The following is a 57,671-nucleotide window of genomic DNA, read 5'->3' as shown; positions in this document are numbered from 1 at the left end:
CATCAACACCAACTACGGCGACAGCGCCACCCTGAGGGGCATCACCATCGTCGGGGACTCCAGCAAGAAGATCGTCCCCTGCCAGAAGTACATCGGCAACAACACCGGCAAGGAGCCGACCACCAACGGCTCCAACCCCGACGGCACGTACTGCAAGTACGCGACCGGCGACATCACGTACAAGTAACCCCTTCACAGGTGAAGGCGAGCAATGAGCCGAGCCACAGAGAGCAACTCGCCCTCTGACGCGCAAATAGATTCGTTCCAAGGTCACCAAGGCCCTGACGCCTTCGATTTGTCCGCCCCACGGCGGGCGGCGAAGCCGCCCTGGGTCGCTGACCTGCAAAAACCATTGCTGAGTCGCTGAATTGCGGAGCAGCGCAGAGGGCCACCATCCCTGTGTGGATGGTGGCCCTTGTCGATCGAGGGGGTTCTCAGGGGGTTTCAGCGGGAGTTCACGAAACTCCCGCTCGGGGCACCACCAGGAATCGTGCGCGAATCTGGAAGGGCCTCAGTTCGGCGGGGAACTGATCGCTCAGGTTCTCGGCCTGGGTGACGGCCAGTCCACTGCTCTCACAGTACTCCTCGACCCACGCGAGGACAGAGGCCAACGCACGGTCCGGTTCGCTGCTCACCTCGGTGCGGATCTCCCCCAGGAGCACGCCTCCGAGTTCGAGCTGGACGCCGACCGCCCACGCATCGCCATACCGGGCGCCGGAGACCAGCAGCTCCGTGGACTTCTGCGCACTGTCGGCAGGAAGGTCCAGCTTCGTGAACGTGCTGAAGCCCAGCGGATCCACGGCACGCAGGTCCGCTCCCGTTCTCTCCGGGGCGCCGCCATCGAGCCAGGCGTCCACCGCGGTACGCCCCCGCTGGCCGTTGTCCGGCATGAAGTCCAATGGTGACGTCGGGTATTGGAACTGTCGGAATGCCTCTGGGGCGAGGGTCTTCTGAGGCGGATCGAGGCCGCTGGCGGGCGGGTCGTGGTAGGCAGGGTTGGTGATCAGCCGACTTCCTCTCGATGAGCAACCTGACTCCCTGCGTGCGGTGCTGTCGCGTAACGATGTGCTGACGGAGGTGTTGGCGCGGACTGCGACGTTGGATCTGCCTGGGTGGTATGTGACGGCAGGGTGCTTGTTCCAGACCGTGTGGAACGTGGTCACGGATAGGCCGCCGACCAGCGGTATCAAGGATTACGACGTCTTCTACTTCGACGAGGGCGATCTGTCCTGGGAGGCGGAGAACGCCGTGATCAAGGCCGGGCAGAAGGTCTTCGCCGACCTGCCTGCAGAGGTCGAGATCCGGAACGAGGCACGGGTTCATCTCTGGTACGAGGACAAGTTCGGAGTGGCGTGTCCGCCGTATGACTCCGCCGAGGCGGCAATCGACAGCTTCGCTGCGACGACGTGCTGTCTGGGGGTTCGTGTGGAGGCCGACGGCCGGTGGCGTGTGTATGCGCCGCACGGGCTTTCGGATGTGTTCAACCTCGTCGTTCGTCCGAATCCGGTGCTCGCTCCGCGGTCGGTCTATGAGAGCAAGGCGGTGCGGTGGCGTGAGCAGTGGCCCGAGCTGACGGTCCTGGAGTGGCCGTCCGGGAGCGTCACGTCGGCCTCGCCCGCTGGCTGATCTCGGCGGCGTAGGTGGCCCAGTCGCCTGCGGAGAGTCGCTGCCAGGCGACGGCGACGTCGGTGTGGATGCCCAGGGTGCGGGCGAGGATCGCGGCGGGGATCTCGGTGGCGAGTTGGAAGAGCGCCGTGCTGCGGGCCTGATTGGGACGGAGCCCGAGCCGGTTGAGCCGCTGTGTCAGCTGTGTGGTGCTGATCGGCCGTCCGGGCTGTCCGCCGGGGAAGAGCCATCGAGATGGTGTCAGGGCGCCGATGGTCGCGTGGCCCTTGCGGTTCGCCGCGACGGTGCGGGCGAGGTGGGCGACGGGCTCGGGCAACTGGACGGGGGCGTCGCCGAGGTGGAGACGTACTTCCTGGACGCCGACCTCGACGTCCTCGGTGGTCAACCGGTGGATCGCCGACGGCCCTTGGGCGAAAAGGAGGAGAAGCAGTCGGGCGAGGCGGTCTTCGGGCTTGAGGGTGTTGTCGCCGTACGTGGAACGCGGCTGCGAAGTAAGTCGGCCCAGGTCGTGTTCTGTCGTTCGGGTGCAGGCAGGATGCCGTGCGCGCGGAGGATCTCCCAGACGGTGGAGGCGGCGACCTTGACGCCGAGAGCCGCGAGTTCACCGTGGATCCGGCGATATCCCCATGAGGGATTCTCCCGGGCGAGGCGCAGGACGAGGGTGCGGATCGAGCGGACGGTAGGCGGGCGGCCGCGGCGCTTGGGCACGTAGGCCGCAGCATGGCGTCGCTTGAGAAGGTCACGGTGCCATCGCAGGATGGTGTCTGGACGTACCAGCAGCAAGAGGTGCCGCAGCTTGTCCATCGGGAGGTGGTGGAGCAGGCCGGCGAGGACGGCACGGTCGGCGGCGGTGAACGTGGGTTTGCCAACCTGACGCTGCAGGACCAGCAGCTGGTGGCGCAGCGCCAGGATCTCGATGTCCTTGTCGCGGTCGCTCATCGACAGAAGGTGCAGGAGTGCCAGGGTGTTGGTCGCCGCGAGATAGGTCAAGCGCAGCAGCACGAAAGAATCATGATGGTGTACACGCCTGTGCACGTGAAGAGACTGGGTGTGCTGGGGCACGGCCAGAGATCGGCGGTCAAGGCCGCGACCTGGGCGGATGTTTTCTCGGCACCCGCAGTGCCCCTGACGGCGCTGACATGACCACCGTCACCGCCAAGCGGTGATGAGCTCCTCGGGCCCCACCGCCCGCACCCCGTCCACCGAGACCCCGCTCCGCGCCACCGCGAGGAGCGGGGTCTGCTCGTTCGCCCCGGGCAGTTGCGAGCGGTGAACCAGCAGGCGGGCCAGGTCGTGGGCGTCGAACGGGCGGTTCTCCAGCCATTTCACGGAGCCGACCGCCGTGATGCGCTTGGCGATCGGGCCCCGGTCGGCCGCGACGATGTCGATCTCGGGGTCGTTGCTGCGGGTCCAGTAGCCGCCCACCGCGCCCGTCTCCTCGGGCAGACCGTCCGCGCGCATCCTGAACAGGGCGTCCCGCACCACCGGCTCGACGGCCCGCCCGCGCCAGGCCGTCCACGACCGGCGCAGCCGCTCAAGAGTCAGGTCGCCCCTGCCGCGCTCGATCTCGGACAGATACGGCCCCAGGAAGGCCAGCCAGAAGCGCAGATGCGGATCGGCTACGTAGTAGCGGGTCTCCTTCGAAGGGCGTGTGGACAGCGGCGTGACGGCCTCCACCACCCGCTTCGCACCCAGGAGCTGCAGGGAGCGCCGCAGGGTGGTGGCGGGCAGGCCGCCCGCAGCCCGGCCGATCAGCGTGTGTGTCCGCTCCCCGGAGCCGATCGCCCCGAGCACCAGGCGTGCCTGGGCGTCGGCCGGGAACTCCGCGGCCAGGGACCGCTCCGCGCTGACGATGAGGGCCGAGGTCGGATCGGTCACCACGTCGGCCAGGTAGTCGAAGACCCCCGCGCCGCGTGGCCACTCCTCCAGGACCAGAGGCAGCCCGCCACAGACGAGAAAGGCATCGAACGCGTCGGCCGGCGGGAGTCCAAGCATGTCCGCCACATCGGCCGGGCTGAGCGGCGGCACCACCATTTCCGTACCGCGCTGGTGGAAGGGCCGGTCGTAGTCGTTGAGCCGCTCCATCATCGCCAGGTCGGAACCGACACAGAGCAGCAGCACCGGCCGCCTGGCCAGTTCCCGGTCGAAGAACTTCTGCAAGGTGCCCTCGAAGCCCGGATCGTTCTTGATCAGATAGGGCATCTCGTCGAATACAACGACACTCGGCCGGTCGTCCGGCAGCGCGGCGACAAGAAGGTGAAAGGCCGCGTCCCAGGTACCGGGCGACTGCCCGCCCACCGCCTCGGCGCCGGGCAGGTCAGACTCGGCCGCCGCCTCGACGAACAGCCGCAGATCCGCCTCCGCTCCGGCCTGGGCCGAGGCCGTGAAGAACAGACTGGGCAGCCCGGCGCGCTCGATGAACTCCTCGACGAGCCGGGACTTCCCCACCCGCCGCCGCCCGCGGATCAGCATCGCCTTGCCCGGCCGCCCACCGCGGCCACCCGCCTCGACCCGCTTGAGCATCCGGTCCAGAGCCGCGAGCTCCCGATCCCGCCCGATGAAATCGCCCACGTCCAGCCACCCACCCAATACAGCCAATTTTGGTGCGTCCAAAAATGAACATACCAAAGTTGGCCCTATCAAGTTCGGTCACCGGCGGTTCCACCATCGAGGCAGGGCCTTGAAGGTGGCCTTGAACAGGCCGCTGGAAGACACGGCTGTACCGGAACAGCCCGACGTGGCCGACCTTGACCACGCTGACGCCGTGCTCGTTGAAGGGCATGCCCAGGACGGCAGCGAGAGCGGGCAGGAAGATCGCCTCGGCGTCGCCCTCGACCATCGCCAGCCCCCGGGCGAAGAACATGTTGGCCTTGGTGACGTCCAGGAACCGGGTCAGGAACGCGTAATCCTCGCCGGTCAGGCGCGTGATACCGCGCCGCAGCGGGAAAGTGCGTCCCGGACGACGAGGGTCAGGCACTCGACGGACGTAGACGCGGCAAGGTTGGGGCGTGGGTGGTGAGGATGACCTGGACCGGGGCCCTGCCACCTTCCTGCGGCCCCTGAGCCTTGTCGCGGAGCAAGTCCATGATCCGGGTCTGGAGCTGGGGATGGAGGTGCGCCTCGGGCTCCTCGACCAGCAGCAGGGGTGCCAGTTCGCTCTTGCCCAGCAGGAGGAGCTCCGCGGCCATGAACAAGGCATTGTTGTAGCCGAGCCCGCGGCGCGTCCAGTCGTCGGACTCGGCGAAGAGATTCAGTTCGAGCCGTTCCAGCGCGCGGGCCAGCGTCGCGTCTGTAGCGACGCTGATCTTGGCGCGCAGGACATCGTCGCCGATGGCGAACCGCTGCAGGTAAGCCGAGTTGATGTCCTGGCTCACACCCGAGACGGCACTGTTGTCGCGGATGTCGTGCTCGGCGCGGCGCAGGATCCCCACCAGATTGGACGGAGGGGCGTCGCCCTCGGGGTCGTAATCATCGATGCCCTGGTCCTTCATCGCCGGGTAGCCGGCGAGGATCTGGGACAGTCGTGATCCGCGGCCCGAGCGCAGTTCCGCCTCCGCATCGCGAAGGGGGCGCAGGTAGGTGGCGCGCAGGAGTTCGCGTGCGGCGCCGTCCAGGGCGGGGCCGTTGCCGTCCGGTCCGGTCCGGGTGGTGACCGAGACCCGGTGCGGACCTCAGGCCCGGCTGTTCCGGGCGCGGTGGGCGAGGTAGTCCGACACCAGCACCCCCGTCGAGGCCGAGTAGGGTAACACCCGCTCCAGCCGGTTCTTCGTCGTTTCCGCCCGTATCCGCAGCGTGCGGTGGGCCGGATCGACGTCGTCGGTCCGTAGCGAGCACAGTTCCTCGCGGCGAAGTGCCGCGTCGTAGGCCAAGGCGAGCATCAGACGGCTACGTACCGGCTCGCGTTTGGCCACCTCCAGGACGCTCAGCCACTGCTGTTCGCCGGGAATCCACGACAGCTTCGTCAGCCGGGGCACCAGACCGCGCTGCTGACCGCCACTGCGTCGGCCGGGGGTGTACCGCCCCCGGCCGACCGGGTTGGATTCCCGCAACCCCTCTTCCATCAGGAAGTCGTGAACAGCCGGACCGGCGGCCCGCAGACGGTGCGAACCGCGCTGACGAACTTCCTTCCCACGATCCCCGTCAGGCGGTGCGGGACGTTCGGGGTACGCGAGCGGTGAATGCCGAGCATTAAGTGGGACAAAAGGAACCCGGAGGAAGATCACTGAGCCCTGCGATGCCCTCCCCATGTCCCCGGCCGGACGGCTTGTCGGTCCGGCGGCACGCGCGCGGCCCTGCCGTCGGGCGCGGGCAACACCGGCGGCGTCGGGGGCGTAGAGGGGCTGTCGGCCTCCCGACCACAGTCGGTCCTGGCCCGATGCCCCGAACTGGAGGCTGCTCACCAGCACATCCGCGACTTCGGCGAGATCCCCACCTGCCACCTCGGAGCCCTGCTCCCCGACTGGATCGACACCGTCGTCCGGGACGACCTGCCCGGACTGACCGGCTACGCCCGCAGCATGAACAGCGACTTCGACGCTGTCACCGCCGGCCTCACCCTGTCCTGGAGCTCCGGCGGCACGGAAGGTGCCGCCAATCGCAACAAAAGGCAGCTATACGGGCGCGCCGAATTCGAACTGCTCCGGAAGCTGACCCTGCTTCAGTAACCAACCGTGACGGCTCCCCGTGATCGCCGCCAGAGCCCAAAACTGACCTACAAAGCCGTAGGCTGGCATAGACCACAATTCGCTCCCATGGCTAGTGTCGTGATCTTCAGTACAGGGGCTGCTGATGCCGTCAGGTAGTGCTTCCCCGTCCCATGAGTCCTCGGGGACGCCCGGTCCGACGCTGGACGCCCTGCTGTCGGTGGTGGGAGATGGGGTCGTGGAGCTATATGCAGCTCCACGCGGCCTGGAGGTTCCTGTGCAGGGCGTGGTCGTGTGGGATGTGCTGGAGCCGACGATGTTGCCGGGACAGATCCTGCTGGCCGTCGGGGTGGAACCGCAGTCGAGCACTGCTGTCGACGTGATCCGAGCAGCCGGCCAGTCGGGGGCCGTGGCAGTGATCTTCGGTGCGAACCGACCCGGCCAGTCCTGTCCGGAAGTGCGTTCGACCGCCACGGAAGCGGGTGTGGCGGTCCTCTTTCGCACCCCGTGGGTCACCTGGGCACAGCTGGTGGGCGTGCTGCGAGCGGGGCTGACCGCTGTCGGCTGCCTGGCCGATCCTCAGATCGCGCAGGTGACCCTGGGGGATCTGGAGGGGTTGGCCGATGCTGTGGCCACGATGGTCGGTGGGGCGGTGACGATCGAGGACCTCCAGTCCCGGGTGCTCTCCTACTCATCCACAGATGAGGACGTGGACGACATCCGCCGACGGACCATCCTCGGTCGCCGCGTGCCAGATGCGGCGGTTGCCGTGATGCGAGAGACCGGCTTCTTCCGTCTGTTGTGGGGGTCGGGGGATGTGGTGCGCCGCCCGGCTGAAGAAGATCTGCCCGAACGGTTGGTCGTCGCGGTTACTGCAGGTGGAGAGGCGTTGGGGTCGATCTGGGTGGCGGCCGCAGGGCGACCGTTGCCGAAGACGGCCGAAGAGGACTTGCGTGCGGCCGCACGTGCAGCAGCACCGCATCTTCTCCATCACCGTTCCCGCCGGGCCGGGCAGGTACAGGTGGTACAGGAGATGGCGCGTGCATTGCTGGAGGGTTCGGGATCCGCCGAGGCGCTGGCGGCACGCACCGCCCTGCCCATCGATGGTCGCTATGCGGTCCTGGCGGTGCACGCCGTGCCGGGACAAGGCATCGGGTGGCACGAAGACCGTGTACCGGATCTGGTGGCCGTGCAGTGTGCCGCGCACGGGCATGAGGCTGTCGTGATGGCTGTCGCCGGTGGTGTGCATGTGCTGCTGGGTGACCTGGCTCCGGAGCCTCGGCGCGCCGCAGCACAGGTGGCGCGGCTCGGTGAGGCCCTTGCCGGGCAGCTGTCGGCCGCCATCAGTGCGCAGGTGCGCGTCGGTCTCGGGGAGGTGACGACGAACCTGCACCAGGCTGCCGAGTCCCGGCGGACAGCCGACCTTGCGCTGCGCGCACTGCTGTCCCGCGAAGGCCCACGCGCGGTCGCACGGGTGGGCGAGGTTGCCGAGGCGGTGGCGATGCTGCACATCGTGGATACGCTGCGCGAGGTGCGGCTGCCAATGGAGCTGCCGGTGACGAGGCTGGCGGCGTACGACGCCGAGCACGGCGGCACCCTGGTCGACACACTGCGCGCCTACCTCGACCAATTCTCCGACGTACCTGCGGCTTCCCGGGCGCTGGGCGTCCATCCCAACACTCTCCGCTACCGCATCCGTCGGGTGCGTGAGGTGTGCGGTATCGAGCTGGACGACCCCGATGCGCGGCTCCTGGCCCAACTGCAGCTGCGTCTCATGCGAAACGACGACGCCGACAACGGCTGAGGTTGTCGCCGCGCACCACCGCGACGGGTCGCCTTCGTCCCCCGGCACAACGCAGAGACGGTCACTCACCGGGCCTTGTCGGCTGGTCCCACTTACCACCGAGAAGTCTGGGCACCGGGACGAAGACGCAATTTTAACCAGCGCGGCAACCTGGGGGTCGCAGCGCCCGGCGTGCCCGGGCACGCACTTCGACTCCAAGGAAGGTGCACGGTGACCGGCACTCAGGTAGCACAGCGGCGAGAACGCATCCTTACAGCCGCGGTACGACAGCGGCTCATCGATCGCGACGACGCGTTGCTGGCAGGGTTCGTCGACCTCGACGGTGTCGCCGGCAGCGTCGCCGCGCTCCAGGAAGCCTTTCCGGACTCGGTGGCCGTGCTCCACGCGTTCGCGGCCAAGGCCAATCCGTTGGTGCCGTTGCTCGCGGAGCTCCGGGGGCTCGGCATGGGCTGCGAAGTGGCCAGCGCCGGGGAACTCGCCCAGGCACTGGCCGCTGGCTTCACGCCGGAACACATCGTGTTCGACTCGCCGGCGAAGACACGCGCCGAGCTCTTCCAGGCACTGGAGCTGGGTGTCACGGTCAACGCCGACAGCTTCCAGGAGCTGGCCCGCATCGCCGACATCCTTGCCACCCGTTCGTCGACCTCGCAGATCGGCGTACGCATCAACCCGCAGGTCGGCGCCGGCTCGATCTCGGCGAGCAGCACAGCGACCGCGACATCCAAGTTCGGTATCGCGCTGGAAGACGACGGCAACGTGGAGCGCCTCGTGCAGGCGTACCAGGAACATCCCTGGCTGACCTGGGTGCACACACACGTCGGATCACAGGGCTGTCCGCTCGACCTGATCGCCCAGGGCATAGCGAAGACCGTCGCGTTCGCCGAGAAGGTCAACGCCGAACTCGGTCGGCGGCAGATCACCGGTATCGACATCGGCGGCGGACTTCCGGTCGACTTCGACACTGACCACACAGCCCCCGGCTTCGATACCTACGTTGCCAAGCTGCGCGCCCACGCACCGGCCCTGTTCACCGGCGAGTACCGGATGGCCACCGAGTTCGGTCACTCCCTGCTCTCCAAGAACGGATTCACCGCCGCCTACGTCGAGTACACCAAGACATCTGGGCAACGCCCGATCGCGATCACCCATGCCGGCGCCCAGGTCGCCGCACGCACCGTGTTCCAGCCCGACTCCTGGCCCTTGCGCATCGCCGCACACCACCCCAACGGCACCGCCAAGATCGGACCGCTGGTGGCCCAGGACATCGCGGGCCCCCTCTGCTTCGCCGGAGACCTGATCGCCCGAGCCCGCCCCCTGCCCGCACTCGTACCGGGCGACATCGTGGCGCTCCTCGACACTGGCGCCTACTGCTTCTCCGCCCCCTACCACTTCAACACTCTGCCCGAACCCGCGGTCTACGGCGTCCGCACCGACGCGGACGGAGATTTCCGGTTCGAACTTCTCCGCTCCGCTCAGACCATCAACGACCTTTTCACCCGAGCAAGTCGATAACTCATTCGACTCAGCGGCGTGCCGGCTCGCTATGGCCACTCATCCGCGCTGCGGGCCTCCGGCCTGCGCTCAGCGGGACGTCCGCGCGACCTGCCGACAGCGGTCGAAGGCCAGTCGGTGCCGGGGACACGGCCCGCAGAGCCTGGCCTTCCATACCGGCAAGAACGTCACCGTCAAGATCAGCAACCCTCGCACACTGCGACCAGCCAATGAATCGATCATCAAGCCAAAGGAGCTCAAGTGACGACCGGACAGCAGGGCCAACTCCCCCGCAGATCATTTCTCGCCAGTGCCATCGCTGTAGCGGCCGGCACCATGCTGGCCGGAGGCGCAGTGGTCACCGCCGCCCCTCGCGCCAGCGCCGCGACCGGCGCGCACGTCACCTGGCACATCAGCAGTGAGCCGTCTGAGGCGAAGACCGGCTACACCGGCCTCATCAATGGCATCAGGGCGGCGATCAGAGGCGGCAGGATTCCCGTCGACGGCGCTGCCCCGGTCGACGTCACCGCCATCGACGCGACCAGCGAGCACATCCGCGTCGACCTGCACGCCGAGGACAGGCCCGAGTTCATCCGAGTGTTCATGCGCCGGTCGGACTCCTACGTCGTGGGCTGGTTCCAGGGCGTCGAGAACGGAGTCGGCGACGTGAGATGGGGTGACTTCTTCACACTGGAGCCCGGACTGCGGAACGGCCAAGGAGACATACCTCTGGGCAGGCCGGCCGGGACCACCGGCAGAGACGATCTGGGCAGCCAGACGAACACCCGGTTCCAAGACCTCGCCGGATACGACGCCCTGGCACGACAGGGCGCCAGCCGCGACGGCATGCAAATGTCCCCCGCCAGCTTCAACACAGCCGTCCTGCGGCTCCAGGACGGCGCCACCGTCGCTCCCAGGGAAGGAGCGCAGGCCATCCTTCAGATCATCGTGGGACTCGCTGAAGCCTCTCGGTTCCGACAGCAAGCACTCGACACCATAAGGCAGTTCGCCACGGGCACGGCCTACGGCCTCACCGTGGCGGACATCGCGTTCCACAACAACTGGGGCAGGCTCAGCACGGCGTTCCTGACGACGTTCATAGCGGGCGCCACCGCCTTCGCGGCTCCCGTGGAGATCGCCGGATTTGTCATCGGAAGCCTGGCTGTCGCATCGCGTTACCTCTTGATGGCCCACCATTCGAACATCAATACCAGGGGGAAGCACCTTCCAGAAGACAGTCTGATGTATGTCTCGCAGGATGGCATCGGCGACTATCTCACCGTGCAGGCCGCGATCGACGCCGTGCCCGCCGACGGCACCGCGCACACCGTCCTCATAGACAAGGGCGTCTACCACGAGGTCATCAGTGTCCCGAAGAACAAACCCTGGCTGACGCTCCAGGGCATCACTGACCTCGACCTGAATGTCGTCATTTACAACACCCGGTGCAACGGGATGACCGACCCCGCGACCGGCGCGAAATACGGCACCCAAGGCAGCGCCGTGGCCACCTTCAGGGCACCCAACCTGACCGTCAAGAACCTCACCATCAGCAACACGTTCGACCGCAACGCCCACCCGGAGATCAGCCCGTACGAGACCCAGGCCGTCGCGGTTGCCGCCATGGGTGACCGGCAGGTGTTCGACAATGTTTCGATACTGAGCCATCAAGACACCCTCCTCGTCAAGGGCGAGACGCCCAACACCCAGGCCCGGCAGTACTTCCACGACTGCTTCATCCGGGGCGACGTGGACTTCATCTTCGGCAACGCCACCGCGGTGATCCACCGGTCCAACATTCAGGTGCTCGAGTGGCCCGGAGGCACGGTGCTGGCGCCAAACACCGACAGGAGCAAGAAATACGGGATCCTCATCACCGACAGCTTCGTCAACTCCACAGCGGCGGCAAGGACGGCGTACCTCGGCCGGCCGTGGCACAACGGGCCGGACGCCTCACCTCAGGCGGTGGTCCGTGACACCCAGGTGGCCTCGGTCGTGACCGAGACGCATCCCTGGACCGACATGACGCCCGACTATTCCTGGTCGCAGGCCCGGTTCAAGGAGTACCGCAACTCCGGTCCTGGAGCCGGTGTCGCCTCCAACGCACCGATGATGACCGACGCTGAGGCTGCCGACTACACCGCCCAGAAGTACCTGGCCGGCACCGACGGCTGGAACCCGGTCCGATGACCGCGACCGCCACCGCACTTGCGACGGTCGTCGCCGTCGCAACACGGTGAACCACGGCAGGCCCGGGACAGCGCGATCGAGGCGGAACGAGATGCCGGGCCGCGTTACACGGCCCGGCATCTCGTCGAGCACAAACCTCCACCGCCGTCACCTTCCTCCCCTCTCTGGCGATGCGGAGCTCGATGGTTGGGGGTGTCTAGGTTGAGTTGACACACCCTGGTAGTGATGGGAAGGGCGCTGCCGCGTCCTGTCGGGTTGGTCGCGGCTGCGCCCCGTCTCAAGGGGACAGTCGGTCCACCGACGGCACTGTGATCTCGGTTGCTCTAGGGATCATTTCCCACGAACGGCAGACTTCGAGGCGGTATGTTCCTGGCTCGACGGACCAGGCTTGCGTGCGGTGTCCCAGTGCCGGAAGACAGCGGCGGGAAGGGGCACCTCGACGATGGTCTGCTCTCCGGGCCGGGCCTCGGCGGTGGTGAAGCCCGCCAGCCATCGGCGGGCTCACCCCACACGTCTGGGCCGGTGAGCTGTATGGCACCGTAGCCGAGCCTGTGCACCGACAGGTCACCACCGATGGTGACGGTGCCGCTCGCAACGCCCGGACGGTCAGACGGACTGCTCATGTGGTCCTCTGTCATTGTTCGGGTCGAAAGGTGTCCAGATATCGGATGCGGATCCCTTGCGTGCACATCAGTGCCCGCCGGGGACAGGTGGTGGCCACCTGCCTGGCACAGGAGCGGCTCCCGGCCGGGCGGCCACTGTGTTCGGATGAGTTCAGGGCTTCAACAGGACCTTGATGGCGCGGCGTTCATCCATCGCCTGGTAGGCGTCGGCGGCCTGCTCCAGGGGGAGGGTGAGGTCGAAGACCTTGCCCGGGTCGATCTGACGGTTCCAGATCAGGTCGATCAGATGGGGCAGGTACTGGCGGACCGGGGCCGGGCCGCCGTGCAGGTGGGCGTGGGAGAAGAACAGCTCCTGGCCGTCCAGCGTCACGTCGTGGGACACGCCGACGTAGCCGACATGGCCGCCGGGGCGGGTGGAGCGGATCGCCTGGAGCATCGACTCCTGGGTGCCGACCGCCTCAATCACCGAGTGCGCGCCGAAGCCGCCGGTCAGCTCCTTGATCTTCTCTACGCCCGCATCGCCGCGCTCGGTGACGATGTCTGTGGCACCGAACTCCAGGGCCAGCTTCTGCCGGGAGGCGTGTCGGCTCATGGCAATGACCCGCTCCGCGCCGAGCTGCCGGGCGGCCAGCACGCCGAGCAGGCCGACCGCGCCGTCACCGACCACGGCGACCGTCTTGCCCGGTCCGGCCTGAGCGGCGACGGCGGCGAACCAGCCGGTGCCCAGGACGTCGGAGGCGGTCAGCAGGCTCGGGATCAGGTCCTCGTCCGGGGTGCCCGGGGTGGCGACGAGGGTGCCGTCGGCGAGCGGGACGCGCAGCCGCTCCGCCTGGGCGCCCATCGCGTTCATCCACTCGCGCTGGACACAGGAGGTCTGGTAGCCGGCGCGGCAGCTCTCGCACGTGTTGTCCGAGGTGGAGAAGCCGCCGACCACGAACTGGCCGGGCTGGACGGTGGTGACGGCGCTGCCGACCTCTTCCACCACGCCCACGTACTCGTGGCCGATCGGGGAGCGTGCCTCGAAGGACTCGGCCCCACGGTAGGGCCACAGGTCCGAGCCGCACACACAGGCCGCCGCCACTCGGATGACCGCGTCAGTGGGCTTGAGGATCTTCGGATCCTCGCGCTCCTCCACCCGGAAGTCGCCGGGGGCGTGCATAACGACGCCGCGCATGGGGGTTGCTCCTTACATACGGGGGACCGGCCGTGTCCGTCGGCCGGGCGGTTGGGTGCCACGCCATCCAGGAAACCCACGTTCCGCGCGGGTAGCCAGTGACTGATGAAGCATGTACTGGCAGTACATCGCTACGGTCTGGCGGGCAGCGTACGGTCGGGGTGTGGACAACCGTGACGAAGTCCGCGAGTTCCTGACCTCGCGGCGAGCCAAGATCACCCCGGAGCAGGTGGGGCTGCCAGCCGGCTCCCGGCGCCGTGTGCCCGGGCTGCGCCGCAGCGAGGTCGCAACACTGGCCGACGTCAGCGTCGACTACTACGGCAAGCTGGAGCGCGGCAACCTCGCCGGTGTCTCACCCGCCGTGCTCGAAGCGGTCGCCCGTGCGCTCCAGCTCGACGACGTCGAACGGACCCACCTGCTCCATCTCGCCCAGGCACAAGAAGGCTCCGACCGACTCGCTCGGCCACGGCCGCGCGCCAGCAAACAGTGGGTGCCGCCCAAGACCTTGCAGTGGGCCCTGAACGCTGTCACCGCCGGGCCCGCGTTCGTGACGAACGGCCGCCTGGACCTGCTCGCCGCCAACCAGCTGGCCCGCGCCTTTTTCAGCGACATCTACGACGGCGGCACGCAGCCGCCGAACATGGCCCGCTTCCAGTTCCTGGACCCTGCGGCCCGCCGGTTCTACTCGGACTGGGACCTCATCGCCGACATGACCGTGGACGTCCTGCGTACTGAGGCCGGCCGTAACCCGCACGACAAGGACCTCCACGACCTGGTGGGCGAGCTGTCCACCCGCAGTGACGCCTTTCGCACCCGCTGGGGCTCCCACAACGTGCGCCGTCACGGCAGCGGCACCAAACGCTTCAGCCACCCGGTCGTCGGCGACCTCACCCTGGCCTGGCACGGCTCAGGCGTGGACGACGAACCCGGACTCACACTCCTCATCTACACCGCCGAACCCGGATCCCCCTCCGAAGAGAGCCTGCGCCTGCTCGCCTCGTGGACGGCCTCCCAGGACAGCGCCCACCCATCCACCGCCTCCGAGGACGCGGGCCGGTAGCACGTCTGCCGGTCACAACGGGGCGCCGCGGTGCGGCGGGCGTCCCGAGGCCAGAACGTCAGATCCGATGCGACCGGAGACTGGGCACTTTCACAAACCTTCGACGTCCCTGACCAGCAGATCCGGAGATGGCAAGGCATGGCCCGCAGGCTCTTTCCGTACGACCTCTCGGCACTCGGCGGACGTCCCAACCGGTTCGCCGCACCCACCACCGCAACCGACGAAAGACGACGGACATGGCACTGATCCTGGTGACCGGGGCATCCAGCGGGCTCGGATACAACACGGCGAAGGCACTGGCCGACGACGGGCACGACGTGGTCACGCACGTCCGCGACCGGGCTCGCCTCACCGGTGCGGAGGACACCGCCCGGTGGAAGGGCGTGCTCACCGGGGACCTCGCCGACCTGGAGCAGGTCCGCGAGATCGCCCGGCAGGCCGGCGAGTTCGGACACTTCGACGCGGCCATCCACAACGCCGGCACGATGCGTGCCCCAGAAGCGGGCACCGTCAACGCAGTCACGCCCTACCTGCTGACTGCCCTGCTGGACAAACCGGCCAGGCTCATCTATCTCAGCAGCTCCATGCACCGAACCGGCTCCACCGACCTGCGACGGCTGGCCGCCGGAACTGCTACCTACGACGACAGCAAACTGTGGGTCACCACCCTCGCGCTCGCCTTCACGTCCCGATGGGAAGGAACCTCCAGCCACGCGGTCGACCCCGGCTGGGTCCCCACCCGGATGGGCGGCCCCGGCGCACCGGACGACCTGACCGCCGGACATGAGACACAGGTGTGGCTCGCCACCCACCACGAGGCGACCCCGTCCACCGGCGGCTACTGGTACCACCGGCAGATGCAGCCTCCCCACCCCGCCTGCCGGGACGAAGAGTTCCAGGCCCGCCTCATCCGCACTCTGGAGACCCACACAGGCGTCCCGCTGGCCTGACCGCAACCCCGCCGCAGTCGGATCGGGGCCCGTCGTACCAGACCTCGACGCGCACACCGCGGAACAGGGGAGACTCTGCCCTCGTCACCGCGCCGGTCTCCGTCTGAAGCCCCATCAGGGCATCACGTACGAAAGGGCAGTAAGCAGATGAGTGACGAGATGAGATACGGCCACCTGGGCCGCTGCGGTCTGCTGGTCAGCCGGATCGGCCTCGGGACGATGGGCTTCGGTTACACCGTGGACGAATCGACCAGTTTCGCGGTCATGGACACCGCAATCGAGACGGGTATCAACCTCTTCGACACCGCCGACGTCTACGGCGGCCCGCAAACAGCGGACATGGAGAGAGGGTACGGCGTTTCCGAGGAGACCATCGGCCGGTGGCTGAAGCGCAGCGGTCGCCGCGACGACATCGTCCTGGCCACGAAGGCCTACCAGCCGATGGGGCTGGGCCCGAACGACCGCCGACTGTCCGCCTACCACATCCGGCGCGCGTGCGAGGCGAGCCTGCGGCGACTCCAGACGGATCACATCGACCTCTACCAGATGCACCACATCGACCGGGCCACACCCTGGGAGGAAGTCTGGCAGGCGATGGAACAACTGGTACGGGAGGGCAAGATCAGCTACGTCGGCAGCAGCAACTTCGCAGGCTGGGACGTGGCCCTCGCCCAGTCGGCCGCCACCGCACGGCACTTCCTGGGCCTGACATCCGAACAGAGCCTGTACAACCTCGCCGTACGAGCCGTGGAAATGGAGCTCGTCCCCGCGCTGCGCCACCTCGGCATCGGCCTGATCCCTTACAGCCCGCTGCACGCCGGCCTGCTCACCGGCGCACTCGAGTCCGCCACCGAGGGACACGTCCAGGACGCGTCGATGCTGAAGCGCATCGACGCACACCGCGACCAGCTCGAAGCGTATGAAGAACTGTGCCGGGAGCTGGGTGCCCGGCCAGAACACGTGGCGCTGGCCTGGGTATTGCGCAACCCTGCCGTCTCCACCACGGTCACCGGAGCGACGAACAGCGAGCAACTGCGCTCCAATCTCGGGGCGTTGTCCGTGCAACTCGACGGCGAGGTCATGGAACGCCTCGACCGCATCTGGCCGGGACCGGGAGAAGCCCCGCAGGCGTATGCCTGGTGAACCAGCCCGGTCGGCCGGACTGCCCGCCAACGGGCTACGCCGGGTGGGGCGGGGCGGTTCCTCCCGTCGCCAGCCTCTGCCTTACCGCGATCACGAGCCTGTCGTGACCACGTGTACTCGGCGGTCGCCGTCGCCGCAGAGGAGGGACAGGCCGCTGGGGTGCCTGCACGGTGGGCTGTCACTCACCTTGCCGGCCGCCGCCTCGGCCTGTCTCCTCACGGAGGTCTCGCCTCGAAAGACTTGCACCTGCCACTAGCGTCAGGTTCTACCGTTGCGGTTGAAGTTGCAGATCAGCGGCGGGAGTTAGCCGCTGGTTGGTCTGCATTCGTGCCGCCGGACCAGTACCTGCGGCGACCGCACCCCCCATACGCAGAGGAACATCGTGAGCTTCAATCACATCTGCATCATCGTGAGCGATCTGGACCGATCACTGCCCTTCTACAAAGACCTTCTGGGATTCAAGAAGGTCTTGCTGGACACCACCGAGCCCGGAAACTTGTTCAACTCCTCGATCCTCGACGACATTCTGGGCGTGAAGGACGCGGCGACGCGGATCGTGGTCGTCGCCGACGAGGATGGCGCGACGCTGGAACTGCAGCAGGCCGCCAACCCGCACTCCACCAAGGCTCCGGACGAGTACCTGAGCTACGGCAGGACGGGCCTCAAGGAGCTGGCGATCGATGTGCCCGACATCGATGACCTCTTTCAGCGTGTCAAGGCCGCCGGTATTAAGGTTCAGACCGACTACATCTGGTCCCCATACGCCGGAACCCGTTCTTTCCTGTTCTACGACCCCGACGGTGCACTCATCCAGGCCATGGAGGTCACGGCGGAGCAATACCCGCGGTAAGTGAGGCGACGGCCCGACGCACCCGCTCATCGCACCGCTCCGGGACTGGTGGAGGCCGTGACGCGTCGCGGGCCTGAGGGAATCACACTGCTGGTTCCCGGCACTCTACGCGCTTCTTCCGGGCCAAGCCTCAGCGTTGCCGCGTGATTGCCGCGGTCGTGGCGATACGTGGGCTCAGCGGGCCACGGAGTGCGGCAGGCACGACTTCCACGAACAGGGTTTCTCCACGCCCCGTGACCCATGTGGAAGACCGTGCCTGCCCACACGTCATGGCTGATCCCGACCGGCCCTGACCAGCCCCGCGAGCATTCCGATGTCGTTCCTGGGGAAGGTCCTGGCCTGCCGGCCCGCGGCTGACCGACGCGCTGGACCCGCAGGGTCCACGCGCGGTGCGCCACCACCTGGCCGTGGCGCTCGACCTCACCGCGTGTGCCGTGCCGACCGGGATGACCTCGCAGCACACGATCCGGATCCGGAAGGCCGACCACAACGAACCCGACGCCCCGCCACCGTCACCCCGACGGTGGCTGCGGGCGAGGGCCGAACTCACAGTGACCTGGCCTGCTTTGCAGGCCACGCGGTACCTCGGCCTCGTTGAATACAGCGACGGTTCGAACCCTCGGGCGCACGGTTCTGACAGACACGCCGTAGCGCCCGCAACCCCCCACAGCCGCAGAGACGGACGGCAGCCGGACGCCCGGCGCCCGACGCTCTTGCCGCGCCCGATCGATATGGACCACACGTGACACGCACGCCCAGACGACGGAGAGTGGCAGCCACCATTCTCGCGTCCCTCCTCGCCGGAGCCCTGACCCTCATGGCGGTCGTCTCCCCCACTTTCGCCGCCAACGCCACTGGCAACGAAGTCGGTTACGGCGACGGCATATACATCGTGAAACTCCGCGGCCAGTCCGTCGCCGGATACGGGGGCGACCTGCCAGGGCTGAAGCGGACGGCGCCCGCGGCGGGTCGGCGTCTCGACGCCGCCTCCGCCACGGTCGAGAAGTATGTGGCGTACCTGGACGATCGCCGGGAGCAGGTCCTCGACGCCGTGCCCGGCGTCGAGACGCTCTACGACTACTCCTACACGTTCAACGGGTTCGCCGCCGAACTGACCGGTCGGCAGGCCGCGAAGCTGGCCTCGACACCCGGGGTCGTCGCGGTGACCCGGAACACGGTCGCCCAGCTGACGTCGACGGCCCCGGGCCATGGGCCGACCGCGGACGGCCGGGCGGAAACCCATCTCCGGACCGTGGCCGACGGCCGGGGCCGGGCCGAGGCTACGGACCCGGCTCCCACAGCCGCCGCCCGGACACCGCGCACCCCGGACTCCAAGACGCCCCGTACAGCCCGTCCCGCCCAGTTCCCCGACATCCCCCGTCTCCTCGGTCTCTCCGGCGGCAAGGGTCTGTGGGCGAAAGCGGGCGGCCCCGCGCACGCCGGAGAAGGCGTGATCGTCGGGGTCGTGGACACCGGGGTCGACCCCTCGAACCCGATGTTCGCCGCGCTGCCGGAGCCGCGCCCCGACGCCGAGGCCATCGCCAAGAAGTGGCACGGCGACTGCGACCCGGGCCAGGACCCCGCGCGCAAGGTGACCTGCAACAACAAGGTGATCGGCGCGCAGTGGTTCGGTGCGGGTGTCCCCGCGGACAGCGAAGACGCCCCCTCGCCGTTGGACACCAGCAGCCATGGCACGCACACCGGCAGCACGGCCGCCGGGAATTACGACGTCGCCGCGTCGGTGCCCGGCAGCAATGCCGAGGGCCGGCTCAGCGGTGTCGCCCCGGCCGCCCGTCTCGCCTTCTACAAGGCGTGCTGGCCGGGCTTCGGCTGCCCGACCGCAGACCTCACAGCCGCGATCGACAGGGCCGTCGCGGACGGCGTCGACGTCATCAACTTCTCCCTCACCGGCACCCTCACCGAGCAGCCCGACATGGAGGCTATGTTCAACGCTGCCAAGGCGGGCGTGTTCATCGCCGCGTCCGCCAACAACGGCGGCCCGGACTCGGTGCACCACACCGGTCCATGGGTCACGACGGTCGCCGCGGCGACGCACGACACCGAGTACACCACCTCCCTGGTCCTCGGCGACGGCCGCCGCTACACCCGCGTCGGCCTGAACCCGGGTACCGGCTCCGCCCCGCTGGTCGAAGCAGCCGCCGTACGCAAGGCCGGCTCGGACGCCGGCAGGGCCGCGCTGTGCGCATCCGGCACACTCGATCCGGCACAGGCGAAGGGTAAGATCATCGTCTGCGACCGGGGCGGCGCCGACATCTGGGAGGACTACCAGTCGGACGAGGTCCTGGCGGCCGGCGGCAAGGGGCTCGTGTTCACCGACACCCCGGAGTCCGAAGAGTTCCTGTCCCCGAACGTCTTCTCGGTGCCCATAATCCAGGTCGGCATCGAGGACGCGAAGGCGATCCACGCGTACGCCTCCCAGGCCGGCGCGACCGCCCGGTTCACCCCCACGCAGAGCAGCCATCTGGCCACCCGGGAGATCACCAACTTCTCCTCCAGCGGCCCGGACCACTTCAGCAACGGCGACCTGCTCAAGCCCGACATCGCCTCCTTCGGCGAGACCATCCCAGCGGGCGTCGTGCCCGGCAGCAGCACTTACAACACCGGCCAGTTCAGCTTCGCCAACGGCACGTCGATGTCGTCCCCGCACATCGCCGGCCTCGCCGCCCTGCTGCGGCAGTTGCACCCCGACTGGTCACCGATGGAGATCAAGTCGGCGCTGATGACGACGGCCACGACCACCGACGAGAACGGCGACCCCATCGGCCGCAACCTTGCCGACTCCGCCTCGCCCCTCGACTACGGCGCGGGCCTGCCCCGGGTCACCCGGGCCACCGACCCCGGCCTGGTCTACGACTCCACCTCCGCCGACTGGACCGCCTACCTCTGCGCGATCGGCCAGAAGCCGGCCACCGAGGACGGCACCGACGCCTGCGCCAACGCCGCCAAGACCGACCCCAGCGACCTCAACTACCCCTCGATCGCGGTCGGTGACCTACTGGCATCGCAGACGGTGACGCGCACAGTCACCAACGTCTCGGCGCACACCGCCACGTACAAGGCGAAGCTCCAGACCCCGCCGGGCTTCCGCGCCGAAGTCACCCCGAAACGGCTGACGCTCGCGCCGGGCGAGTCGACGTCGTACAAGGTGACGTTCGAGCGTACGGGCGCGGCCTACGACACCTGGTCCTTCGGCTCCCTGACCCTGAGCGACGCGCACGGCCACCACGAGGTCACCAGCCCGATCGCCCTGCGCGCCGTACCGTTCTCCGCCCCGGACGAGGTCACGGTCGTCGGAGGCGATTCCGCGACGCTGAGGACCGGGGTCAGCTGGAACGGCGAACTGACCGCGAAGGCGTCCCTCTACACCGGCGAGAAGACCACCGGCACCCTCACCGGCACCGACCAGGCCGACTTCACCATGAGTCAGCGCACCAACGACGCCGTCGTCAAACAGCGCGTCCACGTCCCCGCGGGCGCCCCGTTCACCCGGTTCGCCATCACCTCCGCGGACCATGTCCCCGGCAGCGACCTCGACCTGTACGCCTTCGACACCGACGGCAACCACGTCGGCAACTGGGCCGGCGCCGGCTCGGACGAGCACGTCGACCTGCCACCCGGCGACTACGACGTCTACGTCCTCCAGTACGAACTACCGGCCGGCACCACCAGCCAGCAGTACACCCTCTGGAGCTGGAAGGTCGGCCAGGGAACCCCGGCCGTGACACCCACGGTCACCCCGGCCAAGCAGCACGTCTCGGCGGGCGACCACCCGGAGATCACGGTGTCCTGGCCGAACACGACACCCGGCCAACGCTACGTCGGCGCCGTCGAGTACGGCGACGGCACGACCGGCCTCGGCCACACGGCGTTGACCGTCACGCCATAGCCGCTCCCCACAAGCGGTAGATGAATGATCCGCCCGCGCACTCCCCCGAGTGCGCGGGCGGATCGCGTCGGTCCGAAACCCTGACCCATCCGATACCCCCATGTGGCATGCGGCCCCGTCGCCCCCGGCCGGCCCGCCCTGCCCCACAAGGCGCAGAGCCGGTAAGGACGTTGCGGCAAGAGGAGAGACGGCTGTTCCCGAAAGCCTTACAGAGCCCGGGACGCCAGTGACCAGAACACCGCCGATGGTGTTTCGAAGCCGCGTTCGCCCAACTCGTCGGAGCCGCCCCCCGTGCCCGCACCGACCGGCACCGCTGCCACCCCGGCCCCGCCCTCAGGATCCGCGATCTCGTCCGCCAGCTCCAGGCCCTCGGCCACCAAGTCGCCCACACACACCAGCATCCGCATGACCGGCGCGATTCACCATCATCCGAGCCGTACGCGGGCCGGATGCTGCCGCCTGCCCACCCGAACCTCGAATTGCAGATCAACTTCCGCGCCTGGGGATCGAGACGACGACAGACCCGCTCAACTTGCATCTGACGTTAGCGTCAGGTTCTACCGTGGTGGCTGTTCGTGCTCCGCAGCTCGCCGCGGACATCGTTTCCCTGGATCAAAGATCTTCCGCGCCTGCTGCGAGCAGGTGCGGCTCACTGGAGGAAGACTCATGCGCGCAGTCGTTTACCGTTCGATCGGAGGGCCGGATGTTGTCGAGGTCGCCGAGATCGACAAGCCGGTTCCGGGCCTGAGCGAGATCCGCATCAAGGTTCAGGCGTCCGCGCTCAACCCGACCGATCTCATGGCCTGGAGCAGTGGCTTCTTCCCGGCCCCGCCGGAGGGGAGTGCCTACGGCCTCGGCTGGGACATCGCCGGTGTTGTCGACGCCGTCGGCCCGGGTAGCCACTGGACGCCCGGACAGCCTGTCATCGCGTTGAGCTACGGCGTGCCCCTGGGGCTGAACCGGGGGCAGGCGGAGTACGTCGTGGTGCCTTCCCATTCCATCGCCGCGGCGCCCGCGGGTGTCGACCCGGTCCACGCCGCCACCATCCCCCTCAACGGCCTGACCGCGGCCCAGTCCGTCGAACTGCTCGGGATCGAAGCGGGCCAGACCGTTCTCATCACCGGGGCGGAGGGGGCGGTCGGCGGCTACGCGGTGCAGCTGGCGAAGCGCCAGGGCGCCGTGGTCATCGCGAGTGACCTATCGCCCGATGGCACGTTCGCGACCGAGGTGGCCGGGGCCGATGTGTACGTGCCGGCGTCGCAGGCGCCGGCCGAGGCCGTCCGCAAGGTGCGTCCCGAAGGGGTCGACGCCGTGCTGGACACGGCCGTGCTCGGGCAGGCCCTCATCGGGGCGGTGGCGGACGGCGGCAGGTTCGTGACTACGCGGATCGACGCCCTGCCTCAGGCCGAGCGGGGCATCCGGGTACTGCTGACGCAGGTCGGCCCGGACGCAGCCAGGCTCTCAATGCTGTCCGATCTCGCTACGGCGGGCGACCTGGCGTTGCGCGTGGCCAAGACCTATCCGCTGCAGGACGCCTCCAAGGCCTACGCGCGCATGACCAAGGGCGGACTCCAGGGGCGCATCGTTCTCACCATGGAGTGAGCCCAGTACTGCGCTGATACGGCCGACCCGAGCGCAGGCTGGTCGCACGGTCCGCGGCAGAACCGTGCGAGTAGCGGACGAGGCGCCGAAACGTACGGCCCTGAGCGTGGTGAGGCCGGTCGCCGAGGCAGTCGGCCTCAGGCGGTATCGGGGACACCTGAAGGTACCGGGTGACAGTGGTCGGGGTGGCTGGGATCGGTCGCCACGGTGATGATCTCGTCGAGGCGGGCCCGCACTTGCGTCAGGTCGTTGATCTGGCAGTCGATGCGGGCCCGTTCGGCGATGATGCTCTCGACAAAGTCGTAGGTCACGGGGCCCTCGTTCATGCACCGGGGCAGGACCTCGCGAACGAGCCTGCTCGTCAGTCCGGCGGCGTACAGCTTCTGGATCATCCTGACCCGTTCGACCGCGCCGTCCGGGTACTGCCGCTGCCTGCCGCTGGTGCGCGTGGAGTCGAGCAGCCGCTGCTCTTCGTAATAGCGCAGCGCCCGAACGCTCACTCCCGCCTGTTCGGCCACCTCTCCGATCCGCATGACTGCTCCTAGTTCGTTTTCGCGTCCCGTCAGAGCCGCTTCTGACGGGAGCATGAGGTTTTAGCGTAGCTGGTGTCGATGCCACTTGAGCTGGGAGAAGGATGTCAGCGACGCGGCAGGAAGGTGCGCCGTGTGCTCGTCGATGGCATGGAGTCCGTTACTGGTGAGCAGCCGGACGTCTTCCTCCCAGATGGCCTTGATGGCAGTCGGGTTGATGGTTGTCTGCATTTCGTAGTTGGCGTCCCTGAGGACTTCGTCGATGAAGTAGACCCTGCGTACCTTCTTGCCGAACGGGCAGGTGTGCTCCAGCAGGTCCTGCATCGACTTGATCAGGTCGTCACGCAGCACCACGACCTCCTTGTCACTGTGGGGCAGCGACTCGGAGACGGGCAGGCTGCCCGGACAGCGGCGGGCGAGGGCGAGTTCACTGTTCCGGCGGGCGACGAACCCGGGTCGCTGGGCGCGGAAGGCGTCGACATCCAGCTCCCGCATCTCGTCGATCCGCTCAGTCTCGAAGTCGATGATCTGCACGAACTTCACGGGTGCGTCCACAGGTGCCTCCACCTCCGGCGCGGGTGTCCCCGGCCGGGGACACCCAGCACCCACCGAAGCACCGGGAACGGTGCTCGACGAATCACTGGGCACCACCCCCGGTGTCGGGTGTTTCTACCTCCGACGTGGTCAGACGTCGAGGCTGTCCTTCGGAGTGCCTTCGCTCTTCTCCTGTGCCGCCTCGGCCGCCGCCTGCTTCCTGGAGGCCCTCAGGCTGGTGATCGTGGTGATGATCAGGACCGAGCAGATCACACCGAGCGAGACCGGGATGCTGATCTCGGGGACCTGGACGCCGGACTCGTGCAGTGCGTGCAGCACCAGTTTGACGCCGATGAAGCCGAGGATGATCGACAGGCCGTAGCTGAGGTGGACCAGTTTCTTCAGCAGTCCCCCGATGAGGAAGTACAGCTGGCGCAGACCCATCAGGGCGAAGGCGTTGGCGGTGAAGACGATGTACGGGTCCTGGGTCAGGCCGAAGATCGCCGGGATGGAGTCGAGCGCGAAGAGCACGTCGGTGGTACCGATGGCCAGCATCACGACCAGCATGGGGGTCATGACCCTCTTGCCGTTCTCCTGGATCCACAGCTTGGTGCCGTGGTAGCGGTCCGCGACACCGAACCTGCGCTCGGCTGCCTTGAGCAGCTTGTTCTCCTCGTACTCCTCGTCCGTGTCGCCGGCCCGGGCCTCCTGGATGAGCTTCCAGGCTGTCCAGATCAGGAAGACGCCGAAGAGGTAGAACACCCACGCGAAGCTGGCGAGGATGGCGGCACCCGCGGCGATGAAGACGGCCCTCAGCACCAGGGCTATGAGGACACCGACCAGCAGCACGCGCTGCTGGTACTGGGACGGCACCGCGAACCTCGCCATGATCAGGACGAAGACGAAGAGGTTGTCGACACTCAGGGACTTCTCGGTGATGAAGCCCGCGAAGAACTCTCCGCCGGCCTGGCCACCGCCGAAGATGAGCAGGCCTAGCCCGAAGAGGCCGGCCAGGGCGATCCACACGACCGTCCAGATTCCGGCTTCCTTGATCGAGACGTCGTGCGGCTTGCGGCCGATGAAGAAATCAACCGCGATGAGGGCGGCAAAGCCCACGATGGTCAGGATCCATAGGGTCGTCGAAACTTCCACTGCGCCTCCGGCAGTCGTAACGGCAAATGTCAGCGTTGTCGCGCGCCGGAGTCGAAGGCGCGCAGGTCGAAGGCGTCCTCGGGGTTGCAGTGCCTGTGCGCGAGCTGCTCGATGGACGGGTAGGTGGGCTCCGGCAGGTCCTGCATCGACTTGATCAGATCGTCACGCAGCACCACGACCTCCTTGTCACTGTTCGGCAGCGCCTCGGACACGGGCAGGCGGCCCAGGTAGCGGCGGGAGCGGGCAAGTTCACTGTCCCGGCGGGCGACGAGTTCCGGCCGCTTGGCACGGAAGGTGTCAACACCAAAGCGGAACGCCTGTGCCGCGGTGGCCGGGATCTGTGGGCAGGGGGCGGGCGTCGGCTGGTGGAGTCGTACCCCGGGGATGCGCCAGTTGGTGGTCAGGCCGTGGTCGGTGTGTAGATCGTGGCGGGGTCGAGGGCGAGGTTCGCTTTGATCTGAGCGGAGAGCGCGTCGGCCAGGACTTCGGACTGCCCTGCCTCAACTCCGTCGAGCGCGGCCTTGACGACGTCGGCAGGGTCGTTCAGTTCGAACGGGAACGACAGTCCCCGGGCCAGGTCGGTGTCGGTCGGCCCCAGATACACGCCGGTAACCAGTGTGTTCTGTCCGGAGAGTTCGAGGCGGACGCTGTTGGTCAGGCTCCAGGCAGCGGCCTTGGCCGCGTGGTAGGCACCCCAGTGCTCGGAAGGGATCCAGGACGCCGCCGACAGGACGTTGACGATCGCCCCGCCGCCACCTGCCTTCAGGATCGGAGCGAAGGCCCGGATCGTGCGCAAGGGACCGTAGTAGTGGGTGTTCATCTCCAGTTCGATCTGGTCCAGGTCCCCGTTGACCAGCGCGTGCATGGTGTTGATGCCGGCGTTGTTCACCAGCATCGTCACGTCCGTGGCGGTTGCCGCCGCAGCCGCCACGGAGGTCGGGTCGGTGATGTCGAGCGCGAGCACCTGCGCTCCGGGCAGGTCGACGCTCTCGGGGTTACGTGCGGTCGCGTACACCTTCGCCGCACCCTGCTCCAGCAGTTGGGTGGCGAAGTGACGGCCAAGGCCTCGGCTCGCGCCGGTGACGAGGGCGACGGAATTGGCGATCTGCATGGGGGGAAAACCTTCGCGTAGGAATGTGCCGTCAGGCGTGCCTGGGGAGGGCAGCAACAGCGACCACGCTAGAACCTCACGCTAGTGTCAGGTGCAAGTCTTTTCCGGTGTGAGACCCGCCGCGAGCAGACAGACGTTGTTGGTCCACGGCGGATTCCGTACGGTCGAGCGGGTGGGCGGACAGTGGGTGACCGGCGGCACCGGGCCCGAGTTGACGAGGCCATCCGCCGCCCGCCGCTACAGTCACGCCGTGGCCGTTGGCCCACCTGACGCCTGACGCGCGGTGGCTGGTGCGGATGTGGTGCACGGCCCACCGGGTACGGAACCGGGGTGCTTCCTGAGGACAGGCCACCGACGAGTCACGCAGGACCCGGTCGCGACCGACTTGGCGCGTATCAGCATGATGGGGTCACCGCAGCGGCCCTCGGCACATGAACAGACCGCTGAGCCCGGATCGTGGAAGCGGCCGAACCTCAGCCCGCCGGGCCGCTCACGCGGCGGGCCGACCCCCAGAAATCGCCTCACCTCCCGCTGGCACTGCCGACAGCTGTGCAGCTTGCCGGCCGTCTTCCGCGTACGGCCGGTTTACGCTGAGGCCCGTGCTTCCCGGCGCCGGCTGACCCGGTGGGCGTCCCACCAACATGGCGTGGGCTGTCGTGACGAGGCGGGTAGCGGCGGGGCGGGCGTCCGGCAGCCAGGCCAGCACGAGTTGGGTGGGCGGGTATCCGTGGACGGGCACGGCGCGTACGGATTCACCGAGGCGGCCGCGGGCGCTGTCGCCGACAACGATCACGAGTTGTCCCAGTGCGACGCGGTCGACCATGACGTCCAGTGCCTCGTTCGGCAGTTCCGCCTCGTAGCCCGGCAGCGCCTCCACCTCGGAGAGGGTCAAAAACGGGCGCTCAGCCAGGGGGTGGCCCGCCGGGAGCAGGACGACCGGCTCTTCCGGGCCGAGCTCCATCAGTTCGAGGCCGGGGGCGGCAACCGTCTGGCACATGAGGGCGATGTCGGCGGTGCCGTCTCGAAGGGCGCCCATCTCGTCGTAGGTGAACACGACCTCAGGGAGCACGCCGTCCGCACCGTCGGCGGCGGCGAGGAGGGCGGGCAGAACCCCAGGGCCGGAGCCGGGGCGAGCCGCGATGGTGACCCGCTGCCCGGCGGCCTTGCGCGCCTTGCGTACGGCTGTGTCCATCGCCGCCAGGATCGTGCGGCACTCGGCCACAAAGACCTCGCCGGCGGCGGTCAGCGTCACCTTCCGCGTGGTGCGTTCCAGCAGCGGGACACCCACGCGCCGCTCCAGGTGGGCGATGGCCCGGGACAGGGGCGGCTGTGTGATGCCCAACTGCTCCGCGGCCTGGCTGAAGTGCAGCGTCTCGGCCACGGCCACGAAGTAGGTGAGTTCCCGGGTCTCCAGGTGATTCATGCTCCCAGGGTATTACCTGATGCCCAGACAGTCATTGCTCCGCCATAGCCGTCCTGGTCAGCTTGGTTGTGCGCCCCGGGCCCCGGCCGGATGAGGTGCTTGTGCCGTGCCGACCCGCACGCAACAGGAAAGGCAGAGCTGTGAAAGCCGTTCAGTACCAGAATTTCGGCGGACCCGAGGTCCTTGAAGTGGTCGATGTTCCGGATCCGAAGATGTTCTCCGATCTCGTCCTGGTGAGGATCGAGGCCGCCGCACTCAACCCTGCGGATCTGGGATTCCAGAGCGGAGCCCCGGATCCCCTCGTGGACTCCCTCTTCCCCGTGACCCCCGGGTGGGATCTGGCGGGGGTCATCGAGCAGGCCGGCGTCGCGACGACGGGATTCCGGCCGGGCGACGAGGTGATCGGCTTCGTCCGCGACAAGGCCATGCACTACGGCACCTACGCGGAGAAGATCTCGGCCGAACCGCGCCAGCTCGCACGCAAGCCCAGGAACCTGAGCTGGGCCCAGGCCGCCGGACTTCCGCTCGCCGGACTCACCGCCTACCAGGCGATCGTGCACAGCCTCGAGGTGACCGCCGGCGACACCGTGCTGGTCCACGGGGCGGCGGGCGGGGTGGGACACCTCGCCGTCCAGATCGCCGCAGCGCGGGGCGCACGCGTGATCGGGACGGGCTCCGAGGCCAGCCAGGCGTTCATCGACTCCCTCGGCGCGACGCCCGTACGCTACGGCGACGAGCTCGTCGAACAGGTGCGCAAGATCGCCCCGGACGGAGTCGACGCGATACTCGACACCGCGGGACGCGGCTCCCTGGCCACGACGCACGCGATCGCCGCCCTCGGGGCGCGGGTCGCTTCCATCACCCTGTCCGCCGCCGAGTACCCAGGCACCATCGACGTCTTCGTCCACCTCGACGGCGACGACCTGAACCGGCTGGTGGAACTCGCCGAGGAAGGCAAACTCACCGTCCACGTCGGCCGGACCTTCCCCCTCGACCAGGCCGCAGAGGCCCAGCGGCTGCTGGCCGGCGGCCACGCCCGGGGCAAGATCATCCTCGAAAACCATAAGGAGATATGAGAAATATGGAGAACAGCTCAGTCATCACCGCGGTCACCGACATCGCAGGTTCCCCGGAGGAGGTGTGGAGCGTACTGACCGACCTCGCCGCATACGCGCAGTGGCACCCCGGGCTGAGCTACATCGATGCCCCGGCTGAAATCCTGCCCGGAACCGCGTTGCGGGCCCAGGTGACGAACGGGTCCGAGGCCGACGGGGAACGCGCCTTCACGGTCGTCCACTACGAGGCGCCGCGGCGGTTCGTCTGGCAAGCCGGCATCCCGGACGTTGTCAACGCAGTGCATTCCTACGTCCTCGAGCCGTATGACGGCGGAACGCGCCTCACGGAATCCGAGGAGATCACCGGACCGGCCGCCGCGCAGTTCGTGGAAGGCGACGGCCGGTCCCAGACGGAGGAACGCTACGTGAGCTACGGCAAGGCCCTGGCCAAGCAGGTCGAAGCCGTTCGCTGACAGTCCCGCGCGACCCACACCCCTGAGCACCCCATCCCCCCAATACGCCCGCGGACTGTTCTCCCCTCGGTCCGCGGGCTCCGGCTGGACCCAAAAGACACAGCCCCCCACCCACAAGAAGGAAAGCAATGAACGACACGCTCGGCATCATCGGCAGCGGCATGCTCGGCGGCGCGGTCGCGCGCCTTGCCGTCAACGCGGGGATCGACGTCGTGGTCAGCAACTCGCGCGGCCCCGAAACCCTGAGAGATCTCACCGCCCGCCTCGGCCCCCGGGCACGCGCCGCCACTCCGGCGGAGGCCGCCGCGGCCGGCGACTGGACGGTCGTCGCCGTCCCCTTCAGCGCCGTGCCCCACCTGCCCGCCGACGCCCTCGCCGGGAAGATCGTCATCGACGCGAACAACTACTACCGATCGCGGGACGGCGCCATCGCCGGTCTGCCGGCGGACGGCCTGACCGCGGGAGAGCTGTTCCAGCGGTACGTGCCGGAAGCACGCGCGATCAAGACCTTCAGCACCATCTACTTCGAGCACCTCATCACTCTCGCCCGTCCCACCGGGTCCCCCGACCGCAGCGCCCTTCCGATCACCGGCGACGACGACGCGGCCAAGAAGTCCGTCACCGCTCTGCTCGACCGGCTCGGCTATGACACCGTCGACGCCGGCGCCACGGCGGAGAGCTGGCGCGTCCAGGACGGCAACCCCGCCTGGGTCCTCCCCTACCTGGCGGACCCCCGACTGCCCTGGCCTCAGGACCCGGGAAAGCCGGCCGGCGTCCAGGAAATTCGTACGGCCCTGGAAAAGGCACACAGCAAGTCCTGAGTTTCGGTCTCCTGCGCTTCTGCCTCCAGCCACTGCGGGAGCGCCTCGACCGGCTCGGTGAGTCCCTGGCACGGACCGAGCTGGTGCAATGGGCCACACCGGCTCCGGGGCGACGGCACCTCGCCGATCCTGGTGACCAACAGCCGCCACGACGTGGCAACAACCCGCTCCCGGGTTTCCAACCGGTGCGGCAGGTCGGGCGTGAGGCCGGGCGGCACCCACTGCCCCGCTGTCTGGCCTACCGCAACGCAGATGGGCCTACCGGATCCGTTCCCAGTCCTCCTTTGCGGCGGAGCGCGGTGTGCCGGGGCGGAGTCGTGCGTGGCGGGTCATCATTCGCGCAGCATTGCGCCGCCGTTGATCGACCAGACCTGGCCGTTGATCCACTCCGCGTCGTCGGAGAGCAGGAACGCCACCACTCCGGCCAGGTCGCCGGGCCTGCCGAACCGGGGGCTGGGGATGGTCATCCGCGCGAATTCCAGAGCTTCCGGGGTCAGGGCCATCTTCTCCGCGGACTCGGTCATCACCACCCCGGGCGACACACAGTTGCAGCGGATGCCCTCCCTGCCCCAGCGGGAGGCGACATGCCGGGTGAGCGCGTTGATGCCGGCCTTGCTGGTCTGGTACGCCGCGCGCTGGTGGTCGCCCACGTGCGCGGACAGCGAGGAGGTGTTGACGATCGCTCCGCGGCCCTGTTCGAGCAGCAGCGGGAGGGCCGCGCGGCAGGTAAGCGCGAAGCCGATCAGGTTCACCTCGAGGGTGCGCCGCCATACGGCCGGGTCCATGTCCAGCAGGTCGCCGTCACGGCCCAGTACGTCCGCCGAGGCGTCGGCGCCGACGTTGTAGAGCCCGTCGACTCCGCCGAGGTGGTCGACGGCGGTGTCGAACAGGGCGCGTACCGACCGCTCGTCGGCGAGGTCGAACTCGACGGCCAGGGCGTTTCCGCCTGCGCCGGTGATGCGCTTGGCGGTGGCCTGCGCCGCGTCCTCGTTGATGTCGCCGATCACGACCATGGCACCCTCGGCGGCGAGGCGCTCGGCGGTGCCCGCGCCTATCCCGTTACCGCCACCGGCGATGACGATGCGCTGTCCGGTGAGTCCCCTCATGGCATTGCTCCTGTTTCTTGTGTTCTCGCGTGGTGTGGTGTGACTGCCCGCCCGGCCGTCGGCTCCTCGCGCGGTGCGCGGTGCACGGTCGTCTGGACCAACTGGTGAGTTGTCGACGGGTCTTACTCGTCGAAGGTGACGACGGCCTTTTCTGCCGCTCCTGGTGCTCGACGAGTTGGGGAGAGTGGCTCTGATGCCCTTTCAGCCCATGACGTGGGGTTGGCCGGTCCAGGCGGTGAGTCCGCCGTCGACGGCGAGGGTGACGCCGGTGATGTACGAGGCGTCGTCGGAGGCGAGGAACGCGACCACCGACGCGATCTCGGACGGTTCGGCGGCGCGTCCCAGCGGGATGTGGTCTTCGTAGAGGTCGCGGACATCGGTACGGGCGTCCAGCCACTGCCGCAGGCCCTGGGTGAGGACGGGCCCCGGGGCGATGGCGTTGACGCGCACGCCCTGTTTGCCGAAGTCGACGGCGACACTGCGGGTGAGGTTGATGACGGCGCCCTTGGCCGCGTTGTAGGCGGCGAGGTTGTAGTCGCCACCGAGTCCGGAGATGGATGCGGTGCTGACGACGGAGCCTCGAGTCGCCGCCAGGTGCGGCAGGGCGTAGCGAATGGTGTGGAACACCCCGTTGAGGTCGACGTTCAGCACCGCCGTCCACCCTTCGAGGGTGACGCCGGCAGCGCTGCCGGGAGCGGCGATACCGGCGTTGGGAACGACGAGATCGAGCCGGCCGTGCTCGGCGACGGCCTCCTCGATCACTGTCCGTGTGGCGTCGGCGTCCGATACATCAAGCACACGCGTCTGCAGACGGGTCGAGTCGTGCTGCTTCGTGAACGACGCGACAGCGTCTGCGTCGATGTCCACCGCGACAACGAACGCGCCCTCGGCCAGGAGGCGTTCGGTGATCGCGGCACCGATACCCGAGACTCCGCCGGTGACGATCGCCGCCTTGCCGTCGAAACGGTTCTCTACTCTTGTGTTCATCTCAATGCCCTCTTTCGGGTGGGATCAGCCGGCGCCGAGCTCAGGGGTTCGGGTAGCGGTGCGGGTCCGGCCTTGCCGGGCCCACAGCACGTTCACCGAGACCTCGTCGCCGACGCCGTAGGGGCGTCCTCGTAGATGTCGCCGATCACGACCGTGGCGCCCGCAGCGGTGCCCGCGCCTGTCCCGCCGGCACTTGTGGCGACGCCGATGCGCCGTCCCGTGAGTCCCCTCATGGCATGGCTCCTGCTTCCCGGCTGGTGTGGAGTGACCGGTTCTTGGGTGGGGTGGCTTGAAGGCACGCTCAACAGACGATTTCTCGCGCGGTTCGCGGTCGACCGGACTGTCCAGTGGGGTGTCGATGGCTCCTACTCGTCGAAGGTGACGACGACCTTCTCCGCTGCTCCAGGGGTGAGGGCGAGGTCGAACGCCTTATCGACCTCGGTGAAGGGGATGCGGTGGCTGATGAGCTTGGCGAACCGCTCCTGGTGCTCGGCGAGTTCGGCAGTGACCTCGAAGATCTCCGTGGGGTAGCCCTGGGAGGAGACGATGGTCAGCTCGCTGGGAAGCATGAGGCCGAGGTCGATCTCGGCCTTCTTCTGCACAGCGACCATGGTCAGCCTCGTGCCCTGCTTGGCGGAGTCGACGGTGGTCCGGAAGACGGCGGGCGCACCTGCGGCATCGATGTACAGGTCGGTGTCCGGGCGGGGCCGGCCGAGGCCGTCGGCGCCCTCGCCGTGCAGTTCAGTCAGCCGGGCGGTGACGTCCTCGGTCGCGGAGTCGATGACCGCGTCAGCGCCGACGGCCAGCGCCGTCTCCAGACGTCCGGGTATGACGTCCGCGACGACCACGTGCTCGACGCCACGCAGCTTCAGCCAGATCGTGACGCCCAGGCCGATGGGTCCGGCGCCGAACACGACGACCTTGTCGGTGGGCTTGGCCTCGGACTTGTTGACGCAGTGGCGGGCCACGGCCATGGGTTCGTTCAGCGCGGCGACGTCGAACGGAACGCTGTCGGGGAAGACGGCGACACTTTCGCCCAGGACGGCGTCCTCAATGAGCAGGTACTCGCTCATGCCGCCGTGCGGTCCGCCGCAGCCGATGATGTTGAAAATGTCGGAGGTGGCGCCCTGCGGGTTGACGACCACCCGGTCACCGACCTTGAGGTCCGCGACCTCGGCGCCCACCTCGACCACTTCGCCGGCCGGCTCGTGGCCGAGCACCAGCGGGACGACCGACCCGCCGGGGCCCAGACGGACCCCGCCCTCGCGGGCGAACGTGGCGTCCGTACCGCAGATGCCGCAGGCACGGATCCTCAACAGGACGTCCTTGGCACCGGGCACAGGGCGCTGGGCATCCACCACCTCGATCTTGTTCTGCTCTCCGGTCCGGACGGACTTCATCGTGGCCATGGGAAGCCTCTCTTCCTTGTGACGGGTTGTTGCCTGTCTGCGGCCCTGTGGTGCGGCGGGGCGCGCACGCCGTCGGCAGTTCGTCGTGCAGACGCGCGTGGGCGTACCCGTCCTCGCCGGTCAGCCCGTCGGCCTGCCGGCTGCCGTGGTGGTCACCAGGCGACCGGCAGCACGTGGGGGCCGTAGGTGATGGTGTTGTTCCGGAAGGCGATCTGGTCCAGTGGTACCGCCAGCCGGAGGTTCGGCAGTCGGCGCAGCAGTGCGGGTAGTGCGATCTGCAGTTCCACCCGGGCCAGGGGCTGGCCGAGGCACTGGTGGGTGCCGTAGCCGAAGGCGAGGTGGCCGCGGGTGTTGCGGTCCGGGTCGAAGGTGTCGGGGGCCGCGGAGAAGGACGCGTCACGGTTGCCGGCGGGCAGATTCATGAGCAGGGCCTCGCCGGCCCGGACGAGCTGCCCGCCGATGGTGACGTCCTCGGTGGCTACGCGGAAGATCCCGTCCTGGACGATGGTCAGGTACCGCAACAGTTCCTCGACCGCGTTCGCCAGGACGGCGGGGTCGTCGGTGTCGCGGATCCGGGCAAGCTGGTCGGGCTTGTCCAGCAGGGCCAGGGTGCCGAGGGCGATCATGTTGGCCGTCGTCTCATGCCCGGCGACCAGCAGGGCCATACCATTGACGACCACGGTGTCGCGGCTGATCTCCCCGGCGGCGACCCGCTGGAGCTGCCGGCTGATGAGGTCGTCCGCCGGCTCGCGCTCCTTGCGGGCCGCCAGCTCGTACATGTAGCCGGCCAGCTCCATAGTGGCAGCCTGCTTCTCCTCTTCCGTCGCGTCGGACCTGACGATGGTGGCGCTGTGCTCCTGGAAGTGCGCGTGGTCCTCGTAGGGCACCCCGAGCATCAGGGAGATGACCATGGACGGGATCGGGAAGGCGTAGGCGTTCACCAGGTCCGCCGGCGCCCCCTGACTGATCATCTGGTCCAGGAAGTGATCGACCTGCTCCTGGATCAACGGTCGCAGCCGCTCCATCCGCTTGACCATGAACTCTCCGGTGAGCATCCGACGTAACCGGATGTGCTCCGGGTCGTCCATCCGCACGAAGGACTGGGCCACCTCGGACCCGGCAACGGCCGGTACGGGAAAGCCGGGCGCACGGTCGTCCGCGCTGATCCGGGGATCGCTCAGGGCCTCCCGGATGTCGGCGAACCGGCTAACCACCCACATCGGTCGGCCGCGCCACAGTGCCCTCCGCAGCCCCTCGCCCTCACGCCAGTCCGCGTAGTCGGCCGGCGGATCGAACGGGCAGCGCGCTGACCGCACGCCGGGGAACGGAGGCAGCTCGGCGTGGTCGACCAGGTCGGTCATATTGGTCGTCGTACTCATGGATTGCTCCCTGGAAGGCTTGAAAGGGAAAAGGGGGGTGTCATCGCCGCACGTGACGGCGGCCTACGAGGTCGGTGAGGCAGCGGCCATGGCGGTGGCGGCCGTGTCCCAGGTGGCGCCTGAGGCGATGAGCGTCCGATAGGCCCGCAGGGCCTTGGGCGACTTGCCGACGGCGAGGACACCGGTGAGCCGCTCTCCCCTGCGGTAGGCCACGAGTAACCGACGACCCGTTGCATCGCTGTCCAGGGCGAGGGTTTCGTCGTGGTCTCGGAGATATCCGTACGCCTGGATCCTGGTGTCGTACTGGTCGGACCAGAAGTACGGCACGGGGGCGAACGGCCGTGGCGCGTCCGGGTTGAGCAGGTTGTTGGCGACGGCGAGGGCCTGCTCGCCCGCGTTGGTTCGGTGCTCGACGCGCATCACTGTGCCGAACAGCGGGTTGTGCCAGGAGGCCACGTCCCCCACCCCGTACACCCCGGGCGCGGCAGCGCTGTACTGGTCGCACACGAGCCCGCTGCCGAGCGTGAGCCCGCTGCCGGCCAGCCATTCGGTGTTGGGCACCGAGCCTATGGCGACCAGCACGTCGTCAGCCGGGAACACCCGCCCGTCGGCCAGCTCGACACCGACGGCCTCACCGTCGGCGCTGAGTACCTCGGCCACCGTGGCTCCCGTGAGCAGCCGGACGCCGTACTCGCCATGCAGCTGCGACAGAATCCGCCCCGCCTGCTCACCGACGGCCTGCGCCATCGGAACCGGATCGGTTTCCAGCAGGGTCACCTCCACGCCCAGCCCGCGTGCGACGGCGGCCACTTCGGCACCGAGGAACCCGGCGCCGACGATCACCAGCCGCCGCCCCGCACGCAACCGGGACTTCAACGCCACCGCGTCGGCCCGCGTGCGCAGCGTGTGCACCCCGGCCACACCCTCGGTGCCGGGCAGCTGACGGGCGCGCACACCGGTCGCCACAACCAGTGCCGCGTACGACAATCGCGTGCCGTCCGACAGCGAGATCGCCCGCGCGGCCACATCCAGCCCGGTCGCCCTCACCCCCAGCCGCAGGTCCAGGTCCAGTGCGTCGATGTCCGCCCGCGCGCGCAGGGCCAGCCGGTCCAGCCCCCACTCCCCCTTCAGGAACTGCTTGGACAGCGGCGGCCGGTCGTACGGCAGGTACGGCTCATCACCGACGAGCGTGATCCCGCCCCGGTGCCCCGCCCTGCGCAGCGCCTCCGCCGTGGCCAGTCCGCCCGCCGACGCGCCCACCAGCGCTATTCCGTTCACTGCTCCGCCACGTGGATCGCGGAGGCGGGACAGGCCAGGGCCGACTCACGCACCGCCTGGTGCTGGTCCGCCCCGGGATCCTCGGCCAGCAGCACGACGATGCCGTCCTCCTCCCGCTGGTCGAAGACGTCGGGCGCGATCAGGACGCACTGCCCGGCGGCCACGCACTTGGGTTCGTCCACGGTGATCTTCATGGGGGATTCCTTTCTCGACCGGAAGGGCCACTTCCGAGAGCCACGTTAGCCGACATACGTCGGTAAACCAACATGCGTCGGTTAGGTAATGTATGGGCCATGACCACGACCCGACAGAACGCACCGGCAGGTGACCGGCGCGTACGGCGCACTCACGCGGCCTTGCAGGGAGCACTGATCAAGCTCGTCGAGGAACAGGACCTGGGGCAGATCAGCGTCGCGGACGTGGCCGAACAGGCCGGCGTGAACCGCACGACCTTCTACGACCACTACCGGGACGTGCACGAACTGGCCGAGGCCGCCTGCACCTCGACGATCGACACCCTGATCGAGTCGCTCCCGGCCCTCGACCCCGCGCCGGCGGACCCGGACGCAGACCCCGCCCGGTCACTCGTCGCGTTCTTCGAGAACCTCGCCGAGCACGCCGGCCTCTACCGCAGCCTCCTGGGGCCGCAGGGCAGCGCCCGCGTCATCGACCACATCCGCAGCCGCATCTCCGCCTCCGTCCACGTCGCCATGCGCCTGAACGCCGGCGCACCGCCGGAAAGCGTTACTCCGACCGCCATCCCCCACGACGTACCCGCCGCGTTCACCGCCGGCGCACTCCTCGGCGTGGCCACCGACTGGCTCCAACGCGACAGCCCCCGCACACCGACCGAGATGGCCGAACTGACCTGGCCACTCCTCGTCGCGCACCACACCGCCGCTCCGGACACCAAAAGGTGAGGTGCTCCTCCGGCTCGGTCAGTCGGGGCGAATCGCGCGCTTGACGATCGAGGCCCCGGCAGGCGACGCAGTCAAAAGCCCGCCGGTGACGGAGTGCCCGCGTTGGCGATGTAGCCCGTCTCGCCCCGGTCCTCGGGCACAGCGCTCCCGCGGACCGGGGCGAGACGGGCTACATAGTGGCCTCCGCCATGCGTGTGCTCTCCAGCGGCCTCACAGCCGCCCGTCCGGCGAGACGACCTGCGCCAGGGACTTCCCCTCCAGGAACTCCTCGAAGCCCGCGCGGCCGCTCTCCCGGCCGACGCCGGACTGCTTGTAGCCGCCGAAGGGCACGTCGGGCCCGTAGTAGCTGCCTCCGTTGATCGAGAAAGTCCCGGTGCGGATCCGGCGGGCGACGCGCAGGGCCCGCCCCTCGTCGGCGGTGTGCACGGACCCGGACAGGCCGTACCTGGAGTTGTTGGCGATGCGAACGGCATCGTCCTCGTCGTCGAAGGGGATCACCGCGAGGACCGGCCCCAAGACCTCCTCCTGGGCGATCTCACTGTCCGGATCGACGTTCGTAAGGAGGGTCGGCTCGTAGAAGAACCCGGGGCCGATGCGCCGGCCGCCCCTCACGAGCGTCGCCCCTGCCTCGACGGCCCGCCGGACCATGCCGTCCACCTTGCCGCGCTGCTCTTCACTGATGAGCGGACCCATGGCTGTCGCGGGGTCCGTAGGGTCGCCGACCTTGACGCGGTCCAGTTCGGTGGCGACGAGTGCCACGATCTCGTCGTGGTGGGCGCGCGGGACGAGAAGACGGGAGGTGATCGCGCAGCCCTGTCCGGAGTGTGAGCAGACGGTGAGCGCGGCGACCATGGCGGACGCCGCGAAGTCCGCGTCCTCGAAGACGACCATGGCGGACTTGCCGCCGAGTTCGAGGAAGACCCGCTTCACGGTGTCAGCGGCGGCGGCCATGATCCGGCGGCCTGTGACGGTACTGCCGGTGAAGGTGACCACGTCGACGTCCGGGTGGGTGGTGAGTATCTCCCCGGTCTCGACTCGCGAGGAACTGAGGATGTTCACCACCCCGGGCGGGATGTCCGTGTGCTCCGCGATGAGTTCACCCAATGCCAGGGTGACGAGGGGGTCCTGCGGGGCGCCCTTCAACACGACGGTGCAGCCGGCGGCGAGCGCGGGGGCGAGCTTGGCAAGGGCAAGCTGGTTGGGGAAGTTGTACGGCAGGATCGCGGCGACGACACCCGCCGCCTCCTTCTCCACCCAGCGGTGGTGCATCCGGCCGTAGGACTCGACCTCACCGAGGTCCTCGCTGAACTCGTACGTCTCCAGGAGATCCGCGTAGAACTTCACGAGGCCGATCGGCTCGTCGAGCTGCGCACCGTAGGTGAGCTGGAGGGGTGCGCCGACCTCGGCTACGGTCAACGCACGAAGGTCCTCGCGGTGCTCGTCGAGGGCTCGGTGCAACTGGCGGAGACAGCGCACCCGCACTTCCCTGTCCGTGGACCAATCGGTGGTGTCGAAAGCGCGGCGGGCGGCGGCAATCGCGGTCTCGGCGTCGGCTTTCGTGGCGTCGGGCACGTGGCCGATCAGCTCGCCGGTGGCGGGGTTGCGTGATTCGAAGGTCGACCCGGCGCCGAGCAGTTTGCCGTCGACGAGTTGGGACTTGACGACAAGAGCGTTCACAGCCGCACCACCTGTCCGCCGTCCACGGCGATGATCTGGCCGGTGACCCAGCTCGCGTCGTCGGAAAGCAGGAACAGAAGAGTGCTCGCATGGTCGGCAACGGTGCCCATGCGCTTGAGGGCCAACTGCCGCACCATGGCCTCGGGGACGATACTTCGCGTTGCCTCGGTGTCGGTCGGCCCCGGCGCGATGGCGTTGACGCGGATGCCGCGCCCGCCCAACTCGGCGGCGAGCGAAATGGTGAGGTGGTTGATGCCGACCTTGGCGAGCCCGTAGAAGCCGGTCGCCTGGTATGCGGCCGTGGACGACTGGTTGACGATCGCCGCTCCGTCCTTCAAGTACGGCAGGACCGCGCGGGTCACATGGAGCGCGCCCAGAAGGTTCTCCAGTTCGGCGATGACGCCATCCCGGATGTGGTGGCAACTGTCCAGGGATTGAACCGCGGAGCAATGGCTGCCTGGGCAACAGGTAGTGCTTTGGAGGCCTGGATCAGCTGGAGACCCGGGAACTCACCTACGAGCTCGTAACACGATCTTGTTGAAGTGCCCAGGTCGGGCGTGACCGTTGTGACGATTCGGCCGTTCGGGTCGGTGTGAGTACTCGGCCGTGGATCGTGGACGACGACTTGTGGGCGCTGATCGCGCCGCTGCTCCCGCTCTGGCCCGAGAAGTCGCCGGGCCCGAGGTCGGTGGCGGACCGGCTGTGCCTGCAGGGCATCCTGTTCGTCGTCCACAACGACATAGCCTGGCAACTCCCGCCGCCGGAGCTGAGGTTCGGCTCCGGACAGACCTGCTGGCGGCGCCTGGAGGGATGGCAGCGGGCCGGTGTCTTCGAGCAACTGCACCGCATCCTGCTGGCCCAGTTGAACGCGGCCGGCGAACTCTATTGGTCCCGCGCGCGTGTGGACGGCTCCCACATTCGCGCGAAACTAAGGGGAGCCGACACCGGCCCGTCACCGGTCGACCGGCGCAAGACGGGCAGCAAGGACCTGCCAGGGCCACTTCAGGGAGTACGCGGACACCTTCCTTCCGAGGAAGGCCGAGCGGCGGGTTGTGGTCGGCAGATCAGTGTCGGCGCAGGAGCGTACGCAGTCGTGCGGCGTGTTCGTCGATCGACTGGGGGCCGTTGCTGGTGAGCAGGCGGACGCCCTCCTCCCAGATGACCTTGACGGCGGTCGGGTTGGTGGTCGTCTCCACCTTGTAGCCGGCGTCCCTGAGGGCTTCGTCGATGAAGTAACCCATTCGCACCTTCTTGCCGGGGATCTTGAGGTAGCCGTTGCTGAGGACGAACAGTTCGGCGGACTTGGCGACCGTGGTCACGCGCACGCCCCTGAAGGCATGGTCGAGGTCGGTGACGACGGCGCCGTCAGCACCTACCCGGTACTTGGCCGAGGCCATGGCGACGGGGGCGTGGCAGATCAACGAGATCAACACACCGTTCTCCCGCAGGGTGTGCAGGAGTTCACCGATCCAGGGGTTGTCGACGAAGTCGACCATGGGAGCGTGGCCGCCGGGCATGTGCACGAAGTCGAACGCGCCCAGGTCGAAGGAGTCCTCGGCGTCATGGTGTCTGCGCACGAGCTGATCGACGGACGGGAAGCTGTGCTCGGGCAGATCCTGCATCGCCTTGATCAAGTCGTCACGCAGCACCACGACCTCCTTGTCGCTGCCCGGCAGCGACTCGGAGACCGGCAGGCGGCCCAGGTAGCGGCGGGCGAGGGCGAGTTCGCTGTCCCGGCGGGCGACGAGTTCGGGCCGTTTGGTGCGGAAGGTGTCGACGTCGAAGCGGAACGCCTGTGCCGCGGTGGCCGAGACCGTCGCGGAGCCGAACTTTTCCGCAGCGTGCATCGACAGGCCCAGGCCGTTGATCTCCAACTGCGGGACGAGCCCGCCGGGGGTGGCGAAGGTGAACTCGTACTCGTCGCTGAATTCCTTGAGGATCTGCGCCAGCTCGACCAGGTAGAACCCGGTGGAGACACCGGGGTGGCCCGCCGGCTCGGTGAGCGGCAGGACAGCGGCCGACGGGATGATGATCAGCGCCTTGGGCTTGGACGCGGGGGTGGGGGTGCTCACAAGAGGCCTTCTTTCGCTCTTTCGCTGGGGGGAGGGGGCGCGCCCGGTGGTGAGTGATCCTGCTGGTCAGGAGGCGGCTGCGGCCGACGGGTAGACCACGGCGGGGTCCAGGGCCAGGTCCGCCTTGGCCTGCACGGACATCGGGTCGGCGAGGACCTCGGACTGTTTCGCCTCGACCCCGTCGAGCGCGGCCCTGACCACGTCGGCCGGATCATTCTTCTCGAACGGCTGCCCCTTCGCCATGTCGGTGTCGGTGGGGCCCAGATACAGACCGGTGACCAGGGTGTTCTGTGCCGAGAGTTCGAGGCGGACGCTGTTGGTGAGGCTCCAGGCGGCGGCCTTGGCCGCACTGTAGGCGCCCCAATGCTCGGACGGGGTCCAGGACCCGACCGACAGGACGTTGACGATCGCCCCGCCGCCACCCGTCTTCAGGATCGGGGCGAAGGCGCGGATCATCCGCAGCGGGCCGTAGTAGGCGGTGTCCATCTCCAGTGCGATCTGGTCCAGATCACCGTTGACCAGGCTGTTGACGGTGATGATGCCGGCGTTGTTGACGAGCAGCGTCACGTCCGGAGCGGCTTCCGCCAGGGTGGCAACGGAGTCCGGGTCGGTGATGTCGAGCCGCAGCACCTCCGCTCCGGGCAGATCAACGCTCTCGGGGTTGCGTGCGGTGGCATACACCTTGGACGCTCCCCGCTCGAGCAGCTGGGAGGCGAAGTGACGGCCGAGACCGCGGCCCGCCCCGGTCACGAGCGCAACGGAGTTCGCGATGTCCATGGGGAGGTGTCCTTCACGTAGCAATGCTTAGCCGGAAAGCGCCGACAACATCCACGCTAGAACCTCACGCTAACGTCAGATGCAAGCCTGGTAGGCGCGGCTCCCCGAAGGTGCTCGACGCCGCCGCCATTGTCACCGTCGTCTACCTGGTCTTCCGCAAGAAGCGCCGGCTCTGACATCGGGGCCTGGCCCGCCGCGTCGTCAACGCCCTCGACGGCGAGGGGACAACCACGGCCCCCGTCGAGGACCCACAGCAGATCCGCGTCCGACCATCGGCCTGACCTGCGCCCTGGGCTCGACCTCCGCAGCGCTGGGAGAGAGCTGCGAAGGCGAAGGCGCATACGGGGGCTGCGCCAACGGCCAACCATGCTGTTATGAACCGCTGTTGCCTGTCGGCCCCTTGCCGGCTCACGGACAGAGCCCATCGCCACCCCGTACGACATGTGCTGGACGCCTACGCGAAACCGTCGCGCCCTGTACGAACGCGACGGTCTCCTAGCCGCACAGTCTCCGGTAGGCGACCTCGGGCACATATGTGCTCCACTGTTCCCGCGAGAAATTCGCCCGCGACTCCGCCCGCGCGCACACCCGGGTGACCGCCCGCCCGGGATCCACCGCGTACCGCTGGAGCGGGGCGTGCGCGCTCCCCGCGTACAGGGTGCCGCTGTCAGCGCTGAACGCGAGGGTGTCGATCTCCTCGCCCGGTGTGGTCAGCGGGCCGCCCAGGGGCTGTTGGGTGGCGATGTCCCAGAGCTGGAGTGTGCCGGCGCCGCCCCCGACGGCCAGGGTGGCGCCGTCGGGGCTGACGGCCAGCGCGGCGACCGCTTCCGGTTCCTCGTCGGTCGAGGTGGGGAAGACGTTGCGCAGGACGCCCGTGCGGTGGCGGGGCTCCCCGTCCCACAGGGCAACCCGGCCGGTCCGGTCGCCGGCCACAAGACGCGAGCCGTCCGGCGCGAACGCGAGCGCGCTGATCTCCTCCCCCTGGACGAGGCCGTCCTCGACGACTTTCCCTGAGGGGAGCCAGGCGGTGCGGTTGTCCCCCGCGAGGAGCCCTCCTTCGGGGCGCACCGCGAACTCCGTGTCGCTGAGGCCGGTGAGGACTCTCGATCTGCGGCCGGTCCTGGTGTCCCACGCCTCGTCGTCCGTCTTGCCGAGGACCGGGCGCCGGGCCGCGTACAGGGTGTCGCCGCGGGGGCCAAGTGCGAGGCCGACCACCGCGGCGGTGGACTTCGGAGTGGTGGACTTCGGGGTGGTGGCCTTCGGGGTGGCCAGGTCGAGGGTGGCTCGGAGGCGGCCGTGGGTCAGGTCCCAGACCGTGAAGCGCTGCGGGGTCGTGTTCCTCCCGTCGGCCGAGACACCGTACGAGAGCGCCTTGCCGTCAGGGCTGAAGGCGAGGAGGGCCCGCGTGTCTTCCGGGATCACCGGCTCGGCCGGGTCTGTGGAGACGGGCAGGGGCAGGGAGGGGAGGGCGCGCAGGAGCCGGCCGTCGGAGGGGGCGCGCAGTTCGAAACGGTAGCGGTCGCCGATGCGTTCGGCGGTGGCGTACGTGTGGGCGTCGGGGCTCATGCTCACAGCTGCCAGGGGGTGCTCGCGCCAGCCGGGCGTGACCGCCGGCCCCAGGTCCAGGCAGTGGACGACGCCGCCTTCGAGGTAGCGCAGGGTGTTCGGTCCGGCGGGGTCCCAGGCGAGGTCGTACAGGTGCTGGTTGTTGAGTGGGTGCCGGAACACCGGGGTGGTCGGGTCCGACATTCGCCACACCCGGACATCCGTGCCGTCGGCGGTCGCGAGGAAGGTGCCGTCCTCGCTGAAGGAGGCTCGTTCCGCGCCCGGTTTGTAGAGCTTGGCGACCTCTCGGGCGGATGCAGTGTCCCAGACGGTTCCGCCGGACTCCGAGAGGACGGCGAACCGGGTGCCGTCGGTGCCGAGCACCAGGGTCTTCTGTTCGTCGCCGTCGCACAGACCCTGGGCCTGTTCCCACGGGCCGGGCAGGGTGCGGTGGCGCGCGACGTCCCAGATCTGCGGGGCCCGGTTCGCGGGGCAGAGGGCGACCAGGCGGCCGTCGGCGCTGACGACCGGGGCCAGCAGACCTGCCGAGCTGCTCTGGAACAGCACGCGGCCGTCCTTGACGGACCGCAGGCGCACCCGGTCGTCGTCGATGCCGCTCACGAGGTAACCGCCCGCGGCGAAGTCGATGAGCGAGTCCAGGGGGAGGGGGCGCGGATCGCCGGTCCAGCGGCCGGTGGCCGTGTCCCACAGGCGGATGCCGTCGTCCCTGGCGACCGCGAGGACCCGGGCGTGGGGATCGGCCGCGACCACCTCGCCGGGGAGTCGCCGGGAGGAGGTGCGGTGGCCCGTGACCACGTCCCAGGTCCGTGCGGTACGGCCCTCGGCGCTGAGCAGCGTACGGCCGGAGCCGGCGAGGTATCGCGTGGTGCCGTCTCCCGACGTGGGGTCGGCGAAGTACCCGTGTTCCACCTGGGTGAGGGAGCCGAGCAGTGCCCGGCGGGCCTCGGGCAGCGGTGAGATCCGCCAGGCGGCGACGCCGAGCAGCATCGCGGTGTTCGGGTCGGTCGACCGCATCGCGTCGGCGACCTCGGCGACCCTGCGCGCGGCCGTGTCGGTGCGCCGACGCTCGTTCTCCCCGTGCTGCTGCCAGGCTGCCAGGCCGGCGACCAGCGACACCACCAGGACCGCGGAGAACGCGGACACGAGGACACGGGCCCTGCGGGCGGTACGGGAGACGGCCCGGCGTTCCGCCTCCCGGGCGTCGAGCGAGGCGACGAGGAACTCCCGCTCCGACGCGGTCAGCTCGACGCCCCCGCCGTTGCTCCCGCAATTCCCGTCGGCCGCGAACAGCTCCTCCGCCCGCGCCAGCCGGGCTCCCCGGTACAGCGTGCCGGGGTCCCGGTCGTGCTCCAGCCAGGCGCGCGCCGCCTCCGCCAGCCGCCGGCGATGGCGCATCCGCTCGCGGTCCGTCTCGATCCAGCCGCACAGCCTCGGCCAGGTGGTGATCAGCGCCTCGTGCGCGAGCTGTACGCCCTCTTCGTCGACGGTGAGCAGTCGGTTGCGGGCCAGCCGTTCCACCACGACCGGTATCTCCGGGTCGGCCCAGTCGGCCAGTTCGGCCCGGGTGAGCGGTCGTCGGGTGTCGGCGGTGCCCTGGCCCGGCTCGATCAGGCCCAGGAGCAGTCGGCGGACGGTGTGTGCCTGGGCTGGGGAGAGCTGCCCGTGCACCTCCTCGGCGGTCGCCGCGATGGCTCCGCCGACCCCGCCCGCGGCCTCGTAGGCGCTCAGGGTCAGCAGTCGGCTGCGGCGCCGCTTCCAGGTCTCCAGCAGGGCGTGCGACAGCATCGGCAGCGCGCCGGGCCGGTCGAGGACCTCGTCCACGATCCGCGCGGTCAGTTCCCGTTCCACCAGCAGGCCGACGGTCTGTGCCGGTCCGACGACCGCCTCGCGCAGTTCGTCCGCCGTCATGGGTCCGACCAGCAGCCCGGCGCCGCGCAGTGCGTCCGCGAGTTCCCGGTGCTCGGCGCACCGGGTGTAGAAGTCCGCCCGCACCGCGATGAGCACGTTCAGCCGGCTGTCTGGGTCCCGGGCGGCGAGCAGGAGTTCGATGAACCGCTCCCGTTCCGCCTTGTCCCGGCACAGGGTGAAGACCTCCTCGAACTGGTCCACCACCACCCAGCTCTCCGGCTCCCCCGCGGCCGGGGCCAGCAGTTCGCCGTACCGGGTGGCGGGCCGGTCCCCGGGGGTGAGCACACGCAGCACCGCCGGGCATCCCCGGGCCGCGATCTCCTCCCGCAGGCGGGGGATCAGCCCGGCCCGCAGCAGTGACGACTTCCCGCTCCCCGACGCCCCGAACAGCACCGCGAACCGGTGCCCGCACACCAGTTCCCGCAGTTCCTCCACGAGCCGGTCGCGGCCGAAGAACAGCGCGCGGTCGTCCGGTTCGAAGCGGGCCAGCCCCCGATACGGCGGCGCGGCGTCGGCCGCCGTGTCGCGCACTGTCCCGGCGGCCTCCGCGTCAGCGTCCTTCCAGCGCAACTCCCACTCGCACGGGTCACCCCCGCACGCCCGTACATACCCCTGGACCACGGCGAGCGACGGCAGCCGCTGACCACGGGCCGCGTCGGACAGTGTCGTCGCGGAGAAGCCCGCCTTCTCGGCCATCGTCCGGTACGAGGGGTTGCCGGCCGCCCTGCGCAGCTCGCGCAGTTCATGGGCGAGGCGCTGCACGGGACCGGCCTCGGGGTCCACGGGTCTTTCCGGACGCCCCACGAGGCCCCCCACTTCCGTCCGCGCCCACGCACAGACAAATGCGACGTTCGAAGCGTTCAACATACGTTTGACGCAGATGTGACGTAAACACTTCAAGGGTGAGATGTGGCGGGGATGACAGCCGGGCTCCCCGACGCCGGACAATCCGTCGGCGACGCCCCGAATTGATTGACCGGCGAGCGCTGTGCCGTCCTGCTCGGCTCACTCGGCCCGATGTCGAGTGCCCGAGCCGCCGACAGGCCCGGCCTGGATGCGTTGCCGCGTGCTCCGACCGGGATCGGTGCCGCTCCCCATGAAGCACCCCCAGGCATTGACCGACCTGATGAATGGAGGTGCCGGTCAACTTTTCGCTTGCCAGTGTCGGTCTCGCATCACCGAATCCCTGGCCTCTCGGGGCCGTACCGAGCAAGTGGAGAGCGACCGCATGTCCTCAGCAGCCAAGATCCGCAACAAGGCCCGACTCACCAGGGCCACACTCGTCGCGGTCAGCGCCACCGCCCTGGCCGTCGGCCTTACGGGCAGCGCCGACGCCGCCGTCCTGACCCATCTGAACGAGAAGGCCGACACCTTCCAGAAGAAGTACATGCCGCTCTTCGACTACGACTCGGACAGCTGCTTCCCCGCGGCGGCCGTCGACGCGAGCGGCAAGCTCAACGGCGGTCTCGACAACAGCGGGGCGGTCACGGGCGGCTGCAGAACCAACCACCTCGGCAACGCCAACACGTACTCACGGTCCCTGTGCAAGAACGGCTGGTGCGCGTACGTGTACGCGCTCTACTTCGAGAAGGACCAGACGGGGCCGGGCACGGACGCCCTCGGGCACCGCCACGACTGGGAGTCCGTCGTCGTCTTCCAGAAGCAGGGCGACGAGCGTCCCAGCTACCTCGCAGCCTCACGCCACGGCGACTACAGCACCCACCCGATCAACGAGGTACCGATGAACGGCAACCGCGTCGAGATCGTCTACCACAAGGACGGTACCCTCACCCATGCCTTCCGCTTCGCGAAGTCGGGGGAGAGGCCGGAGGCATGGGGCGACGGCGGCTGGGACGCGCCGGCTCTGCTCACAGTGGACCTGATGGACGACCCCGCCCGCAGCGCACTGTGGAGCTCCAAGTGGGGCCATGCCAACTTCCCGCTGACCGCCAACTTCACCGACAACATCAACAAGGCCCGCAACGCGGACAGCCGGGCCGCCTCCGCCATCCCCGCGTTCTGACGCTGGGCCCGGAATCAGCGGCCGCCGGTGGGACAGCCCTCCCGTCCCATCGGCGGCGCCCCCGCTCCGAAACCCTGCCCTTGCCGATAACGTCATCCGCGCTGTTTGGAGCCAGTGTGCGACGGTTCGCGGGATGTCGGCCGCTTCGCCGACGTCGACCGCTCTGGCACGACTGGCGATCACCCAGGCATGATGACCGACCATGCTGCTGCGACTGGTGTACCGGGGCATGGCGAGCGCCTTCGCGATACTGCGGCTGCTGCCGATGAGCGATCGGGCCATGGACGTGGAGGTCCTGGCTCTGCGCCATCAGATCGCGGTGCTGGACCGGCAGCTGAACGGGCAGCGGGTGCGGTTCGACGCAGGCGACCGGGCGTTCCTGGCAGCGCTGCTCCAGGGTCTGCCGCCCGAGGTGTTGCGTCGGATGCGGCTGCTGGTGCGGCCCGATACCGTGCTGCGTTGGCACCGCGACATGGTCGCCTGCCGCCACGCCGCCCGGTCCCGGCCGAACCGCGGGGGCCGACCGCGCACCGTGCGCTCCATCCGCGCCCTGGTCCTGCGCCTGGCCCGCGAGAAACCGACCTGGGGATACCGGCGCCTGCACGGTGAACTGGGCGGACTTCCTGCGCTCCCAGGCGGACGCGCTCCTCGCGTGCGACTTCTTCGAAACCGTCGCCCTGTCCGGGGCGCGGCTGTACGTGTTCGTGCTCATCGAGCACACCGACCGGCGCATCCGGATCCTGGGTGTGACCGCGCACCCGACCACCTCCTGGGTCGTGCGGCATCCGGATCCCCCGCATGAACTCCATGATGGAGAGATGGGTGCAGACCTGCCGCCGTGAATTGCTGGACCGCACCCATCTGGAACCAGCGGCATCTCCTCCACGCACTGCGGGAGTTCGAGCAGTTCTACAACGCGCATCGGCCGCACCAGGGCATCGCGAACGCCCGCCCGCTGCACCCGCTCCCCGAACCGATCACCGATCACCGATCCGGACGAAATCGCCCGCCTCGACATACATCGAACCGACCGACTCGGCGGCCTCCTTCACGAGTACCAGCATGCTGCGCGACCAGGCCGGATGAGGTTTCCGGCAAGGGCAGGGTCATGAGGTCTGTCATGGCGAGGTGGATCATGGCTTCGGAGCGGGCAGGGAAAGTCTCGTAGTCGCGGGCCAGGCGGCGATGGAGCATCAGCCAGCCAGTTGGGTCGGCCGCCGATACGAACGCAAGGCAGAACACTTCCTGGCCTTCGTCGGCATAGCCGCAGCCCTCATCTGTAATCGCCGATTGGCCACCCTGCTCAAGGCCTGAGCCGCTTCTCCTGAACATCGAAACAGACCAGTCCCATTGAGTCCGCCAAGTCTGCCGCGTAGGCCGAGGCTTCCTCGGCCCTGTTCCAGCCCATCCCGAAGTACATGAGTGGACCGCTTGCACTCTCGATCAGCGGCCCGACCGACCAGGGCGAGGTCTCTTCCTCGTCCTCGGTGATGTCGCACCACCGCTCCAGAAGCGCGGCAACGTAGGCAGCTATGCGTTCAGACGGAGGCTCCACGGCCTCACCGTCGAGATAGCGGTCGTGCAGGACGTTGAAGACCCTGCCGGCAATCTTGTCATCCGCCGGTCGCTCGCCTTCCCAGACAGCCAGGTCGTAGCTCATGCCCGGAGACTTTCACACCACACTGACACCATCTGGGCCGGTCATCAGCACCCGCTTCAACCAAAAGAAACGACGTCACATGCGTCGGCAGTCCAGTAGGCAGACTGCGTCGCGGGCCAGGACTTGGTCAGGCGCATCGCAAGTCCCCCTGCGTCGTCAGATGGCGCAAGGGCTGCTGTTTTTCCAGCTCACAGCCCTCTCCGCGAGGGTGATGCCAGGGGGTTCTCAGGGGGGCGGGAGCCCGGCGAGGGAGTTCTCAGGGGGGTCTCCAGCGAAAGAAGCTGGAACATCGGGAAACACGACGAAACACGCATTGGCCCTGGTCACAGCCCCATAAGAAGATCCCACCGCAGCTCAAGCCCGCTTAGACGGCACGTACTGCAAGTACGCGACGAGCGACATCACGTACCGCTGGTCCATCCCCCCTCCGGCGGCTGTACGAGGCGGCCTGCACCCGCCTCGTACAGCCGCTGTCCTGCTGTCGAGAACTGCGCGCTCAACTCCCCGGCGGGTACGGGGAATCCACGGACGGTACCGGTCGTGGCGAAGCCAGCGGCCGACCCCGCCTCAACGGACGAAGCGAGCCTCACGCGCGTGCCCGGGCCAGGTCGCGCCCAGCCCACACCCTCCCCGTGCCGCAGACGCGCGGGCAGCCGTCCGGACCCGCCCGACGCCCACGCCGACTGCCGCGCCATGCCGCTGTTTTCGGCGCCCGGCACTCGCCGCGATGAGGGCGACGGAGCAGTGGTACCCCTGCGGGGCCCGCTGCCCGCCTCCCTCGGACACGGGTCAGCGCGTGTTGCGTCCCCACATCGGGTCGAACCGCTCCCACGCCTCGTCCCACTCCTCCATCCGCCGTCGCTCCAGACGGCCGCGGAGGAGACGCCAGCCGACGTAGGGCACGGTCGCACCGCTCGCGCCCGCCAGGGCGCCGACCAGCGCGGCCCTGAGGCGGGCCTCGGACTCGGTGGCGGGCTTCGTCACCAGGCGGCCCTGCGGGTCCGTCCAGACCGTCGCCGGGCTGCCGGCGGTGCTGCCCGAGTCGACCCGGGCCTGACCCGTGTGCCGGGTGCCGTCTGCCGCGCTCCAGCGGACCTTGGCCCACACCTTCTCGCTGCCGACGGTGCCGGGCGCGTCCTCGACGACCAGTGCCGTCACGGCGCGCCACTCGGCGCGCTCTCTCGCCAGCCCCTGTTCGACGGAGTGGGTCGACACCAGGCCGACGAGGACTCCGGTGAGCACGATGAGTGCCCAGGTGGCCAGTACGGCCCAGCCCTCCACGGCATCCACACGGCGCTTCAGCGGATTCCGCCGCCAACGCCACAGCCACACCCTGGGACCACGGAATGCCGCCATCGAAGGCATCCTCCTCACGCGCACACGGACATGCCCTGCCGCCCTCCCATACGCGCGATGTCCCGCCGCTGCTCACGGCCGACCCGAGGTCTCCGTCACATCTCGCCGGCCAACCGCTCCGACCTGCGGCGATTCCGTTTCCAGAGGTGACTGTCAGTGGTGGGGTGCAGACTGGCCGATGACTGGACAAAGACGTCCCGGAGGTGATCGGCATGACCGAGGTACTGCTCACGGTCGGCACGCGCAAAGGCCTGTTCATCGGGCACCGGCGCGGTGGCACGTGGGAGTTCGACGACAGTCCTTCCTTCAACGCGCAGGCCGTCTACTCGGTCGCGATCGACACCCGGCGAGACATCCCGAGGCTGCTGGTCGGCGGTGACAGCGCGCACTGGGGGCCGTCGGTCTTCCACTCCGACGACCTGGGCCGGACCTGGACCGAACCGGCGCGGCCCGCGGTCAGGTTCCCCAAGGACACGGGAGCCTCACTGGAGCGTGTCTGGCAGCTCCACCCGTCGACGGCGGAGGCGGACGTGGTGTACGCGGGCACCGAACCGGCGGCGCTCTACCGCTCCGAGGACCGCGGTGAGTCCTTCGAGCTGGTCCGCCCGCTGTGGGAGCACCCGACCCGCTCACGGTGGGTACCGGGCGGCGGCGGTGAGGGCCTGCACACCATCGTCACCGACCGGCGCGACCCGCGCGCGATGACGGTAGCCGTCTCGACGGCCGGAGTGTTCCGCACGTCCGACGGCGGCACGAGCTGGGCCCCGTCCAACTCCGGTGTCTCCGCGGTGTTCCTGCCGGATCCGAACCCGGAGTTCGGCCAGTGCGTGCACAAGGTCGCGAAGGACTCGGCCAACCCCGACCGGCTGTACCTCCAGAACCACTGGGGTGTGTACAGGAGCGACGACGCGGGCGGGCACTGGACGGACATCGGCGCCGGTCTCCCCTCGACGTTCGGTTTCGCGGTGGCGGCCCATCCGCACCGCGGCGACACGGCGTACGTCTTCCCGATCAACGCCGACGCGGACCGCGTCCCCGCCGACCACCGCTGCCGGGTCTTCCGTACGACGGACGCGGGCAAGAGCTGGGAGCCCCTGTCGGCGGGCCTGCCCCAGGAGGACCACTACGGCACCGTGCTGCGCGACGCCCTGTGCACGGACGACGCGGACCCGGCGGGCGTCTACTTCGGCAACCGCAACGGCGAGGTGTACGCGTCGGCGGACGACGGCGACACCTGGCAGCAGCTGGTGACCCACCTGCCGGACGTGCTGTGCGTACGGGCGGCGGTGATCGGCTGAGGCCAGGTCAACGACCACACCTCAGCGTCGACGGACTTCGCAGAATCGCACCGCCCCGCCGGGGCGCGGGACGCGACCGAGACCGAGTCCCCTGATCCGATCGGGCCCCCTCCCGAGATCCGGGGACTCGGCCGTGGCGACGGCGATGCCCTACGGCAGTTGCCAGTTGACCGGCTGGGCACCCTGCTTGACGAGCAGGTCGTTGGCCCGGCTGAAGGGGCGTGAACCGAAGAAGCCGCGGTCCGCGGACATGGGCGACGGGTGGGCCGACTCGATCGCCGGAAGATCCCCGAGCAGCGGTCGCAGATTGCGCGCGTCACGCCCCCACAGAATGGACACCAAGGGCTTGCCGCGCGCCACGAGCGCCCGGATCGCCTGCTCGGTGACCTCCTCCCAGCCTTTGCCGCGGTGCGCCGCGGGACTGCGCGGAGCCGTCGTCAGCGCCCTGTTCAGCAGGAGCACCCCCTGCTCAGTCCACGGCGTCAGATCACCGTTCGACGGTCTGGGCAGCCCCAAGTCGGCGTTCAGTTCCCGGAAGATGTTCTCCAGACTGCCCGGCAGCGAACGCACCTCGGGCGCCACCGCGAAACTCAGCCCGATCGCCATCCCCGGCGTGGGATAGGGATCCTGACCGACGATCAGGACGCGGACGTCATCGAACGGTTGCTGGAAGGCCCGTAGAACATTCGCCCCAGCCGGCAGATACGTCCGGCCGGCCGCTATCTCGGCCCGGAGGAAGTCGCCCATCGCAGCGATACGTTCGGCCGCAGGTTCAAGAGCCTTCGCCCAGCCCGCTTCAACAAGTTCATACAAGGGTCGTGGTGCCACAACCCGTCACCCTACTGGCACACACGAAGGCCCCGCACAAACAGGGAAACCCCCACACAGGGGCGAGGCCGGTCCGGCACCGCGTTCATCGACCGCCATGGGCACCCGAATGACCGGCATATGAATTTGATGCCCTATTGCCGGACAGCGGGTGAATCGTTCCCCGGGGGAGCAACCCGGCCCGGCGCACCGGGACGCGCCGACCGCACACGGCTGACCAGCACCGGAACACCACGGCGGCCGAGTTGACCCTCTCGACCCCGCGAGAAAATGTCACGTACTGATCACTTCTGATCCTTACGTAACTCATCAGACAAAAGCGGACGGATACCGCTCACCTGCCCCCTCCCCGAACAGGGGAGCCCAATAAGCCAGTAACATGCGGCGCCATGAGCTCCCCCACTGGGCCCGCCGGCCTGCCAGTACGAATGCCGCGCCCCCGCCAGCCGGGCCGGCACCGCCGCCCCGAGCCGCTGGCGGCTCCCGAGGGTGCGCCCGCGCTCGTCCTCGCGGTGCCGGGCGCGCCCAGCGCCGCCACGCGAAGCCTCGCCGAGGAGGTCGTGAGCATCGCCCGCTCCGAGCTCCCCGGCCTCGACGCCCGCATCGGGTACCTCGACGGTGACGACGCGGAGTTCCCCACGCTCCAGTTCGTGCTCACGCACACCTCGCAGGAGCGCACCGCCCGCTACGAGCAGGCCCGCGCCGCCGGTACGGACGTCAAGGAGCCCGAGGGGCCCGTGGCGGTCGTCGTGCCGATGCTCGCCGGTCCGGACAACGCGCTGCTGCGCCAGATCCGCCAGGCCGTCATGGAGAGCCGTATCGCGGCCGACCTGACCGACGTCCTCGGTCCGCACCCGCTGCTCGCCGAGGGACTGCACGTACGGCTGTCCGAGGCGGGCCTCGCGCGCGCCGACCGGGCCCGGCTGTTCACCGTGGCGACCGCGGCGGACGGCATCATCCTGGCCTCCGTGGGCGGCGAGGAGGCCGTGCAGGCGGCCGGGATCACCGGCATGCTGCTCGCCGCGCGCCTCGCCGTGCCGGTGATGGCGGCGGCCCTCGACGAGGACGGCTCGATCGCGGCCATCGCCGAACAGCTGCGCGCCTCGGGCTCGCAGAACCTCGCGCTGGCCCCGTATCTGATCGGCCCGGAGATCGAGGACGGCCTGCTGGAGGCCGCGGCACAGGAGGCGGGCTGTGCCTCCTCCGACGCGCTCGGCCCCTACCCGGCCATCGGCAAGCTCGCGCTGGCCAAGTACACGACGGCACTGGGCATCGCCCCGCAGCAGTCGCAGGGTGCCCCGGTCCGCTGACCCGGACAGCACTTACGCACGGCCGAGCACGACGGCCGGAACCTGGTACGCCGAAGGGCCCGCTCCTTTCAGGGAGCGGGCCCTCGGCGTTTCCGGCCCGCGGGCGGGCAATCAGCCGAAGATCACACAGGACACCGCCGTGACCTCGGCCGCGCCGGCGCGGCGGGGGACGCCGGTGTCGGGGTCGAGGGCGAACCAGGTCACGTCCCCCGAGCGCTCGTTCGCGACGTACAGGTATCCGCCCGAGGCGGCCAGCGCGCGGGGCCAGTGGCCACCGCACGGCACGGTGCCCACCAGCCGCAGGACCGCTCCCCCGCCGTCGACCGCGAGCACGGACACGACGTCCTGGCCGCGTACGGCGATCCACACGAAGCGGCCGTCGGACGAGACGGCGATGCCCGACGGGTAGGCGTCGCCGTCCGGGGCGCCCTCCAGCACCGCTGTCTCGCGCAGGGGCGTCAGGAGGCCTTCGCCGGCGTCCCAGCGGCAGACGGTGACGGTCGGGGCGAGTTCGTTCACCACGTACGCGTACGAGCCTCCCGGGTGGAAGGCCAGATGGCGCGGTCCTGAACCGGGGCGCAGGGCGCTCTCGCGGTGCGGCACGAGGCGGCCGTCGCGCAGTGCGCACACATGGACGGAGTCCGTGCCGAGGTCGACCGCGACGGCCCAGCGGCCGCTCGGGTCGGACTGCACCTGGTGGGCGTGCGGTCCCCGCTGGCGCGTCGGATGCGGGCCCGAGCCGGTGTGCCCACGCACGTCGGACACGCTGCCGCCGAGCGCGCCGTCGGCGCGGACAGGCACCGCGGTGACACTGCCGGAGCCGTAGTTGGCGGTCAGCACATGCCCGGCGAACAGGCCGAGATGCGTGGGCCCGTCGCCGCCCACCGGCACGGGCGGCCCGGCGAGTTCGGGCGTGTCGCCGCCCACCCGGTAGGCGGCGACGGCACCCTCGGCCGTCTCGCTGACCGCGTAGAGCGTGTGCCCGTCTCCGGCGAGGGCGAGATACGACGGGTCGGGTACGTCGTCCGCCGCGCCGAGCGCGGTCAGCGCGCCGGTGTCGTCGTCCACGGCGGCCACCAGGACGCCCGGGCCTCCCGCCGCCGTGAACGAGCCGATGAACGCTCGTCGTCGTCCCATTGCCGTCCCCTCTCCGTCTCCTGACCCGTCGGGGCGACCGTACCTCATCGGTCTAGACCAAAGAGCGGGGTGTGGGCGAGGGAAGCTCAGACCTCCACCAGCGGCGAACCGCGGTGGCTGCGCAGCGGAGCGGCCAGCTCGGCCAGGGCCTGTTCGAGGCCGTGCAGGTGGGCGAGGGCCGGCTCGGTGGCGTGGGATCTGTGAGCAGGGGCCGTGACGGTGTCCGCGCGGCCCTCCGTGAGCGCCTCCACCGCGGTCTCCACGCGTCGGCAGGAGGCGGCGAGCCGCACGTCGTGGGAGGCCTCCGGGTCGGCGGCCACGGCGGCCAGGCCGCGGATCTCACGGGCGCAGTCGTCGAGGAGCGCCAGTACCCGGCGGGCGCGGCGCTTACGGGCGCGCACGGGGTTGAGCGGATGCACGAGCGGCGCGACCGAGAGGCGGACACGCCCCAGCAGCAGCTCCAGTTCGGCCACGCGCGGTGCCGGATCGGCGCCCGGCGCACCGGCGAGCCGGGCGGTGGCCTCGGCGGTGCAGGCGTGGACGCAGCGCAGGGCGCGCTGGATCCAGGCGTCGGTGGTGGCGTGTGTGGTGATCGGCAGCACCAGGACCACGGCCAGCAGGGCACCCAGGGCGCCGACCCCGGTCTCCGCGAGCCGCACGCCGAGCAGCGCCGGGTCGAGGACGCCCAGCAGCCCGTACAGGAGTTCGGCGAGCAGGGTGACCGAGAGCATCATCCACGTGTACGACACGGCGGCCGAGTAGAAGATGCCGAACACGCATACGGCGACGAGCACGGCGGTGGGGACCGCGGCCCCCGCCACCGGGACCGCGACGGCGATGCCGAGCGCGATGCCGAGCACCGTGCCGAGGATGCGGCGGAAGCCGCGGACCAGGGTCTCTCCGCGCGAGGTCGTGTTCACGAAGATCCACCAGGTGGCGCCGACGGCCCAGTACCAGCGGTCCCCGGACACCAGCTGTCCCACGACCAGCGCGAAGCCCGCCGCGGCCGTCGCCTGGACGGCCTGACGCGTGGTGGCGCACGCCAGGCCGCGCGCGGCGGCCGGGGCGACGGGAGCCGGCGGCGGGGGCATACGGCGCTCGTAGCACCACAGTCCGAAGCGCACCGTCGAGGCGGTGAGCACGGACAGGACGACGGCGGCGTACAGCTCGGGCAGTTGCTCCGGTCCCGTGTGCAGGAACTGGGCGACGAAGAAGGTCATGAACGCGAAGACGCCCAGGCTGTGGCCGCGCGGGCCCCAGCGGCGCGCGTACACGCCCGCGCCGACGACGGCGAGGAGGGCCAGCCCGCGGGCTACCGGCCGGTCGTGCAGCACGGCCGCGGCGGCGAGGACCGGGAGGCCGACGACGGGCAGCAGCGCGGTGGTGACCTTCTGCCCGCGCACCGTGGCGTCGGTGACCGTGAACAGGGCGAGCATCGCGGCGAGTCCGCCGGTCACGGCCCCGATGAGCGAGTGCCCGGCGAGGCCGCAGACGGTGACGGCCAGACCGATGCCGAGCACGGCCCGCGCGGCGAACCGCAGCCGGGCACGACCCGGGTCCGGCGCCGTGAACACCCTCTTCAGCACTGCTGACCCGCCCCACTGGATTCGGCATGGAAAAGGCGCCGCGGAGTCCGCAGCGCCATCGACGCGCTCATTGGAGCATCGCTGCCACCACTGGCTCAAGTGAGGTCGCATAGGCTGAGCCATTGGCACAGACAATTCGGTCCGCGAACATCCATCGCCGAGCCAACGGACCACGTACGGAACATGCACGAGGAGGCCCGACGCCATGGCCGTGGACAAGCTGGACACCCGGATTCTGCGGCTGCTGCTGGAGCGGCCCGGCACCAGCGTCCGCGAGTACGCCCGTGTCCTCGGCGTCGCGCGCGGCACCCTCCAGGCCCGCCTCGACCGCCTCGAACGGGACGGCGTGATCACCGGCACGGGCCCGTCCCTGTCCCCCGCCGCGCTCGGCCACCCCGTGCTCGCGTTCGTGCACATCGAGGTCACCCAGGGCCATCTCGACGAGGTCGGGGAGGCGCTGGCTGCCGTGCCGGAGATCGTCGAGGCGTTCTCGATCGCCGGTGGGGGTGACCTCCTCGCACGGGTCGTGGCCCGCGACAACGCTCATCTGGAGGACGTGATCCAGGCACTGATCAGCGTGCCGGGCGTGGTCCGCACCCGCACGGAGGTGGCCCTGCGCGAGCGGGTCCCGCACCGGCTGCTGCCCCTGGTGGAGTCGATCGGCCGTACGGCCTCCGGCTGATCCCGCGCCCCGCCCCCGGCCCTTGGCATCCTGGGAACCATGAGCATCCTCGACACCACCGCGGTCATCTTCGATCTCGACGGAACACTCGTGGACAGCGAGCCGAACTACTTCGAGGCGAGCCGCGAGACCCTCGCCGCGTACGGCGTCACCGACTTCACCTGGGCCGACCAGCAGGAGTCCGTGGGCATCAGCACGCGGGAGACGGTCACGCTCTGGCGGGAGCGGTACGGGCTGAGCGTGCCGGTCGAGGAGCTGCTCGCGGAGAAGAACCGCCGCTATCTGGAGCTGGCCCGGGCCTCCACCCCCGTCCATCCCGAGATGCGGAAGTTCGTGGAGCTGCTGGCGGGCGAGGGCGTTCCCATGGCCGTGGCCTCGGGTTCCGCGCTGCGGACCATCGACGCGATCCTGGCGGGCACGGGCCTGGACGCGTATCTGCGGACCGTCGTCTCCTCCGACGAGGTCGCCCACGGCAAGCCCGCCCCGGACGTCTTCCTGGAGGCCGCGCGCCGCCTCGGAGCGGCTCCCGCGGACTGCGTGGTCGTCGAGG

The 57,671-nt window shown here is 69.2% G+C and carries 53 protein-coding genes and 4 pseudogenes (2 of these 57 only partly in view); 23 read left to right on the top strand and 34 right to left on the bottom strand.

Annotated features, from left to right (window positions below):
* Positions 1–187: the end of a pectate lyase gene (locus OG595_RS39090; protein ID WP_329280601.1), read on the top strand. 620 nt of this gene lie to the left of the window's left edge; only the last 187 of its 807 coding nucleotides appear in the window; its start codon lies beyond the left edge, outside the window; the stop codon is at positions 185–187.
* 268 nt (positions 188–455) lie between these two features.
* On the opposite strand, the gene OG595_RS39085 is transcribed toward OG595_RS39090, so the two are convergent.
* Complete coding sequence (locus tag OG595_RS39085) at positions 456–890, bottom strand: hypothetical protein (RefSeq protein WP_329280598.1); 435 nt, start codon at positions 888–890, stop codon at positions 456–458.
* A gap of 109 nt (positions 891–999) precedes the next feature.
* On the opposite strand from OG595_RS39085, the gene OG595_RS39080 reads away from it, so the two are divergent.
* Positions 1,000–1,626, top strand: a complete 627-nt coding sequence (locus tag OG595_RS39080) for a nucleotidyltransferase family protein (RefSeq protein ID WP_329280596.1) — start codon at positions 1,000–1,002, stop codon at positions 1,624–1,626.
* Here the strand turns inward: OG595_RS39080 and OG595_RS39075 are convergent.
* The 6 genes and pseudogenes from OG595_RS39075 to OG595_RS39055 form a co-directional block, all read right to left on the bottom strand.
* Positions 1,601–2,011 (bottom strand): hypothetical protein, encoded by a 411-nt coding sequence (locus OG595_RS39075; protein ID WP_328745039.1) that lies wholly within the window; start codon positions 2,009–2,011, stop codon positions 1,601–1,603. The genes OG595_RS39080 and OG595_RS39075 overlap by 26 nt on opposite strands.
* Before the next feature lie 95 nt (positions 2,012–2,106).
* Positions 2,107–2,628: pseudogene (locus OG595_RS39070) on the bottom strand (helix-turn-helix domain-containing protein); the annotation flags it as partial.
* 147 nt (positions 2,629–2,775) lie between these two features.
* Positions 2,776–4,197: an ATP-binding protein gene (locus OG595_RS39065; protein WP_329280593.1), complete on the bottom strand. Its 1,422-nt coding sequence runs from the start codon at positions 4,195–4,197 to the stop codon at positions 2,776–2,778.
* A gap of 145 nt (positions 4,198–4,342) precedes the next feature.
* Positions 4,343–4,489 (bottom strand): annotated as a pseudogene (locus OG595_RS45510) (TOPRIM nucleotidyl transferase/hydrolase domain-containing protein); the annotation flags it as partial.
* A 106-nt stretch (positions 4,490–4,595) separates the two neighbouring features.
* Positions 4,596–5,117, bottom strand: a complete 522-nt coding sequence (locus OG595_RS39060; RefSeq protein ID WP_329280591.1) for an ATP-dependent nuclease — start codon at positions 5,115–5,117, stop codon at positions 4,596–4,598.
* A gap of 180 nt (positions 5,118–5,297) precedes the next feature.
* The gene (locus tag OG595_RS39055; protein WP_329280589.1) at positions 5,298–5,687 is read right to left on the bottom strand and encodes a site-specific integrase; all 390 of its coding nucleotides are present in this window, start codon (positions 5,685–5,687) and stop codon (positions 5,298–5,300) included.
* A gap of 456 nt (positions 5,688–6,143) precedes the next feature.
* On the opposite strand from OG595_RS39055, the gene OG595_RS39050 reads away from it, so the two are divergent.
* The 4 genes from OG595_RS39050 (at position 6,144) to OG595_RS39035 (ending at position 11,754) form a co-directional block, all read left to right on the top strand.
* Positions 6,144–6,290 carry a hypothetical protein gene (locus OG595_RS39050; protein ID WP_329280587.1) on the top strand — a complete coding sequence of 49 codons (147 nt, stop codon included), beginning with the start codon at positions 6,144–6,146 and terminating at the stop codon, positions 6,288–6,290.
* A gap of 256 nt (positions 6,291–6,546) precedes the next feature.
* Positions 6,547–8,073 (top strand): PucR family transcriptional regulator, encoded by a 1,527-nt coding sequence (locus OG595_RS39045; RefSeq protein WP_329280585.1) that lies wholly within the window; start codon positions 6,547–6,549, stop codon positions 8,071–8,073.
* Positions 8,074–8,283: 210 nt separating this feature from the next.
* Entirely contained in the window at positions 8,284–9,585 is a 1,302-nt protein-coding gene (locus tag OG595_RS39040) for a diaminopimelate decarboxylase (RefSeq protein WP_329280584.1), read from the top strand.
* Positions 9,586–9,825: 240 nt separating this feature from the next.
* Entirely contained in the window at positions 9,826–11,754 is a 1,929-nt protein-coding gene (locus OG595_RS39035; RefSeq protein ID WP_329280581.1) for a pectinesterase family protein, read from the top strand.
* Between the two features lie 491 nt (positions 11,755–12,245).
* Here OG595_RS39035 and OG595_RS39030 read toward each other — a convergent pair.
* Both OG595_RS39030 and OG595_RS39025 read right to left on the bottom strand, forming a co-directional pair.
* Positions 12,246–12,377, bottom strand: a pseudogene (locus OG595_RS39030) (oxidoreductase); the annotation flags it as partial.
* Positions 12,378–12,528: 151 nt separating this feature from the next.
* Positions 12,529–13,551: a zinc-dependent alcohol dehydrogenase family protein gene (locus OG595_RS39025; protein ID WP_329280579.1), complete on the bottom strand. Its 1,023-nt coding sequence runs from the start codon at positions 13,549–13,551 to the stop codon at positions 12,529–12,531.
* 163 nt (positions 13,552–13,714) lie between these two features.
* Between OG595_RS39025 and OG595_RS39020 the strand changes: the two genes are divergently transcribed.
* The 5 genes from OG595_RS39020 to OG595_RS39000 all read left to right on the top strand — a co-directional run bounded on the left by OG595_RS39020 (position 13,715) and on the right by OG595_RS39000 (position 21,461).
* Positions 13,715–14,611 carry a helix-turn-helix transcriptional regulator gene (locus OG595_RS39020; protein WP_329280577.1) on the top strand — a complete coding sequence of 299 codons (897 nt, stop codon included), beginning with the start codon at positions 13,715–13,717 and terminating at the stop codon, positions 14,609–14,611.
* A 236-nt stretch (positions 14,612–14,847) separates the two neighbouring features.
* Positions 14,848–15,561: an SDR family NAD(P)-dependent oxidoreductase gene (locus OG595_RS39015; RefSeq protein WP_329280575.1), complete on the top strand. Its 714-nt coding sequence runs from the start codon at positions 14,848–14,850 to the stop codon at positions 15,559–15,561.
* Positions 15,562–15,708: 147 nt separating this feature from the next.
* Positions 15,709–16,704 carry an aldo/keto reductase gene (locus OG595_RS39010; protein WP_329280573.1) on the top strand — a complete coding sequence of 332 codons (996 nt, stop codon included), beginning with the start codon at positions 15,709–15,711 and terminating at the stop codon, positions 16,702–16,704.
* A 382-nt stretch (positions 16,705–17,086) separates the two neighbouring features.
* Positions 17,087–17,554, top strand: a complete 468-nt coding sequence (locus OG595_RS39005; protein WP_329280571.1) for a VOC family protein — start codon at positions 17,087–17,089, stop codon at positions 17,552–17,554.
* Positions 17,555–18,323: 769 nt separating this feature from the next.
* Positions 18,324–21,461 (top strand): S8 family serine peptidase, encoded by a 3,138-nt coding sequence (locus tag OG595_RS39000; protein WP_329280569.1) that lies wholly within the window; start codon positions 18,324–18,326, stop codon positions 21,459–21,461.
* Positions 21,462–21,667: 206 nt separating this feature from the next.
* On the opposite strand, the gene OG595_RS38995 is transcribed toward OG595_RS39000, so the two are convergent.
* Positions 21,668–21,850 carry a hypothetical protein gene (locus OG595_RS38995; RefSeq protein ID WP_329280567.1) on the bottom strand — a complete coding sequence of 61 codons (183 nt, stop codon included), beginning with the start codon at positions 21,848–21,850 and terminating at the stop codon, positions 21,668–21,670.
* A gap of 277 nt (positions 21,851–22,127) precedes the next feature.
* On the opposite strand from OG595_RS38995, the gene OG595_RS38990 reads away from it, so the two are divergent.
* Positions 22,128–23,063: an NADP-dependent oxidoreductase gene (locus tag OG595_RS38990; RefSeq protein ID WP_329280565.1), complete on the top strand. Its 936-nt coding sequence runs from the start codon at positions 22,128–22,130 to the stop codon at positions 23,061–23,063.
* A 137-nt stretch (positions 23,064–23,200) separates the two neighbouring features.
* Here the strand turns inward: OG595_RS38990 and OG595_RS38985 are convergent, their stop codons facing one another.
* The 6 genes from OG595_RS38985 to OG595_RS38960 form a co-directional block, all read right to left on the bottom strand.
* Complete coding sequence (locus tag OG595_RS38985; RefSeq protein ID WP_329280563.1) at positions 23,201–23,596, bottom strand: MerR family transcriptional regulator; 396 nt, start codon at positions 23,594–23,596, stop codon at positions 23,201–23,203.
* 60 nt (positions 23,597–23,656) lie between these two features.
* Positions 23,657–24,148 (bottom strand): hypothetical protein, encoded by a 492-nt coding sequence (locus OG595_RS38980; protein ID WP_329280561.1) that lies wholly within the window; start codon positions 24,146–24,148, stop codon positions 23,657–23,659.
* 129 nt (positions 24,149–24,277) lie between these two features.
* Complete coding sequence (locus tag OG595_RS38975) at positions 24,278–25,279, bottom strand: TerC family protein (RefSeq protein ID WP_329280559.1); 1,002 nt, start codon at positions 25,277–25,279, stop codon at positions 24,278–24,280.
* A gap of 29 nt (positions 25,280–25,308) precedes the next feature.
* Positions 25,309–25,452, bottom strand: coding sequence for a hypothetical protein (locus OG595_RS38970; protein ID WP_329280558.1), 144 nt, complete (start codon positions 25,450–25,452; stop codon positions 25,309–25,311).
* A gap of 227 nt (positions 25,453–25,679) precedes the next feature.
* A complete protein-coding gene (locus tag OG595_RS38965; RefSeq protein WP_329280556.1) occupies positions 25,680–26,390 on the bottom strand; it encodes an SDR family oxidoreductase in 711 nt (236 codons plus the stop codon).
* 490 nt (positions 26,391–26,880) lie between these two features.
* Positions 26,881–27,813, bottom strand: coding sequence for a LysR family transcriptional regulator (locus OG595_RS38960; protein ID WP_329280554.1), 933 nt, complete (start codon positions 27,811–27,813; stop codon positions 26,881–26,883).
* A 140-nt stretch (positions 27,814–27,953) separates the two neighbouring features.
* Between OG595_RS38960 and OG595_RS38955 the strand changes: the two genes are divergently transcribed.
* From OG595_RS38955 to OG595_RS38945, 3 genes are all read left to right on the top strand, one after another.
* Positions 27,954–28,889, top strand: a complete 936-nt coding sequence (locus OG595_RS38955) for an NADP-dependent oxidoreductase (protein WP_329280552.1) — start codon at positions 27,954–27,956, stop codon at positions 28,887–28,889.
* Between the two features lie 5 nt (positions 28,890–28,894).
* The gene (locus OG595_RS38950) at positions 28,895–29,341 is read left to right on the top strand and encodes an SRPBCC domain-containing protein (protein ID WP_329280550.1); all 447 of its coding nucleotides are present in this window, start codon (positions 28,895–28,897) and stop codon (positions 29,339–29,341) included.
* 128 nt (positions 29,342–29,469) lie between these two features.
* Complete coding sequence (locus OG595_RS38945) at positions 29,470–30,162, top strand: NADPH-dependent F420 reductase (protein ID WP_329280549.1); 693 nt, start codon at positions 29,470–29,472, stop codon at positions 30,160–30,162.
* A 332-nt stretch (positions 30,163–30,494) separates the two neighbouring features.
* Here OG595_RS38945 and OG595_RS38940 read toward each other — a convergent pair whose 3' ends face one another.
* The 7 genes from OG595_RS38940 to OG595_RS38910 all read right to left on the bottom strand — a co-directional run bounded on the left by OG595_RS38940 (position 30,495) and on the right by OG595_RS38910 (position 36,515).
* A complete protein-coding gene (locus tag OG595_RS38940) occupies positions 30,495–31,268 on the bottom strand; it encodes an SDR family NAD(P)-dependent oxidoreductase (RefSeq protein WP_329280547.1) in 774 nt (257 codons plus the stop codon).
* 201 nt (positions 31,269–31,469) lie between these two features.
* Positions 31,470–32,255: an SDR family NAD(P)-dependent oxidoreductase gene (locus OG595_RS38935; RefSeq protein ID WP_329280545.1), complete on the bottom strand. Its 786-nt coding sequence runs from the start codon at positions 32,253–32,255 to the stop codon at positions 31,470–31,472.
* 92 nt (positions 32,256–32,347) lie between these two features.
* Entirely contained in the window at positions 32,348–32,488 is a 141-nt protein-coding gene (locus OG595_RS38930) for a hypothetical protein (RefSeq protein ID WP_329280543.1), read from the bottom strand.
* A 132-nt stretch (positions 32,489–32,620) separates the two neighbouring features.
* Positions 32,621–33,664, bottom strand: coding sequence for a zinc-dependent alcohol dehydrogenase (locus OG595_RS38925; protein WP_329280541.1), 1,044 nt, complete (start codon positions 33,662–33,664; stop codon positions 32,621–32,623).
* A gap of 152 nt (positions 33,665–33,816) precedes the next feature.
* A complete protein-coding gene (locus tag OG595_RS38920; RefSeq protein WP_329280540.1) occupies positions 33,817–35,043 on the bottom strand; it encodes a cytochrome P450 in 1,227 nt (408 codons plus the stop codon).
* Between the two features lie 63 nt (positions 35,044–35,106).
* The gene (locus tag OG595_RS38915) at positions 35,107–36,321 is read right to left on the bottom strand and encodes an NAD(P)/FAD-dependent oxidoreductase (RefSeq protein ID WP_329280538.1); all 1,215 of its coding nucleotides are present in this window, start codon (positions 36,319–36,321) and stop codon (positions 35,107–35,109) included.
* Positions 36,318–36,515 (bottom strand): ferredoxin, encoded by a 198-nt coding sequence (locus tag OG595_RS38910; protein WP_329280536.1) that lies wholly within the window; start codon positions 36,513–36,515, stop codon positions 36,318–36,320. Before OG595_RS38910 ends, OG595_RS38915 begins: the two co-directional genes overlap by 4 nt.
* 99 nt (positions 36,516–36,614) lie before the next feature.
* On the opposite strand from OG595_RS38910, the gene OG595_RS38905 reads away from it, so the two are divergent.
* The gene (locus OG595_RS38905; RefSeq protein WP_329280534.1) at positions 36,615–37,241 is read left to right on the top strand and encodes a TetR/AcrR family transcriptional regulator; all 627 of its coding nucleotides are present in this window, start codon (positions 36,615–36,617) and stop codon (positions 37,239–37,241) included.
* A 210-nt stretch (positions 37,242–37,451) separates the two neighbouring features.
* On the opposite strand, the gene OG595_RS38900 is transcribed toward OG595_RS38905, so the two are convergent.
* Positions 37,452–38,918 carry an aldehyde dehydrogenase family protein gene (locus OG595_RS38900; protein WP_329280532.1) on the bottom strand — a complete coding sequence of 489 codons (1,467 nt, stop codon included), beginning with the start codon at positions 38,916–38,918 and terminating at the stop codon, positions 37,452–37,454.
* Complete coding sequence (locus OG595_RS38895; protein ID WP_329283525.1) at positions 38,915–39,295, bottom strand: SDR family oxidoreductase; 381 nt, start codon at positions 39,293–39,295, stop codon at positions 38,915–38,917. Before OG595_RS38895 ends, OG595_RS38900 begins: the two co-directional genes overlap by 4 nt.
* Positions 39,296–39,510: 215 nt before the next feature.
* On the opposite strand from OG595_RS38895, the gene OG595_RS45505 reads away from it, so the two are divergent.
* Positions 39,511–40,053: a transposase gene (locus tag OG595_RS45505; RefSeq protein ID WP_443073290.1), complete on the top strand. Its 543-nt coding sequence runs from the start codon at positions 39,511–39,513 to the stop codon at positions 40,051–40,053.
* Here OG595_RS45505 and OG595_RS38890 read toward each other — a convergent pair.
* From OG595_RS38890 to OG595_RS38880, 3 genes are all read right to left on the bottom strand, one after another.
* The gene (locus tag OG595_RS38890) at positions 39,983–40,990 is read right to left on the bottom strand and encodes a DJ-1/PfpI family protein (RefSeq protein WP_329280530.1); all 1,008 of its coding nucleotides are present in this window, start codon (positions 40,988–40,990) and stop codon (positions 39,983–39,985) included. The genes OG595_RS45505 and OG595_RS38890 overlap by 71 nt on opposite strands.
* 66 nt (positions 40,991–41,056) lie before the next feature.
* Positions 41,057–41,767, bottom strand: a complete 711-nt coding sequence (locus tag OG595_RS38885) for an SDR family oxidoreductase (RefSeq protein WP_329280528.1) — start codon at positions 41,765–41,767, stop codon at positions 41,057–41,059.
* 495 nt (positions 41,768–42,262) lie between these two features.
* On the bottom strand, positions 42,263–46,024 hold the full coding sequence (locus tag OG595_RS38880; RefSeq protein WP_443073289.1) for an nSTAND1 domain-containing NTPase: 3,762 nt from the start codon (positions 46,022–46,024) through the stop codon (positions 42,263–42,265).
* 445 nt (positions 46,025–46,469) lie between these two features.
* Here OG595_RS38880 and OG595_RS38875 point away from each other — a divergent pair, with 445 nt between their 5' ends.
* Complete coding sequence (locus OG595_RS38875) at positions 46,470–47,264, top strand: NPP1 family protein (RefSeq protein WP_329280524.1); 795 nt, start codon at positions 46,470–46,472, stop codon at positions 47,262–47,264.
* Between the two features lie 605 nt (positions 47,265–47,869).
* Complete coding sequence (locus OG595_RS45500; protein ID WP_443073288.1) at positions 47,870–48,106, top strand: hypothetical protein; 237 nt, start codon at positions 47,870–47,872, stop codon at positions 48,104–48,106.
* 142 nt (positions 48,107–48,248) lie between these two features.
* Here OG595_RS45500 and OG595_RS38865 read toward each other — a convergent pair.
* The 3 genes and pseudogenes from OG595_RS38865 to OG595_RS38855 form a co-directional block, all read right to left on the bottom strand.
* Positions 48,249–48,467 (bottom strand): annotated as a pseudogene (locus OG595_RS38865) (hypothetical protein); the annotation flags it as partial.
* A 100-nt stretch (positions 48,468–48,567) separates the two neighbouring features.
* Positions 48,568–48,924: a hypothetical protein gene (locus tag OG595_RS38860; RefSeq protein WP_329280523.1), complete on the bottom strand. Its 357-nt coding sequence runs from the start codon at positions 48,922–48,924 to the stop codon at positions 48,568–48,570.
* 789 nt (positions 48,925–49,713) lie between these two features.
* A complete protein-coding gene (locus OG595_RS38855) occupies positions 49,714–50,280 on the bottom strand; it encodes an Rv1733c family protein (protein ID WP_329280522.1) in 567 nt (188 codons plus the stop codon).
* A 212-nt stretch (positions 50,281–50,492) separates the two neighbouring features.
* Between OG595_RS38855 and OG595_RS38850 the strand changes: the two genes are divergently transcribed.
* Positions 50,493–51,578 carry a WD40/YVTN/BNR-like repeat-containing protein gene (locus tag OG595_RS38850; RefSeq protein ID WP_329280520.1) on the top strand — a complete coding sequence of 362 codons (1,086 nt, stop codon included), beginning with the start codon at positions 50,493–50,495 and terminating at the stop codon, positions 51,576–51,578.
* A gap of 150 nt (positions 51,579–51,728) precedes the next feature.
* Here the strand turns inward: OG595_RS38850 and OG595_RS38845 are convergent, their stop codons facing one another.
* A complete protein-coding gene (locus tag OG595_RS38845; protein ID WP_329280518.1) occupies positions 51,729–52,406 on the bottom strand; it encodes a uracil-DNA glycosylase in 678 nt (225 codons plus the stop codon).
* 389 nt (positions 52,407–52,795) lie between these two features.
* On the opposite strand from OG595_RS38845, the gene OG595_RS38840 reads away from it, so the two are divergent.
* Positions 52,796–53,716: a sirohydrochlorin chelatase gene (locus OG595_RS38840; protein ID WP_329280516.1), complete on the top strand. Its 921-nt coding sequence runs from the start codon at positions 52,796–52,798 to the stop codon at positions 53,714–53,716.
* 111 nt (positions 53,717–53,827) lie between these two features.
* On the opposite strand, the gene OG595_RS38835 is transcribed toward OG595_RS38840, so the two are convergent.
* Together OG595_RS38835 and OG595_RS38830 are read right to left on the bottom strand one after the other, a co-directional pair.
* Positions 53,828–54,853 (bottom strand): lactonase family protein, encoded by a 1,026-nt coding sequence (locus OG595_RS38835; protein ID WP_329280514.1) that lies wholly within the window; start codon positions 54,851–54,853, stop codon positions 53,828–53,830.
* 86 nt (positions 54,854–54,939) lie between these two features.
* Entirely contained in the window at positions 54,940–56,439 is a 1,500-nt protein-coding gene (locus tag OG595_RS38830) for an FUSC family protein (RefSeq protein ID WP_329280512.1), read from the bottom strand.
* Positions 56,440–56,644: 205 nt separating this feature from the next.
* On the opposite strand from OG595_RS38830, the gene OG595_RS38825 reads away from it, so the two are divergent.
* Both OG595_RS38825 and OG595_RS38820 read left to right on the top strand, forming a co-directional pair.
* Positions 56,645–57,121, top strand: coding sequence for an Lrp/AsnC family transcriptional regulator (locus OG595_RS38825; protein WP_329280510.1), 477 nt, complete (start codon positions 56,645–56,647; stop codon positions 57,119–57,121).
* 39 nt (positions 57,122–57,160) lie between these two features.
* On the top strand, positions 57,161–57,671 hold the 5' portion of the coding sequence (locus tag OG595_RS38820) for an HAD family hydrolase (RefSeq protein ID WP_329280509.1). 194 nt of this gene lie beyond the right edge of the window; 511 of the gene's 705 nt are visible here — the first part of the coding sequence; its start codon is at positions 57,161–57,163; its stop codon lies off the right edge, out of view.

The sequence above is a fragment of the Streptomyces sp. NBC_01451 genome (assembly GCF_036227485.1).
In the GTDB taxonomy this organism is placed as follows: domain Bacteria; phylum Actinomycetota; class Actinomycetes; order Streptomycetales; family Streptomycetaceae; genus Streptomyces.
The sequence above is the reverse complement of the archived record's forward strand: the minus strand, read 5'-3'. Positions and strand labels throughout refer to the sequence as shown.

Coding starts and splice junctions, on each gene's coding strand:
- OG595_RS39085 (WP_329280598.1), bottom strand. CDS start 890: ATGCCGGACAACGGCCAGCGGGGGCGTACCGCGGTGGACGCCTGGCTC.
- OG595_RS39060 (WP_329280591.1), bottom strand. CDS start 5,117: ATGAAGGACCAGGGCATCGATGATTACGACCCCGAGGGCGACGCCCCT.
- OG595_RS39055 (WP_329280589.1), bottom strand. CDS start 5,687: ATGGAAGAGGGGTTGCGGGAATCCAACCCGGTCGGCCGGGGGCGGTAC.
- OG595_RS39050 (WP_329280587.1), top strand. CDS start 6,144: ATGAACAGCGACTTCGACGCTGTCACCGCCGGCCTCACCCTGTCCTGG.
- OG595_RS39025 (WP_329280579.1), bottom strand. CDS start 13,551: ATGCGCGGCGTCGTTATGCACGCCCCCGGCGACTTCCGGGTGGAGGAG.
- OG595_RS39015 (WP_329280575.1), top strand. CDS start 14,848: ATGGCACTGATCCTGGTGACCGGGGCATCCAGCGGGCTCGGATACAAC.
- OG595_RS39010 (WP_329280573.1), top strand. CDS start 15,709: ATGAGTGACGAGATGAGATACGGCCACCTGGGCCGCTGCGGTCTGCTG.
- OG595_RS38990 (WP_329280565.1), top strand. CDS start 22,128: ATGCGCGCAGTCGTTTACCGTTCGATCGGAGGGCCGGATGTTGTCGAG.
- OG595_RS38985 (WP_329280563.1), bottom strand. CDS start 23,596: ATGCGGATCGGAGAGGTGGCCGAACAGGCGGGAGTGAGCGTTCGGGCG.
- OG595_RS38965 (WP_329280556.1), bottom strand. CDS start 26,390: ATGCAGATCGCCAATTCCGTCGCCCTCGTCACCGGCGCGAGCCGAGGC.
- OG595_RS38960 (WP_329280554.1), bottom strand. CDS start 27,813: ATGAATCACCTGGAGACCCGGGAACTCACCTACTTCGTGGCCGTGGCC.
- OG595_RS38950 (WP_329280550.1), top strand. CDS start 28,895: ATGGAGAACAGCTCAGTCATCACCGCGGTCACCGACATCGCAGGTTCC.
- OG595_RS38945 (WP_329280549.1), top strand. CDS start 29,470: ATGAACGACACGCTCGGCATCATCGGCAGCGGCATGCTCGGCGGCGCG.
- OG595_RS38940 (WP_329280547.1), bottom strand. CDS start 31,268: ATGAGGGGACTCACCGGACAGCGCATCGTCATCGCCGGTGGCGGTAAC.
- OG595_RS38935 (WP_329280545.1), bottom strand. CDS start 32,255: ATGAACACAAGAGTAGAGAACCGTTTCGACGGCAAGGCGGCGATCGTC.
- OG595_RS38930 (WP_329280543.1), bottom strand. CDS start 32,488: ATGAGGGGACTCACGGGACGGCGCATCGGCGTCGCCACAAGTGCCGGC.
- OG595_RS38925 (WP_329280541.1), bottom strand. CDS start 33,664: ATGGCCACGATGAAGTCCGTCCGGACCGGAGAGCAGAACAAGATCGAG.
- OG595_RS38920 (WP_329280540.1), bottom strand. CDS start 35,043: ATGAGTACGACGACCAATATGACCGACCTGGTCGACCACGCCGAGCTG.
- OG595_RS38910 (WP_329280536.1), bottom strand. CDS start 36,515: ATGAAGATCACCGTGGACGAACCCAAGTGCGTGGCCGCCGGGCAGTGC.
- OG595_RS38905 (WP_329280534.1), top strand. CDS start 36,615: ATGACCACGACCCGACAGAACGCACCGGCAGGTGACCGGCGCGTACGG.
- OG595_RS38885 (WP_329280528.1), bottom strand. CDS start 41,767: ATGGACATCGCGAACTCCGTTGCGCTCGTGACCGGGGCGGGCCGCGGT.
- OG595_RS38875 (WP_329280524.1), top strand. CDS start 46,470: ATGTCCTCAGCAGCCAAGATCCGCAACAAGGCCCGACTCACCAGGGCC.
- OG595_RS38860 (WP_329280523.1), bottom strand. CDS start 48,924: ATGAGCTACGACCTGGCTGTCTGGGAAGGCGAGCGACCGGCGGATGAC.
- OG595_RS38855 (WP_329280522.1), bottom strand. CDS start 50,280: ATGGCGGCATTCCGTGGTCCCAGGGTGTGGCTGTGGCGTTGGCGGCGG.
- OG595_RS38850 (WP_329280520.1), top strand. CDS start 50,493: ATGACCGAGGTACTGCTCACGGTCGGCACGCGCAAAGGCCTGTTCATC.
- OG595_RS38840 (WP_329280516.1), top strand. CDS start 52,796: ATGAGCTCCCCCACTGGGCCCGCCGGCCTGCCAGTACGAATGCCGCGC.
- OG595_RS38835 (WP_329280514.1), bottom strand. CDS start 54,853: ATGGGACGACGACGAGCGTTCATCGGCTCGTTCACGGCGGCGGGAGGC.
- OG595_RS38825 (WP_329280510.1), top strand. CDS start 56,645: ATGGCCGTGGACAAGCTGGACACCCGGATTCTGCGGCTGCTGCTGGAG.